This window comes from Enterobacter sp. BNK-13 (genome assembly GCF_048685015.1).
Taxonomy (GTDB): domain Bacteria; phylum Pseudomonadota; class Gammaproteobacteria; order Enterobacterales; family Enterobacteriaceae; genus Enterobacter; species Enterobacter quasiroggenkampii.
Genome location: NZ_JBLQTP010000001.1, coordinates 2326165 through 2383835, shown reverse-complemented (window position 1 = coordinate 2383835; position 57671 = coordinate 2326165). Strand labels below are relative to the sequence as shown.

47 protein-coding genes and 1 pseudogene (1 of these 48 running past the window's edge) are annotated in these 57671 nt (G+C 57.2%); 35 read left to right on the top strand and 13 right to left on the bottom strand.

Translation table 11 applies throughout. The features are described 5' to 3' along the window. From ACMGGQ_RS11545 to ACMGGQ_RS11490, 12 genes are all read left to right on the top strand, one after another. Positions 1-607, top strand: partial view of a type VI secretion system Vgr family protein gene (locus ACMGGQ_RS11545; protein ID WP_420290060.1) — the end only. Its footprint begins 1322 nt before the window's first position; 607 of the gene's 1929 nt are visible here — the last part of the coding sequence; its start codon lies beyond the left edge, outside the window; the stop codon is at positions 605-607. Positions 608-618: 11 nt separating this feature from the next. Beyond that, positions 619-1413, top strand: a complete 795-nt coding sequence (locus tag ACMGGQ_RS11540; RefSeq protein WP_395299373.1) for a DcrB-related protein — start codon at positions 619-621, stop codon at positions 1411-1413. A 2-nt stretch (positions 1414-1415) separates the two neighbouring features. Then, entirely contained in the window at positions 1416-2750 is a 1335-nt protein-coding gene (locus ACMGGQ_RS11535) for a PAAR domain-containing protein (RefSeq protein ID WP_023344378.1), read from the top strand. Further along, entirely contained in the window at positions 2747-3817 is a 1071-nt protein-coding gene (gene tri1, locus ACMGGQ_RS11530) for an ADP-ribosylarginine hydrolase Tri1 (RefSeq protein ID WP_045909539.1), read from the top strand. The genes ACMGGQ_RS11535 and tri1 overlap by 4 nt, the downstream gene beginning before the upstream one ends. 364 nt (positions 3818-4181) lie before the next feature. After that, positions 4182-4619, top strand: coding sequence for a hypothetical protein (locus ACMGGQ_RS11525; protein WP_244940610.1), 438 nt, complete (start codon positions 4182-4184; stop codon positions 4617-4619). Between the two features lie 63 nt (positions 4620-4682). After that, entirely contained in the window at positions 4683-6605 is a 1923-nt protein-coding gene (locus ACMGGQ_RS11520) for a type VI secretion system Vgr family protein (RefSeq protein WP_420290059.1), read from the top strand. Continuing rightward, the gene (locus ACMGGQ_RS11515) at positions 6598-7095 is read left to right on the top strand and encodes a hypothetical protein (protein WP_229046434.1); all 498 of its coding nucleotides are present in this window, start codon (positions 6598-6600) and stop codon (positions 7093-7095) included. The genes ACMGGQ_RS11520 and ACMGGQ_RS11515 overlap by 8 nt, the downstream gene beginning before the upstream one ends. A gap of 75 nt (positions 7096-7170) precedes the next feature. Continuing rightward, positions 7171-7725: a hypothetical protein gene (locus ACMGGQ_RS11510; RefSeq protein WP_420290058.1), complete on the top strand. Its 555-nt coding sequence runs from the start codon at positions 7171-7173 to the stop codon at positions 7723-7725. Between the two features lie 3 nt (positions 7726-7728). Next, positions 7729-8805, top strand: a complete 1077-nt coding sequence (locus ACMGGQ_RS11505; protein ID WP_420290057.1) for a hypothetical protein — start codon at positions 7729-7731, stop codon at positions 8803-8805. Positions 8806-8878: 73 nt separating this feature from the next. Further along, positions 8879-9319 (top strand): DcrB-related protein, encoded by a 441-nt coding sequence (locus tag ACMGGQ_RS11500; RefSeq protein WP_063621912.1) that lies wholly within the window; start codon positions 8879-8881, stop codon positions 9317-9319. A 3-nt stretch (positions 9320-9322) separates the two neighbouring features. Continuing rightward, positions 9323-13687 carry an RHS repeat-associated core domain-containing protein gene (locus ACMGGQ_RS11495; protein ID WP_420290056.1) on the top strand — a complete coding sequence of 1455 codons (4365 nt, stop codon included), beginning with the start codon at positions 9323-9325 and terminating at the stop codon, positions 13685-13687. Between the two features lie 14 nt (positions 13688-13701). Beyond that, a complete protein-coding gene (locus ACMGGQ_RS11490; protein ID WP_248099622.1) occupies positions 13702-14127 on the top strand; it encodes a hypothetical protein in 426 nt (141 codons plus the stop codon). A 58-nt stretch (positions 14128-14185) separates the two neighbouring features. Here ACMGGQ_RS11490 and ychF read toward each other — a convergent pair whose 3' ends face one another. Together ychF and pth are read right to left on the bottom strand one after the other, a co-directional pair. Next, a complete protein-coding gene (gene ychF / locus ACMGGQ_RS11485) occupies positions 14186-15280 on the bottom strand; it encodes a redox-regulated ATPase YchF (RefSeq protein WP_003856650.1) in 1095 nt (364 codons plus the stop codon). A 126-nt stretch (positions 15281-15406) separates the two neighbouring features. Continuing rightward, on the bottom strand, positions 15407-15991 hold the full coding sequence (gene pth, locus ACMGGQ_RS11480) for an aminoacyl-tRNA hydrolase (protein WP_023336005.1): 585 nt from the start codon (positions 15989-15991) through the stop codon (positions 15407-15409). 274 nt (positions 15992-16265) lie between these two features. Here pth and ychH point away from each other — a divergent pair, with 274 nt between their 5' ends. Both ychH and ACMGGQ_RS11470 read left to right on the top strand, forming a co-directional pair. Next, the gene (gene ychH / locus ACMGGQ_RS11475) at positions 16266-16541 is read left to right on the top strand and encodes a stress-induced protein YchH (RefSeq protein WP_024907062.1); all 276 of its coding nucleotides are present in this window, start codon (positions 16266-16268) and stop codon (positions 16539-16541) included. Between the two features lie 121 nt (positions 16542-16662). Continuing rightward, a complete protein-coding gene (locus ACMGGQ_RS11470; protein WP_420290055.1) occupies positions 16663-17721 on the top strand; it encodes a MerR family transcriptional regulator in 1059 nt (352 codons plus the stop codon). Here ACMGGQ_RS11470 and dauA read toward each other — a convergent pair. The 4 genes from dauA to lolB all read right to left on the bottom strand — a co-directional run bounded on the left by dauA (position 17707) and on the right by lolB (position 22061). Next, positions 17707-19386, bottom strand: coding sequence for a C4-dicarboxylic acid transporter DauA (gene dauA / locus ACMGGQ_RS11465; RefSeq protein WP_262752246.1), 1680 nt, complete (start codon positions 19384-19386; stop codon positions 17707-17709). The genes ACMGGQ_RS11470 and dauA overlap by 15 nt on opposite strands. A gap of 124 nt (positions 19387-19510) precedes the next feature. Further along, positions 19511-20458, bottom strand: coding sequence for a ribose-phosphate diphosphokinase (gene prs, locus ACMGGQ_RS11460; protein ID WP_003856663.1), 948 nt, complete (start codon positions 20456-20458; stop codon positions 19511-19513). A 125-nt stretch (positions 20459-20583) separates the two neighbouring features. Further along, positions 20584-21453 (bottom strand): 4-(cytidine 5'-diphospho)-2-C-methyl-D-erythritol kinase, encoded by an 870-nt coding sequence (ispE, locus tag ACMGGQ_RS11455; protein ID WP_406915228.1) that lies wholly within the window; start codon positions 21451-21453, stop codon positions 20584-20586. Continuing rightward, positions 21450-22061 carry a lipoprotein insertase outer membrane protein LolB gene (lolB, locus tag ACMGGQ_RS11450; RefSeq protein ID WP_420290054.1) on the bottom strand — a complete coding sequence of 204 codons (612 nt, stop codon included), beginning with the start codon at positions 22059-22061 and terminating at the stop codon, positions 21450-21452. Before lolB ends, ispE begins: the two co-directional genes overlap by 4 nt. A gap of 201 nt (positions 22062-22262) precedes the next feature. Between lolB and hemA the strand changes: the two genes are divergently transcribed. From hemA to kdsA, 6 genes and pseudogenes are all read left to right on the top strand, one after another. Then, a complete protein-coding gene (hemA, locus tag ACMGGQ_RS11445; RefSeq protein WP_024907067.1) occupies positions 22263-23519 on the top strand; it encodes a glutamyl-tRNA reductase in 1257 nt (418 codons plus the stop codon). Positions 23520-23560: 41 nt separating this feature from the next. Beyond that, a complete protein-coding gene (prfA, locus tag ACMGGQ_RS11440) occupies positions 23561-24643 on the top strand; it encodes a peptide chain release factor 1 (RefSeq protein WP_021240360.1) in 1083 nt (360 codons plus the stop codon). After that, complete coding sequence (gene prmC, locus ACMGGQ_RS11435; RefSeq protein WP_196346469.1) at positions 24643-25473, top strand: peptide chain release factor N(5)-glutamine methyltransferase; 831 nt, start codon at positions 24643-24645, stop codon at positions 25471-25473. Before prfA ends, prmC begins: the two co-directional genes overlap by 1 nt. After that, positions 25455-25577: pseudogene (locus ACMGGQ_RS11430) on the top strand (siroheme synthase); the annotation flags it as partial. The gene prmC and the pseudogene ACMGGQ_RS11430, both read left to right, overlap by 19 nt. A 29-nt stretch (positions 25578-25606) precedes the next feature. Continuing rightward, entirely contained in the window at positions 25607-26416 is an 810-nt protein-coding gene (gene sirB1, locus ACMGGQ_RS11425; protein ID WP_024907069.1) for an invasion regulator SirB1, read from the top strand. A 36-nt stretch (positions 26417-26452) separates the two neighbouring features. Next, the gene (gene kdsA, locus ACMGGQ_RS11420) at positions 26453-27307 is read left to right on the top strand and encodes a 3-deoxy-8-phosphooctulonate synthase (protein WP_420290053.1); all 855 of its coding nucleotides are present in this window, start codon (positions 26453-26455) and stop codon (positions 27305-27307) included. A 114-nt stretch (positions 27308-27421) separates the two neighbouring features. Here kdsA and chaA read toward each other — a convergent pair whose 3' ends face one another. Beyond that, positions 27422-28522 carry a sodium-potassium/proton antiporter ChaA gene (gene chaA, locus ACMGGQ_RS11415; protein WP_045908987.1) on the bottom strand — a complete coding sequence of 367 codons (1101 nt, stop codon included), beginning with the start codon at positions 28520-28522 and terminating at the stop codon, positions 27422-27424. 270 nt (positions 28523-28792) lie between these two features. Between chaA and chaB the strand changes: the two genes are divergently transcribed. Continuing rightward, a complete protein-coding gene (chaB, locus tag ACMGGQ_RS11410) occupies positions 28793-29023 on the top strand; it encodes a putative cation transport regulator ChaB (protein WP_045908986.1) in 231 nt (76 codons plus the stop codon). 177 nt (positions 29024-29200) lie between these two features. After that, entirely contained in the window at positions 29201-29896 is a 696-nt protein-coding gene (locus tag ACMGGQ_RS11405) for a gamma-glutamylcyclotransferase (protein WP_023618421.1), read from the top strand. A gap of 30 nt (positions 29897-29926) precedes the next feature. On the opposite strand, the gene ACMGGQ_RS11400 is transcribed toward ACMGGQ_RS11405, so the two are convergent. From ACMGGQ_RS11400 to ACMGGQ_RS11390, 3 genes are all read right to left on the bottom strand, one after another. After that, positions 29927-30166, bottom strand: a complete 240-nt coding sequence (locus ACMGGQ_RS11400) for a DUF1883 domain-containing protein (RefSeq protein WP_013096243.1) — start codon at positions 30164-30166, stop codon at positions 29927-29929. Positions 30167-30377: 211 nt separating this feature from the next. After that, positions 30378-32162 carry a methyl-accepting chemotaxis protein gene (locus ACMGGQ_RS11395; RefSeq protein WP_420290052.1) on the bottom strand — a complete coding sequence of 595 codons (1785 nt, stop codon included), beginning with the start codon at positions 32160-32162 and terminating at the stop codon, positions 30378-30380. A 106-nt stretch (positions 32163-32268) separates the two neighbouring features. After that, positions 32269-32622: a DsrE/DsrF/TusD sulfur relay family protein gene (locus ACMGGQ_RS11390; protein WP_008499522.1), complete on the bottom strand. Its 354-nt coding sequence runs from the start codon at positions 32620-32622 to the stop codon at positions 32269-32271. 72 nt (positions 32623-32694) lie between these two features. Between ACMGGQ_RS11390 and nasR the strand changes: the two genes are divergently transcribed. The 7 genes from nasR to ACMGGQ_RS11355 all read left to right on the top strand — a co-directional run bounded on the left by nasR (position 32695) and on the right by ACMGGQ_RS11355 (position 45010). Continuing rightward, entirely contained in the window at positions 32695-33879 is a 1185-nt protein-coding gene (nasR, locus tag ACMGGQ_RS11385) for a nitrate regulatory protein NasR (protein ID WP_420290051.1), read from the top strand. 228 nt (positions 33880-34107) lie between these two features. Next, positions 34108-35355, top strand: a complete 1248-nt coding sequence (locus ACMGGQ_RS11380; protein ID WP_045908982.1) for a CmpA/NrtA family ABC transporter substrate-binding protein — start codon at positions 34108-34110, stop codon at positions 35353-35355. Between the two features lie 2 nt (positions 35356-35357). After that, a complete protein-coding gene (gene ntrB / locus ACMGGQ_RS11375) occupies positions 35358-36236 on the top strand; it encodes a nitrate ABC transporter permease (RefSeq protein WP_045908981.1) in 879 nt (292 codons plus the stop codon). A 9-nt stretch (positions 36237-36245) separates the two neighbouring features. Further along, positions 36246-37034 carry an ABC transporter ATP-binding protein gene (locus ACMGGQ_RS11370; RefSeq protein ID WP_021240347.1) on the top strand — a complete coding sequence of 263 codons (789 nt, stop codon included), beginning with the start codon at positions 36246-36248 and terminating at the stop codon, positions 37032-37034. Positions 37035-37047: 13 nt separating this feature from the next. Beyond that, positions 37048-41034, top strand: a complete 3987-nt coding sequence (gene nirB, locus ACMGGQ_RS11365; protein ID WP_325818071.1) for a nitrite reductase large subunit NirB — start codon at positions 37048-37050, stop codon at positions 41032-41034. Then, the gene (locus ACMGGQ_RS11360) at positions 41031-43556 is read left to right on the top strand and encodes a nitrate reductase (RefSeq protein WP_196364451.1); all 2526 of its coding nucleotides are present in this window, start codon (positions 41031-41033) and stop codon (positions 43554-43556) included. The genes nirB and ACMGGQ_RS11360 overlap by 4 nt, the downstream gene beginning before the upstream one ends. A 47-nt stretch (positions 43557-43603) precedes the next feature. Next, a complete protein-coding gene (locus ACMGGQ_RS11355; RefSeq protein ID WP_196346465.1) occupies positions 43604-45010 on the top strand; it encodes a YchO/YchP family invasin in 1407 nt (468 codons plus the stop codon). Between the two features lie 3 nt (positions 45011-45013). Here ACMGGQ_RS11355 and narL read toward each other — a convergent pair whose 3' ends face one another. Together narL and narX are read right to left on the bottom strand one after the other, a co-directional pair. Beyond that, positions 45014-45664 carry a two-component system response regulator NarL gene (gene narL, locus ACMGGQ_RS11350; protein WP_008499531.1) on the bottom strand — a complete coding sequence of 217 codons (651 nt, stop codon included), beginning with the start codon at positions 45662-45664 and terminating at the stop codon, positions 45014-45016. After that, entirely contained in the window at positions 45657-47453 is a 1797-nt protein-coding gene (gene narX / locus ACMGGQ_RS11345; RefSeq protein WP_048029745.1) for a nitrate/nitrite two-component system sensor histidine kinase NarX, read from the bottom strand. The genes narL and narX overlap by 8 nt, the downstream gene beginning before the upstream one ends. A 309-nt stretch (positions 47454-47762) precedes the next feature. Here narX and ACMGGQ_RS11340 point away from each other — a divergent pair, with 309 nt between their 5' ends. The 5 genes from ACMGGQ_RS11340 to narI all read left to right on the top strand — a co-directional run bounded on the left by ACMGGQ_RS11340 (position 47763) and on the right by narI (position 56200). After that, a complete protein-coding gene (locus ACMGGQ_RS11340) occupies positions 47763-49160 on the top strand; it encodes a NarK family nitrate/nitrite MFS transporter (protein ID WP_045908975.1) in 1398 nt (465 codons plus the stop codon). 380 nt (positions 49161-49540) lie between these two features. Next, entirely contained in the window at positions 49541-53284 is a 3744-nt protein-coding gene (locus ACMGGQ_RS11335) for a nitrate reductase subunit alpha (RefSeq protein ID WP_069719045.1), read from the top strand. Continuing rightward, positions 53281-54816: a nitrate reductase subunit beta gene (narH, locus tag ACMGGQ_RS11330; protein WP_111966460.1), complete on the top strand. Its 1536-nt coding sequence runs from the start codon at positions 53281-53283 to the stop codon at positions 54814-54816. Before ACMGGQ_RS11335 ends, narH begins: the two co-directional genes overlap by 4 nt. After that, a complete protein-coding gene (gene narJ / locus ACMGGQ_RS11325) occupies positions 54813-55523 on the top strand; it encodes a nitrate reductase molybdenum cofactor assembly chaperone (RefSeq protein ID WP_045908972.1) in 711 nt (236 codons plus the stop codon). Before narH ends, narJ begins: the two co-directional genes overlap by 4 nt. Continuing rightward, positions 55523-56200, top strand: a complete 678-nt coding sequence (narI, locus tag ACMGGQ_RS11320; RefSeq protein ID WP_023312107.1) for a respiratory nitrate reductase subunit gamma — start codon at positions 55523-55525, stop codon at positions 56198-56200. Before narJ ends, narI begins: the two co-directional genes overlap by 1 nt. Here the strand turns inward: narI and ACMGGQ_RS11315 are convergent. Then, positions 56197-57093 carry a DMT family transporter gene (locus ACMGGQ_RS11315; RefSeq protein ID WP_262801542.1) on the bottom strand — a complete coding sequence of 299 codons (897 nt, stop codon included), beginning with the start codon at positions 57091-57093 and terminating at the stop codon, positions 56197-56199. The two genes, narI and ACMGGQ_RS11315, sit on opposite strands and share 4 nt — an antisense overlap. Positions 57094-57200: 107 nt before the next feature. Between ACMGGQ_RS11315 and ACMGGQ_RS11310 the strand changes: the two genes are divergently transcribed. After that, positions 57201-57644, top strand: coding sequence for an Lrp/AsnC family transcriptional regulator (locus tag ACMGGQ_RS11310; protein ID WP_021240337.1), 444 nt, complete (start codon positions 57201-57203; stop codon positions 57642-57644). Positions 57645-57671 lie beyond the last annotated feature (27 nt).

Below are 57671 nucleotides of genomic sequence, written 5' to 3'. Positions count from 1 at the left end.
GATCATTACCGGTCGGGTGTACAACGACGCGAGCATGCCGCCGTGGGCGCTGCCGGCTGCGGCGACGCAGATGGGCTTTATGAGCCGCACGAAAGACGGTTCCGTGGACAATGCCAATGCCCTGCGGTTTGAGGATAAAGCGGGCGCAGAACAGGTATGGATCCAGGCCGAGCGCAATCTGGATATTAACGTCAAAAACGACGAAACACATTCTACTGAAAAAAATCGAACCCAGTTCGTTGGCGAAGATGAAACCTTACGGGTAGCGAAAAATCAGAAATCAGGGATTAAAGGCGATGTGGTATGCCTGACGGGGAACAGTCGAAACGATAAAGTCGTTAATAATTTTATACTTTCCGCAGGAAATACGCTGAGACTGGAATGTGGTGAAAGCGCCATCGAGCTATCAAAAGACGGCAGCGTCCATATCATTGGTAATAATTTTAACTTTACTGCGAAACAGAACGCGCAAATTAATACGCTTTCCGGCGAATTACATTTGAACCCTGATGATGGACAAAATGTCATCGATCCGCCTGGCGCATCCCTTCAGGGTGAAATCCAGCAGGAAGTGGATAGTTTTTTTGTTATTAATGGCAATAAATAAGAGTAACCCGAATGGCTGAATATATTCTTCAGGAAGCATCCCTTGCCTTACCCGATGTATTTAAAGACAGAACCATGAATTTATTTACCCTGAGTGATAACGGAGCCAGCGAGTTTACTTTTGTTGTTTCTCGTGCGAGTGCTAAAAACGAAGATAAAGTCCATGATGCGGCAACACGGCTGGTACGTGAACTGGAAATTACGGTGCCCGACTTTCGTCTCGAATCCTCGCAGATGACCTCTGTTGATGGTCTCCCGGCGGTTGAGCTTTTTTATCAATTCAAAAATGATAATGCGATCATTTTCCAGAGACAGACCGTTATTTTGCTCGGTGACAATCCTGGCGGCCAAAAGATGGTGTGTTATATCGGTACTTGCCCGGGCGAGTTTAGCGATTATTATCATAATCAATATCAGGAAATTATCCGCAGTATTAAGTTCCACAAACCCGCTCAGACTGAAACCCAAGAAATGCTCGCTGCCGACAGCCAGGGGCCATTTTTTGCGCTTGATAGTGAGAGTAAGGTACTCAGTGTCTTTGAAAACATTCAGGAACTGTATGGACACCTTTCGCTTCAGCGGGCGAAAGAGGGGCAGTATTTGCTTTTTGAAAAGCGTGGCAAACCACTCAGTATTGCACCCGTTCCGGGGAGCCAACCCCTTCGTTACGCGCTGTGGACGACTTTCGCAGACAAATCACATCACCTACTTTCACAGCTTTCCGTATGCCGCCAGGTGTCTGGTTCTGACCCGCTTGATACAGCCGACCGGATCCGTAAGTATCTGATGGCACAGCGAGCCGAATAGCCATGTCCGAATGTCAGGCTGCTCGCGTAGATGATGAGATTGCACATACAGCCTCAAAAGGCTGGATGATTGCAGGATTGGTGGGCGGGGCCATTCTGGGCGCAGCTGCCGTTGTCGTCACCGGAGGGACCGCGCTGGTTGCTGTTTCTGCCGTTGCGGCTGGGGCATGCGCTGCGGGTGGGTTGGGTGAGCTCCTCGGCAGTATGTCATGGGCTCCACGCCATACTACCGGTACGCTAAAAGAAGGTTCACCCAATGTTTTTATCAACAGCCGAAAGGCGATCCGCGCTCACCTGTCAGCCGGAGAGTGTGATGAGCACAGCGGTAGCCTGCAACGGGTTGCGGAAGGTTCGATAAAAGTTTACATCAACAACTTTCCCGCCTCTCGCACAGGCGATAAATTGACATGCAGCGCTGAGATTAGTCAGGGATCGCGTAATGTTATTATCGGTGGAAGCAAAGTTCAGACCGATGAAATAAGTCCTGAAATCCCGGAATGGGTGAACTGGACGATGCTCGCCGTTGGTGCCGGAGCCATGGCGGTGCTGGCCAGTCCGGCAATCGCACTTCTGAGTACCCTCGGTGCGATGGGCGGTGGGACTATTGGTGGCTACGCGGGTGGAATGCTGTGTGGCGAAGGTAGCGACGGTCAGAAATGGGGGATGCTGATCGGCTCCGTTATCGGCGGCGGGGCTGGCATTAAAGGCGGGGCACGGTTTGATGCGTGGCGGGCTGGTAAATCAATGCCGCGCGTTAGTGCGGAACCTGTTACAGCTTCAGCTTCGCCAAGGATGAGCTTAAGCGAAGCCGTGGGGAAACAACGAGCCGAAAAATGGATTACTCGTGGCAGAGAATTGGCGGATAATCGAGATCCTGCTCTGTCTGCTTTACTCAGTGATGAGCAAGTAGGTGCATTGTATGGTTATACTACCGATCCAGGCTACCAAATGGTAAACCCAGCGTTACGAGGTATGAAACCAATGACTAAAGAAATGGAAGCATTTACTCAACATATAAATGATGGCTTAGACCAGCTTCCTACTTTTAGTGGCGAGACATACCGCGGGATGAACAGCCTACCTTCGCACATATTGGAAGGATATACTCCGGGAAAAACAGTTATCGATCCCGCCTTTCTTAGTACTGATGTTAATCGAGGCTTCAGCGGTCCTATCCAAATGCGTATTGAAGGTTTTTCCGGTAGGAAAATTGACTTCCTTTCAGAGTTCAATGCAACAGAGACTGAAGTGCTGTTTAAGCCGAATACATCGTTTGAGGTTATCAGCAGGTCAGATGAACTTGGGATAACGAATATAGAATTAAAGGAAATACCATGATCGACCTTCATTCCGAAGACTCAGTAATCAATCATTATGCTGATCGCTATCATACATACATGCCAGTTAATGTCCGTAAGGCAATAAGGAGCAACAGTATTGATAATTTGAGTTCTTCACAAGCCTGGGATGCAACTTTACCTTTAATTACGACTGAAGATGTTTCACGTGATAAAGCGCTTGGGGCGTTTGTGGGATTGGCTGTTGGGGACGCCGTCGGCACCACTCTTGAGTTTAAGAAAAGAGACAGTGAACATGTAGCAGATATGATTGGTGGCGGGCCTTTTCAATTAAAACCTGGTGAATGGACAGATGATACGTCCATGGCATTATGTCTGGCAGAGACTTATCTTTCAGAAAACAGAATGCACACCGATGTGCTTAGAAAATATCTCCTGAAATGGTATCTTGACGGAGATAATAGCAGTAATGGTCGGTGCTTCGATATCGGGAATACGACGCGGTTCGCGCTTGAACAGTATATGCGTGTCGGACCTTCCTGGTATGGTAATACAGAGAAACACACTGCTGGTAATGCTGGGGTTATTCGTCAAGCACCGGTGTCTATCTTTCGTCGAAAATCGCTGCGTGCGATTTACTTCGAATCACAGGCTCAGAGTCGAGCAACGCATGGCGCGGTAGAATCAATTAACGCATGCCAATTTCTCGGATTGGTATTGCACTATTTAATCAACGGTTATCAAAAAGAAGAAGCTTTTTCGCCTCATGTTTTCCCACTGTGCGCGCGTGTAATGATCATAAACGCGGGTGAGTATAAGCAAAAAACTCGCGACCAGATTCGTTCAAGTGGTTACGTTATTGATACGCTTGAGGCCGCGATGTGGTCGGTATGGAATACGAATAATTTCCGTGATGCCATTTTACTGGCAGCTAACCTTGCCGATGATGCTGACAGCGTTGCAGCGACGGCGGGACAAATCGCGGGGGCATTATATGGTTATTCCGGTATTCCGCAGGAGTGGAAAAACAAACTCGTACAGCACGAACGTATCGCCAAAATGGCAGGTGAACTGTTCGATAGAGCTCCAGAGGATAATTTCTTATAATTATATTAGTCATATGGCACGGGTATTGTACCGTGCCTCTTTCTTTGTCTGTCCCTAATGGTTTGTTAGTTAAAAGCGTCCCGGCGTCTCAAAAATTGGACAATACAGATTCTTCGAGAAGAGAAGATGTGGTGACCATGGTTTGTGGATAAAGAAAATTATATTGAGTTGGGTTGAATTAATGGCGTCACTGATATAGTCAATCAGCGGTTCGGGCCAATATTACGCCTGGTAGCAAAATCTATCGCCGCGTTAAGCTGTATCTTGTTGTTTTATGGTATTTGGTTTGGAAAAGGAGTGTGATGCGAAGTGAGATGACGACACGACAATGCCTGGAGAACAATATGTATAAATGTGGTACGTTATGATTCAATGGCTTTTCTTTATTCTCTTTATGATTTGGACACTAGCGCTTATCTGGAATGGAAAAGACTTATTCAGTAAAAAACAGTGGTTCCTTGCTGGGTTGATGTTCGTTCTGGTGCTAGTGGTTACGGTTGTTATTGGTTTTACGTTGAAATGGCTCGCGCAGTCAATGTCATTATTCTCCGTCGCAACGGCGAAACAATATTCGATTATCTTTTCCATGTCTTTCCTGTGCGTATGGGGACTAAAAGTTACCGTTGTGCTGCTCTGCACGATCTTTTCCGGGATTATAAGGGGGCACAAAAAATACAATGCTGAAAATTATGAAGCGATATCGTCTATAACACGCGTCGTTGCGCCTGGCTTACTTATCGTTGTTAAAAGCGTAGTTTCCCTGGGTAGCGTCCTTATGTTTTCAGGTTTATGGCTTAAATAAGCACGATATTAAATAAAAATATCTCAATCAATACTGAGATTAGTCCATAGTGGAATAAAGATTATGCTCAACCGAATTACCGTTCAGCTCCCGGTGGAGGGGCTTCTGTTCTGGAAACTGACGGGCCGCGAGGCGATGTCCGAGTCGTTCGCGCTGACGCTGACCGTGCTCGGCACGGACGCGCGCATTGACCGCAGTAAGCTGCTGGGCCAGCCGGTCACGGTGGCTATCCCGACGCAGAATTTGCTGACGTCCCGCTATATTAACGGCAAGATTACCCGCGTGGCGGTCAGCGCCGTTGAGCTGACGGGCACCCGCTATGCGGTCTACCAGCTGACGGTGGAGCCGGACCTGTGGCCGATGAAGCGCGACCGTAACCTGCGTATCTTCCAGGGCCAGACGGTGCCGCAGATTGTGAAAACCCTGCTGGATGAGCATCAGGTCAACGTTGAGGATAAACTCACCGGCAGCTACCGGGTGTGGGACTACTGCGTGCAGTATCAGGAGTCGAGCCTGGACTTCATCAGCCGCCTGATGGAGCTGGAGGGGATTGCCTATCACTTCCGCCACGAGGCGGACAAACATACCCTGGTACTCACCGACGCCGCGACGCAGCATCAGCCGTTCAGCGGATATGAGGTCATTCCTTACCACCAGACGCCGTCGGGCGGCAGTACGGACGAAGAGGGCATCAGCCAGTGGGCGCTGGAGGACAGCGTGACGCCGGGGATTTACAGCCTCGACGACTATGACTTCCGCAAGCCGAACGCGTGGCTGTTCCAGGCCCAGCAGAACCCGGCGTCGCCGAAGCCGGGCAGCATCGACGTGTACGACTGGCCGGGTCGCTTTGTGGACAAAGGGCACGGGGAGTTCTATGCCCGCATCCGTCAGGAACGCTGGCAGGTGGAGCATCAGCAGATTCAGGCCACCGCGACGGCGGCGGGGATTGTGCCCGGGCACACCTTCACCTTAACCAACGCGCCGTTCTTCAGCGACAACGGTGAGTATCTGGTCACGGCGGCGGGTTACCACCTCGAAGAGAACCGCTATGCCAGCGGCGAGGGGGAGACCATACACCGTACCGATTTCACGGTCATCCCGTCGGCGGTGGTGTACCGTCCGGCGCAGTCCACGGCGTGGCCGCGCACCTACGGCCCGCAGACCGCGAAGGTGGTGGGCCCGAACGGCGAGAGTATCTGGACGGACAAATACGGCCGGGTGAAGGTGAAGTTCCACTGGGACCGTCTGGCGAAGGGCGATGACACCAGCTCCTGCTGGGTGCGCGTGTCGAGCGCATGGGCGGGCCAGGGCTACGGCGGGGTGCAAATCCCGCGCGTCGGCGATGAGGTGGTGGTGGACTTTATCAACGGCGACCCGGACCGTCCGATTATCACCGGTCGCGTGTACAACGACGCGAGCATGCCGCCGTGGGCGCTGCCGGCTGCGGCGACGCAGATGGGCTTTATGAGCCGCACGAAAGACGGTTCCGTGGACAACGCCAACGCCCTGCGGTTTGAGGATAAAGCGGGTGCAGAGCAGGTATGGATCCAGGCCGAGCGCAACATGGACACCAGCGTTAAAAATGATGAAACGCACAGCGTCGGCGGAGCGCGCAGCCATTACGTGAAGAAAAATGAGCTGCATCGCGTGGAAGCGAATCAGACACAGGCCGTGAAAGGTGGCACCGAGATCCTGACGGGGAAAGGCAAGCTGGATGCGGCGGTGGAGCAGTACGTCATTGCTTCCGGGACGAAGCTGCGGCTGGTCTCCGGTGAGAGTGCCATTGAGCTGAATGCTAACGGCAAGATTAATCTCATCGGCAAAGAGTTTAACTTCTTCGTGGAAGGGGATGGGTATATCACCACGGGCGGTAAGCTGCATCTGAATACCTCGGGAACCAAGCCGGGCACGACGGCACCGGGATCGGGGCATAAGGGGGATATTGATGCGGCGGTGCAGGCGAAATTTACGGCCAAAGATGAGTAAAGCAGGTGCGGTGCTTATCGCGTTACTAACGACGGGAATGGCTGGAGGAGACGCGCAGAAAAAGGATCTCTGGATGTTTATTTCCGGGATGAGTGCATCGCTTAAGACGTTATCCGTTACAACCCTTAGTAACGCGCCGTTACCGTTTAAGATGACCAGGCAAAATGAATATATCAATTTCTACAATGCCGACGATATCAAACTCGCTGATGGAACGAACATAACCGCAATTGAGTTACGTTTAAGCAAAGATAACGACGGCATGGCGCCTTTACTGAATTTTTCACCCTCCTCAGGTCAATGCATAACGCTGGATACCGTTAAAAAGCATTATCCGCAGCTGACGTTAACTGATTATCCACGAGGCCGCTCGGAGAACGAAGTGACCAGCCATACAGCCCGAAAAGATATGAATGGACAAAAGGTGAGCTTCAGTTTCACCGTGAAAAATCCTCACTGTCTGGGTTCAGTCGTCATTAGCGCAGACTAAGAAATACTGCACTCATGTCCTGGCGGTTTCTTCAGGGTGATAATTGCAATACACATTCAATAAATGACGATTAACGTGAAAAAACACACGCCGATATTTCTTTGTTCCATCCTGATGTTTACCTGTATCGGCAGCAATGTGGTTTTGGCTCAGGTAATGCCTCCCGTTCTGACAAAACGGGATTTTTCCGTGCAGATCAAAGACCAGCCTGTCGCTCTGGGCGACAGATGGACGCCTGATATTGCCCGTAAAATTGACGTACCGGTGGAAGGCAGTTTTACCGGTGAGGTTCCTTTTGATGGAGTCCACTATAAATTCTTTCAGCATCAAAACGCTGGAGTAGAAATATTCAGTTCCAATCTCTGGTGGGATAAAGCTGAACGAAGCGTTGATGATTATATCGTGTCGCAGATTACGCTGACTGCCGAAGACTTCGCAACGCCGCGTGGTGTCCATGTGGGTTCAACGAGAAAGGAACTGAACAGCGCATACGGTACCGGTCAGGTCGACAATGATGCGGGGGAGCAATGGGTTACCTACGAATTGGATAAAAAAGTGCTCTCTTTTGAGATAAAAGGCGGCAACGTTATAAAAATAACGATGAATTACAACAATGATTCTCAAGAATAATTTATGACCAAAAAATATGTTGCAGTCGTATTGTTCACGGCTTTATTGACAGGCGTCGTTGAAACGTCATCGGCACTTGAATTATCGCAATATAATAAGCTCGATACGGTAAGTCGCATCCTTAACGACAGTGAAGTGACAGACAATCTCAGGACGCTGTTGGGAAATCATTACCAAACCTTTATTGATAACTTTGACGTCTTCGGTGAACCGCATACCACCACAGGTGGAGGATTGTTTGTTGAAGGCTGGCTAAAAGATCTTTATCTGGAGAACGCGTCAGCGTTGGTCATCAATCCTGATGGCAAAATCTTTGCGGCCTGGGTGGTTCCGGAGTCGGACGTAATCCATTACCAATCCTCTGATAATAGCCCGGGTATTAATGCTGATATCCAGCAATGGGCCGCCAGATTCCATACGATGCAGTTTGCAATGAACAGCCAATCGAGACCTGCTTTTGACGGGGTTTGGGCAGGCGAGGTTGGCAACGACTCGACGTTAACCCTGCAATTAGCTGAATCAGGCAACCGTATCACCGGGTCTTATTGCTATATCTCCCAGAGAGGGAATCGCATCGACTGCCCGGAAGAAGATGAGCGAAAACTTAGCGGTACGATCGCGGGAAACCGTGCGAACGTAGAGTTCAACTCATCGTTTGGCGGCGCAGGCGGAAGGGCTGTTCTGGAAATAAAGGGGAGTGAAATGGAATGGCGTTTAGCTACTCCTCCACAAAAAGGAAATGATTATACTCCGCTGCGTTATACGTTACGTAAAGCCGCTTCGGTTCATCACGCTGAAACCAGAAAACTGGACACCGAAAAGTTCACTATCTCTCTGATAAACAAGTGCGGGCGTTTCGAGAGCGAATGTGACCAGATGTTTTATCTCGGCGTGCGCAAAAGCGATAACAGTACGATCTCCTTAAAGGGAAAAACGTTACACGACTCCGCAGGTAAAATAATCGGCTCAACGTACAAGAATGGCGAGATCGCTTATACCGTGACGTATGCACCCGTGAAATTGCTTGTCAGCAAAGGCAGCCATGTTTTAGTCGAACAATCAGGCCAGTGGCTTAAATAACTATAGCCAGCCAAAAGGCCAGCATCGATTGGCCTTCATGTTTCTCTCAATATTAATCATCCCGAGTTCACTTATGAAATACACCCTCCAGGAAGGTTCATTTTCCCTTTTTCCTGCTGCCTGGCAGGATAACAGCATGAACATCATTCGCGATGACGAAAGCGGGCTGTCCGTGGTGGTCAGCCGCGGCGTGATTCCCGATGGCAGCGACTACGAACAAGAGTTTCACCGCCAGTGGGATGTGTTGCGTCCTCAGATGGGTGAGATCGCCCAGAGCGAATTCCGGAACGTAAACGCCGGGCCTGACGGAAAAATTCACGGGCTGGAAGTTGAGACGACGTTTGACCGTAACGGGCAACGCCTGTGGCAAAAACAGCTGGCCTTGCAGACGCCGGGCAAACCGGTATTGATGATTTTTACCCTCTCGGCATTAAGAGCCTTTACCGAAGAGGACGAGGTGCGCTGGAGCGCGCTTAAGCAGAGTCTGACGCTAAACGACAACCGGAATGTGTAAGGCATGAGCGATAACAACGCGGCCCGTAAGGGCGACGAGATTATTCACTCCAGCATTTTTGCTGATATCACCAGCATTGTGGCGGAAGGTGCCGCCTATGCGGTGATCGGTGCGGCAGTGGGGCTGGCGGCTACGGCCGCCGCGCCACTCCTCGGTGCCGGAGCCGCCGCAGCGGGCGTGGCGGCGATTGGGTCCAGCTGTCTGTTAAGCGGGATTATTGGTGGCGTGCTGGCGAACGTGGCGGGGATCACCGACGACATCAGCAACGCCGCGGAAGGGTTAGGCAATGCGCTTTTCCCGCCGTCGCCTGCGGGTAAAATTACCACCGGTTCGAACAACGTACTGACCAACGCAATCCCCGCCGCACGTGCGGCAGGCACGCTGACGCCCGCCGATACACCGTCCCCTGAGCCGCAGTCGCCGGGCAGCTTTGCTGATTACGCGGGCATGCTGCTTTCCGCCGCCGGACAGTTTGGCAGCGAAATGTGGCAGCCGAGCGTGGCCTCTGCCGCCGCGGGGACCTCGCCGCTGGAAGAGGACAAGGTGGCGTGTGAAAAGCACTCCGGGCCGCAGTATCTGGCGGAAGGCTCTAAAAGCGTCTTTATCAACGGGCAGCCCGCGGTGCGTGCGAAAGATCGCACCACCTGCGAAGGCACCGTTTCCGACGACGTCTCCCCGAACGTGATCATCGGCGGGGACACGCTCACGGTCCGCGATATCAAAAGCGGTAAAACGCCGGGTCTGGCGCTGGGGATGATTGCGCTCTCCCTGCTGCGCGGGCGTCCGGGCAAGATCCTGAAAAACATGCCCTGCGCGCTGGCCGCAGCCGGCGGTGGGATGCTGGCGGATATGGCCGTCAACGCCGTGTTTGGCTCCTCGCACCCGGTTCACGCCGCCACTGGCGTGAAGGTGCTGAACGACGACGATGAGCTCGACTTCTCGCTGCCGGGGCGCTTCCCGCTTCGCTGGCAGCGCAGCTACAACAGCCTGACCACCCGCGAAGGGCTGTTTGGTCTGGGCTGGGCAACGACCTTTGACAGCTATCTCTTGCTGGAAGATAACCATGCGACCTGGTTCGATGAAACCGGGCGCGAGCTGAGCTTTGAACTGCCGCCTGTCGACCGCGCGTTTTACAGCATCAGCGAAGGCATCATTATCCGCCGCAATGAGAACGGCGACGTGGCGATTGCCGACGATGACGGCGCGGTGTGGCGTCTGTACAAACCGACCCGCATGAATCCTTCTATCCTGCGTCTGGCCTCGCTCAGCGACGAATACGGCAATGCGCTGCTGACGGCGTGGGACGAGCACGGCAGGCTGGTTGGTCTTCATGACGAGCCGAGGGCAATAGACGTTATCCTGCGCTATGAAGATGAGCGCTTCCCGCGTCGCGTTACCGCAGCCAGCCATTTCGACGGCAGCCAGACATGGCCGCTGATGCAGTGGGGCTACGACGCGCGCGGCCAGCTGGCGAGCGCGACGGATGCCTCCGGCGTGGTGACGCGTGAATACCGTTACAACGACCACGGCCTGATGGTCTGGCACCGGATGCCGGGCGGTCTGGAGAGCGAATACCGCTGGAAAAAATTCGACCACTGGCGCGTGGTGGAAAACCGCACCAGCACCGGCGACGGCTGCCGCTTTAGCTACGATTTAGCCGCCGGGCTGACGACCGTCGAGCACTACGATGGTCAGACGCGCCGCCACTACTGGAACGCGCAGAATCTGATTGTCCGCTACGTTGACGAGCGCGGTGAAAACTGGCGCTACGAGTGGGATGATAACGAGCTTCTGACGCGTCGCATCGATCCGCTCGGCAACGCCGTCACCTTCGTCTACGACGAGATGGGCAACCGGGTGCAGGAGACCGATGCCGACGGCAATACCCGCACCACCACCTGGCTGGAGCACCGCGCGCTTCCCGCGACCATTATCGAAGCCGACGGCAGTGCCACCCGGTTATGGTACGACGAACACCACGGGCTGAAGCGCGTGGTGGACCCGATGGGGCAGACGACGCAGCTGCGCCGGGACGAGTTTGGCCAGGTCGTTGAAGAGGTCGATGCCGCTGGCAACAGCTGCTACCAGGAGTACAACGAGGCCGGGCAGATTGTCCGTTCGACGGACTGTTCCGGGCGTATTACCCGCTATCGCTATCATCCGCTGGGCTGGCTGGTGGCTGAGACTGGCGCCGACGGTGAAGAGACGCGCTACCGCTACGACGCCGCAGGGCGTCCGGTGCAGCTTGACCGCCCGGAAGGCTGGACGGAATCGCTCAAATGGAACGAACGTGGCCTGCCGGTAAAGCATGCGGGCGCCGACGGGAAAGAGAGCGAGTTCAGATACGATGAGGCGGGGCGCTTAACCGCCACCCGTAACATGCAGGGTGAAGAGGTGCGCCGCCGCTGGGACAGCCGCGGGCGTCTGATTGCCCTGGAAAACGAGAACGGCGAAGCGTATCAGTTCCGCTGGGGGCCTGACTCGCTGCTGCTGGAAGAAGTGGGGCTCGATGGCGTAGCCTCGCAGTATCGCTATGATGCCTGCGGGCGCACGATTGCGCGCACCTTTGCCGCCGGTCATCCGGAGGCTATCACCCACGCCTTCGCCTGGAGCGCGAGCGGCCAGTTGGTCGCCCGCACCACACCGGAAGGGCAGACCCGCTACCATTACACGCCGTCCGGGCTATTAAGCCGGATTGGTCTGCATCCTGCGCTTTCACCCGACGCGTGGACCACCGAGGCAGAGCAGGAGCTTGCCTTTGAGTATGACGCGCTCGGTCGCGTCACGCGCGAAGCGGGCGAGCACGGTGAGCTGGCGTGGGAGTATGACGCGCTAGGCAACCGCACCTCCGTCACGCTGCCCGATGGTCGCGAGCTGAAGCAGTTCTACTACGGCAGCGGGCATTTGCTCAGCATTGCTCTCGATAAGCTGTCGGTCTCCGATTTTACTCGCGACGAACTCCACCGTGAGACCAGCCGCACCCAGGGGCTGTTGACCACTCGCAGCGAGTACGACCGCCTTGGCCGACTGCACCGCCGGGACGTCTTTACCGGCAATGCGCAACGCCCGTCGCCGCGCCGCTGGTCCCGCCGCTGGGATTACGACTACCGCAATAATCTGGTGCGCGAAGAGCGGGACGATAACCCGTTCAGCTGGTACCGCTGGCAGTACGACAGCGCCGGGCGCCTGCTCGTTCAGGACGGCACGCTGCCGGGTCAGGAGCAGTGGCGCTGGGATGCAGCCGGTAACCCGCTGGAAGGTTCTGCTGAGAAGGTCACGCACAACCGCCTGACGCAGCTGAACGGCATTCGCTGGCGTTATGACATCCACGGCCGCACCGTGGAGAAGGATAACGGCCAGACGCGCTGGCACTACCGCTACGACGGCGAACATCGCCTGACGGAAGTCATCAGCCAGCCGCGGGACCGCAACAAACCGCAGACGCAGGTCAGCTTCCGCTACGATCCGCTCGGTCGCCGCATCAGCAAAACGCGCCGCCAGATGCTGGGCGGACAGCCAACCGGCAAGCCGGTCACCACCCGGTTTGTCTGGGAAGGGTTCCGGCTGCTGCAGGAAGTGCACGGGGATGTGCCGCTGACCTACGTTTACAGCGATCAGGACAGTTACGACCCGCTGGCGCGTATTGACGGCGTTGATGCTCCGGAGATTTTCTGGTTCCACTGCCAGCCGAACGGCACGCCGGAGCGGATGACGGATATCGAAGGGCAGGTGCGCTGGGAAGGGGTAAACAGCGCCTGGGGCAAGCTGCTGCGGGAAAGCGAGACGCAGGTATCAGGATATTCTCAGAACCTGCGCATGCAGGGGCAATACCTGGACCGTGAGACAGGGCTGCACTACAATCTGTTCCGGTATTACGACCCGGACTGCGGAAGGTTTACACAGCAGGACCCGATAGGGCTGGCGGGGGGAATAAACCTTTACCAGTATGCGCCGAATGCGCTGGGGTGGATCGATCCGTGGGGGTTGAGTTGCCGTAAAAAATTTATGGGAAGGACCCCGGGAAAAAATAGTAAGACTGGACGTGAAGTAATCGCACGAATGCGAGGAGAAGGACGTATTCGTGGTACGGGCGATAGGATGCAATTTAAAAGCTCAACTGATGGTAAATGGTACCGTATTCAGGATGCGGACATGGCTCATTTAACGGATGCAGTTAAATACTGGAATCAGAAGGGTGGCTACTATGGGCCTAAATCTCGTGAGGTCAGAGCCTTTATGAGAGATTCCAGAAATTATGAGCTTGAATATTATGGCCACAACCGGTCTCAGGGAGCTCTGCTACCTGATAGATATAAAGATTCCGCCGATTTTATTGGCCCACAGGAAAAATCCCAATATTTCCAATGAAGGAGCATTGTTCCATGAAAGACCTTGAAGACCCAAAAATTGAATCCGAAATTAACTCCTTTGTTGAAAAAGGAAACGAGTTTCACGATGAAAAAAAATACGCCGAGGCTTTAGAGCAATACCAAAAAGCTTGGAAAGCTCTCCCTGAGCCAAAGCTTGAATGGGAGCTCGCTAACTGGATCTCTGCATGCATGTACAGCGCATATTTTGATCTCGCGGATTACGTTGAGGCAAAGAAATGGGGAGAGATGACATTACGGACACGTGGATCGGATATAGACACTGCACCATTAATCGACCTGGGTATGGTCTGTTACGAGCTTAATCAATTCGATGAAGCGTATAAATATTTTAACGATGCTTATAATTACGGCAAAGAACGAGCATTTCAGGATAGACCTAAAAAATACCTTGAGTTCTATCTGCGCAAGAGGGCTTAAGTTCGTTAACTTAAAAAAAATCCACGCCAAAGCGTGGATTTTTTTCATTCAAAACAAATCAGACGTTAAACAGGAAGTTCATCACATCGCCATCTTTAACGATGTAATCTTTCCCTTCTGCACGCATCTTGCCTGCTTCTTTCGCGCCTTGCTCACCCTTGTAGGTGATGAAGTCTTCAAACGCGATAGTCTGCGCACGAATAAAGCCTTTCTCGAAGTCGGTATGGATCTTACCGGCCGCCTGAGGCGCAGTCGCACCCACAGGAATCGTCCAGGCACGCACTTCCTTCACGCCAGCGGTGAAGTAGGTCTGCAGGTTCAGCAGCTCATAGCCCGCGCGGATCACGCGGTTCAGACCCGGCTCTTCCAGACCCAGCTCGGCCATAAACTCTTCACGGTCGGCGTCGTCCAGCTCGGCGATGTCGGATTCAACGGCCGCGCAAACCGCAACAACCACAGAACCTTCCGCCGCGGCGATTTCACGCACTTTGTCCAGGTACGGGTTGTTCTCGAAACCGTCTTCGTTAACGTTGGCGATGTACATGGTTGGCTTCAGGGTCAGGAAGCTCAGGTATTTGATCGCCGCTTTGTCTTCGTCAGTCAGGTTTTTCAGCGCGCGCAGCATGCCGGCGTTTTCCAGCTGTGGCAGGCATTTTTCCAGCGCAGCCAGTTCCGCTTTCGCGTCCTTGTCGCCGCCTTTAGCTTTCTTCTGCACGCGGTGAATCGCGCGTTCGCAGGTGTCGAGGTCAGAGAGCGCCAGCTCGGTGTTGATAACGTCGATGTCGTCAGCCGGATCCACTTTGTTGTTAACGTGGATGATGTTGTCGTTCTCGAAGCAGCGCACAACGTGGCCGATCGCTTCGGTTTCACGGATGTTGGTCAGGAACTGGTTACCCAGACCTTCGCCTTTGGATGCGCCTTTTACCAGGCCCGCGATGTCCACGAATTCCATGGTGGTTGGCAGAATGCGCTGCGGCTTAACGATTTCCGCGAGCTGGTCCAGACGCGGATCAGGCATTGGCACAACGCCGGTGTTAGGTTCGATGGTACAGAACGGGAAGTTCGCCGCTTCGATACCCGCTTTGGTAAGCGCGTTAAACAGGGTGGATTTGCCCACGTTTGGCAGACCGACGATACCGCATTTGAATCCCATTTCTAAATCACCTTAATATCTTGATAATCAATCCGTTAACGATAACCGATTGATGAAAAGTAAATAACTACGCCTATTATACACGTAACCCGCATGACGCGCGGTAAAAAAGCCGTATCGGGCGGATTATTGCGCTTTGAAAGCGTGTAAGCGGTTTGTCGCTTTGGTTAAGCCGTCTTTCAGCCAGATTTCCGTGCAGCGTGCCGCTTCGTCTACCGCCTCGTCAATCAGTTTCTGCTCAGAAACCGGTGGCTTACCGAGCACGAAACCGACAACTTTGTTTTTATCGCCCGGATGGCCGATTCCGACGCGCAAACGGTGGAAATTCGGGTTATTGCCCAGCTTGCTGATGATGTCTTTAAGACCGTTGTGGCCGCCGTGCCCGCCGCCCAGCTTGAATTTTGCTACGCCAGGGGGAAGATCCAGCTCATCGTGGGCGACCAGAATTTCATCCGGATTAATGCGATAAAACGTTGCCATCGCCGCTACGGCTTTACCGCTCAGGTTCATAAAGGTGGTAGGCACCAGTAAGCGAACGTCCGCGCCAGCAAGGTTGATACGTGAGGTATACCCGAAGAATTTAGGTTCTTCACGCAGGGGAGCACGTAACCGCTCGGCCAGCAGATCGACGTACCATGCCCCGGCATTGTGGCGGGTAGCCGCATATTCTGCGCCCGGGTTGGCGAGGCCGACAATCAGTTTAATCGTCACGATTCAATTCCTAATGGGTTCCAGATCTGGCGCGTAGTTTACTGTCTGGCGCGCCGCTTGACAAAATTCTGCGATCGTCCCAGCGAAATACGAATAATTACTTCTCTGAACAATTAGAATTTCAAGCTGTTCAACGTGTTATTTGTAAACTTTTGTTTGGGAGTTATCTGTAATTGTGATCATTCACGCAACTCATAAAAGGGGCGTTGTCTATACTTTACACACAAGGATTAGGGGCTTTTCCCCTGACAACCCAAAGTTCCGGAGGTGACACATGAAACGCAAAAACGCTTCGTTACTCGGTAACGTGCTGATGGGGTTGGGGCTGTTCGTGATGGTTGCCGGCGTGGGTTATTCAATTTTAAACCAGCTGCCGCAGCTTGATCTCCCGCAATACTTTGCGCATGGCGCGATATTGAGCATCTTCATTGGTGCAGTGTTGTGGCTGGCGGGAGCACGCGTGAGCGGCCATGAGGAAGTGTGTGACAAATACTGGTGGGTGCGCCACTACGATAAACGCTGTCGTCGCGACCAGCATAAGCACAGCTAGTGCTACGATAAAGAACACCGAAACGGCTCCTCAGGGAGTCGTTTTTTTTTGCATCAAGGGTTGACCCTCACGTAACGTAAGGCTCCAGAGTAGCGGCACTGGCAAAGTAAAAGGAGCAGTTATGTTGATTCAGGTGGGTGAGCTGGCAAAACGGGCCGGGATCACCGTACGCACATTGCATCACTATGAGCAAACAGGGTTGTTGCTGCCTTCTGCCAGAAGCGCAGCAGGTTACCGGCTCTACAACCTGGCGGATGTTCAGCGTCTGCATATGATCCAGGCGCTGGCAAAAGCGGGGCTGGAACTTGCTGAAATCAGGGATTTCCTGGAACAGGAGTCGCTGTCGTTAACCGAGTTACTCGATGCGCAAATCACGCTGCTGGATAAACAGCTGCGCAGCATACATACGCTGCGCGACCGGCTGGTCGAACTGCGCACCGGGCTGCTCAACGATGCGACGCCGGATCTGGAATCCTGGCTACAGACTCTGGAGTTAATGAATATGTACGATCGCTGGTTTAGCAAAGAAGAGTTACAGCAGCTGCCGTTTGCGGTGCAGAAGGATGCGCTGGCGGCCATCTGGTCAGGGCTGGTTGCGGAGGCAAACACGCTGTTGAAACAGCACATACCCGTCACGGACCCGCGGGCGATGGACCTGGCGACGCGCTGGATGGAACGCCTGGAGCAGGACACGGCGGGCAAGCCGGAGTTTCTCACCCGGCTGAACGAGATGCACAGCGTGGAGCCACAGATGCAGGTGCAGACCGGCATCACGCCGGAAATGACCGATTACATTACGCGAGCGTTCGCCGAGTCGAAGCTGATTATCTGGGAAAAATATCTTTCCGCCGAGGAGATGGCCTTTACCCGGAAGCACTACTTTGACCGCATGATGGAGTGGCCGCCGCTGGTGGCAAAACTGCATCAGGCGCAGCGGGAAAATCGCGATCCCGCATCGGAGGAGGCGCAAAAGCTGGCTGAAAACTGGCTGGCATTATTCCAGTCGTATGCAGGCACCAGCCCGGAGACCCAGCAAAAGTTTCGCACGGCCATGCAGCAGGAGCCGCATCTGATGAAGGGTACATGGATGACGCCTGCCGTGCTTGGGTGGCTTCAGCAGGCGATTGGGGTGATGATGCAGAGACGTTCCTCTGCATCAGGCAATTCACAGATCCGCTAACGCGGCTTCACGGTTAGGATAAAAGGCAAGGCGGCCAGGGATCGGCTGCACGCCCGCGCGCGCCATGGTGCGCAGGGGCTGGAATTCGAGGTTACTCACCCGCAGCTCGCAGCCTTCCGGCAGACGTTTCACAAAGCGCTGGAAGGCGTCCAGTCCGCCCGCATCCAGCACCGGCACGGCATCCCATTTCAGCACCACAATCCGCTTGCCCGCGATGCGGGATTCCAGATCGCTGAACAGGCCTTCCGCCGCGGCGAAGAACAGCGGGCCAATCACGCGCAGAACCAGCACATCGTCAGGCACCTCTACGTTGACCGGGGAGAGGCGCGTCATCTGCGCGATACGGCGCATAAACAGCAGGGACGCCAGCACGATCCCGACGCTGATGGCGATGACCATATCGAACAGCACGGTCAGCGACATACAGATCAGCATCACAATGATGTCGTCTTTCGGCGCACGACGCAGCAGGTTCACCACCTTGTGTGCCTCACTCATGTTCCAGGCCACCATCAGTAGCAGGGCGGCCATGGCGGAAAGCGGTAGCCAGGAGAGCAGCGGGGCGAGGATCAGCAGGGCGAGGATCACCAGTACAGAATGAATAACTGCTGAAACGGGTGACGTTGCCCCCGCGCGCACGTTAGCTGCGGAACGGGCGATGGCTGCCGTTGCGGTAATACCACCAAAGAACGGCGCGACGAGGTTCCCCAATCCCTGACCGACCAGTTCGCTGTTAGCTTTGTGCTTGGTGCCGGTCATCCCATCCAGAACGACGGCGCAGAGCAGGGATTCAATCGCCCCCAGCATCGCCATCGAGAACGCGGCGGGAAGCAGGGCGCGCAGGGAGTCCCAGCTTAAGGTAAAGCTGGAGCCGGGCATATCCCACGGCAGCACCAGCTGCGGCAACAGTTGCGGAATGCCGTTGCCCTGTGACCCGTCCGCCAGAACATAGTGGAACTGTGAGCCGATAGTCGCGACATGACCACCGAACATATTGACGATAGCCATCACCGCGCAGCCCAGCAGCAGCGCGGGCAGATGGCCCGGCAGTCGAATGCCCAGACGAGGCCAGACGATCAGCGTGCCCAGTGTCACCATCCCGATGGCGGCGTCGCCAAGGTTCGCAGTCGGCAGCGCCATAAACAGCGCGCCCACTTTTTGCAGATAGTGTTCAGGGACGTGCGCCATTTGCAGGCCGAGGAAATCCTTGATCTGCATGGTTCCGATGGTGATCCCAATCCCCGAGGTGAACCCCAGCGTCACGGAAAGGGGGATGTACTCAATCAGCCGCCCAAAACGGGCCAGGCCAAACAGAATCAAAAAGACCCCGGACATCAGGGTGGCGACCAGCAGGCCTGCCAGACCAAACTGCTGTGAAACGGGGTAGAGGATCACCACAAAGGCGGCAGTCGGGCCGGAGACGCTAAAGCGCGAGCCGCCGGTCAGAGCGATGACGATCCCGGCCACGGCTGAGGTGTACAGGCCGTACTGCGGCGCAACGCCGCTGCCAATCGCCAGCGCCATCGCCAGCGGGATGGCAATAATGCCGACTGTGATCCCGGCAATCAGGTCACGCACAAAGCGTGAGGAGGTGTACTTCTCTTTCCAGCAGGCGTCGATGAGGGCGCGAAAGGGCAGAACATGTGAGGAGGCTACGTTTTTCACAATTATCTATCATCCGTATGCGCATCATCTGTCATATGAATGGCAGGTGAAGGAGGCATTAATCATACAAATAAAACCCAGAGACAAAAAAACCCGCCGCAGCGGGTTTTTTGGCCGTGCTCGATCAGTGTTCGAACATTGCAGAGATGGATTCTTCGTTGCTGATACGACGAATCGCTTCGGCCAGCATCCCGGACAGGGTCAGGGTACGCACGTTTGGCAGTGCCTTGATCTCGTCGCTCAGTGGGATGGTATCGCATACCACAACTTCGTCAATCACGGAGTTGCGCAGGTTGTTTACGGCATTGCCAGAGAAGATCGGGTGGGTAGCGTAAGCGAATACGCGCTTGGCACCACGCTCTTTCAGCGCTTCAGCCGCTTTACACAGCGTACCGCCGGTATCGATCATGTCGTCAACCAGCACGCAGTCGCGGCCAGCCACGTCACCGATGATGTGCATCACCTGAGAAACGTTAGCGCGCGGACGACGTTTGTCGATGATCGCCATGTCGGTATCGTTCAGCAGCTTAGCGATAGCACGGGCACGTACCACGCCGCCGATGTCCGGAGAAACCACGATTGGGTTATCCAGGTTCAGCTGCAGCATGTCTTCCAGCAGGATTGGGCTGCCGAATACGTTATCAACCGGGACGTCGAAGAAGCCCTGGATCTGCTCTGCGTGCAGGTCAACGGTCAGTACGCGGTCAACGCCAACGCTGGACAGGAAGTCAGCGACAACTTTCGCGGTAATTGGCACACGCGCGGAACGGACGCGACGGTCCTGGCGGGCATAGCCGAAGTAAGGGATTACAGCAGTGATACGGCCTGCGGAAGCGCGACGCAGGGCGTCGACCATAACAACCAGTTCCATCAGGTTGTCGTTCGTTGGAGCACAGGTGGACTGGATGATGAAAATATCACCACCGCGTACATTTTCGTTGATTTGTACGCTGACTTCGCCGTCGCTAAAGCGACCTACGGCGGCGTCGCCGAGGGAAGTGTACAGGCGGTTGGCAATACGTTGTGCTAGTTCCGGGGTGGCGTTACCAGCAAAAAGCTTCATATCAGGCACGAGAAGAACCTCAGGCATGCGTCCAGTGGTGGATAGCGTTCGCCGTAAACTGTGCGGGCCAGGCAAAGGCTATCCAGGCGGTGTATTAAAGAGCGCGATGCAACGTCTGGAACAGGGTGACGTTGTCACCGAAACTCAGTCTGCGCCAGAATGGCCTGCTGTAGGGGGGAAATGTTCATCCCACGCGCTACAAAACCATGCAGCCAAACCGGCGCTTGCTCAAGCACCTGACGAGCGGCGGATTCGGTGTCAAATTCAGCAAAGACACAGGCCCCTGTACCAGTCAGGCGCGACGGCGCGTATTCTAACAGCCAGGAAAGCACCGCATCAACCTCGCGAAAACGTTTTCTTGCGATATCCTCGCAATCGTTGCTGAATTCACAATTTAATAACGTTTCTATTGACCGAATCGGGGTATTTCTTTTCAGGTCAGGATCTTTAAAGATGACCGGGGTCGGAATGCTCACGCCGGGGTGAGCAACCAGATACCATTTTTCCGGCGGGTTGACCGGGGAGAGGATTTCCCCCACGCCCTCGGCAAAGGCCGCATGACCGCGAACAAACACCGGAACATCCGCGCCCAGCGTCAAGCCCAGGGTGGCCAGTTCGTCTTGCGACAGCCCGCAGCCCCAGAGGTGGTTCAGGGCAACCAGCACCGTGGCGGCGTTAGATGAGCCGCCGCCCAGACCGCCGCCCATCGGCAGACGTTTCTCGATACGAATATCCGCACCGCTTCCCGCAGGCAGACGACCTGATTCCGCTGCGGCGTTCATCAGCAGACGCGCGGCACGCACAATCAGGTTGTCCTCATGCGCCACGCCGTCGACCGGCGTCAGGAGGCAAATCTGACCGTCCTGGCGCAGTTCAATGGAGATCGTGTCGCCATAGTCAATAAACTGAAACAGCGTCTGCAGGGTGTGATAGCCGTCAGCGCGCTGGCCGGTAATGTATAAAAACAGATTCAGTTTTGCCGGAGAGGGCCAGTGGGTCATCATTTAACGATCCAGTTGTCCATTTTCAGCTTGATGCGCTGGCTGCCCTGGGTCAGTTCCATATTCGATGGCAGCGACGGTTTACTCTTGCTGTCATAGTCGCTGTACACCACTTTCCAGATTTTGCCGTTCTGGGTGTAGTTCACCTGGCTCAGACGATATTGATCGTCCAGGGTATAGTCGGTGGCGTCACCCGGCAGGCCGAGGATCCACTGGCGCAGGCTGTTGAGCGGGATAGGCATTCCGGTCAGCTTGCCAATCATCTCTTCGGCATCGGTTGCGGTGTAGTGCTGGCCTTTGTTATCGGTGATCTGCGCTTCGCCCGGTTTCGCGATAAGCTCCAGCTCGGTGCTGCCCAGCGGGTTCAGCAGCAGCAGGCGATAGTTGTCCTGACCCGTTTGTTGCCAGAAGAAGCGTGCATACACTTTTTGCTCATCCGAGAGATAAGCAAACGCGCCGCGGGTCTGGTACTGGTTCAAATTACGGACGTCCTGCTGGTGCTGACGCCATTGTGGCGAGTCAGGGCTTTTGCCCGGGCCTTTTGGTTGAGTGACGGTACACGCGGTCAGAACCAGTGCCGCCAGGGGCAGCAGGCGAATCAGTCGGGTCATAATGAGGACAAATCCTTGAGATACGTTGCAGTTATAACTGTTAATGCTAGCGTCGAAGGGGGCTACCGTCTACGTTCAAATTATCTCAAAGCGTTGTGTAACCTATTACTCCGAAAGGGGGCTGTCTCTTTTATTGATCTCGCGCATCCTGTATGATGCGTTCTGCTAACCTTATTAACGCTGGTACTACTCCCGCTCAACATGACCCTATTAGCACTCGGCATCAACCACAAAACGGCCCCGGTTTCGCTGCGAGAACGCGTAACGTTTTCGCCAGATACGCTCGACCTGGCGCTGGACAGCCTGCTTGCACAGCCTATGGTGCAGGGTGGCGTGGTGCTCTCGACGTGCAACCGTACCGAGCTCTATTTAAGCGTGGAAGAGCAGGATAACCTGCACGAAGCGCTGATCCGCTGGTTATGCGACTACCACAATCTCAATGAAGACGAGCTGCGCAACAGCCTGTACTGGCATCAGGACAACGATGCCGTCAGCCATCTGATGCGCGTGGCCAGCGGGCTGGATTCGCTGGTGCTCGGCGAACCGCAAATTCTGGGTCAGGTGAAAAAAGCCTTTGCGGATTCGCAAAAAGGGCATCTGAAGGCCAGCGAGCTGGAGCGCATGTTCCAGAAGTCATTCTCCGTGGCGAAGCGTGTGCGAACCGAAACCGACATTGGTGCCAGTGCGGTTTCCGTTGCTTTCGCGGCCTGTACCCTTGCGCGCCAAATCTTTGAATCCCTCTCTACCGTCACCGTGATGCTGGTGGGCGCCGGCGAAACCATTGAACTTGTGGCGCGCCATCTGCGCGAGCATAAAGTGAAAAAGATGATTATCGCTAACCGCACTCGCGAACGCGCGCAGGTGCTGGCGGATGAAGTGGGCGCAGAGGTGGTTGCCCTGAGCGACATCGATGAACGTCTGAAAGAGGCGGACATTATTATCAGCTCGACTGCCAGTCCTCTGCCGATTATCGGCAAAGGGATGGTGGAGCGCGCGCTGAAGTCCCGTCGTAATCAGCCGATGCTGCTGGTGGATATTGCCGTCCCGCGCGATGTTGAGCCGGAAGTGGGCAAGCTGCCTAACGCCTACCTCTACAGTGTGGATGACCTGCAAAGCATTATTTCGCACAACCTCGCCCAGCGTAAAGCGGCGGCGGTGCAGGCGGAAACCATTGTTGAGCAGGAAACCAGTGAGTTTATGGCCTGGCTGCGCGCGCAAAGCGTCAGCGAGACCATCCGCGAGTATCGCGGACAGGCGGAGCAGGTGCGTGACGACCTGACAGCCAAAGCGTTAGCGGCCCTGGAGCAGGGCGGCGACGCACATGCAATTATGCAGGATCTGGCGTGGAAACTGACCAACCGCCTGATCCATGCGCCAACCAAATCTCTTCAGCAGGCTGCCCGTGACGGGGATGATGAACGCCTGACTATTCTGCGCAACAGCCTCGGGCTGGAATAGCGCCCTATACCCATTTTCTAAGACAAGGTGCACTTACGCCTATGAAGCCTTCTATCGTCGCTAAACTGGAAGCTCTGCACGAGCGCCATGAAGAAGTCCAGGCGCTGCTCGGCGATGCCGGGACCATTGCGGACCAGGAGCGTTTTCGCGCGCTCTCACGTGAATACGCGCAGTTAAGTGATGTTTCTAAATGCTTTACCGACTGGCGACAGGTTCAGGAAGATATCGAAACCGCGCAGATGATGCTCGACGATCCTGAAATGCGCGAGATGGCGCAGGAAGAGTTGCAGGATGCGAAAGCGCGTTCTGAGGAGATGGAGCAGCAGCTTCAGGTGCTTCTGCTGCCAAAAGATCCGGACGACGAGCGTAACGCGTTCGTGGAAGTCCGCGCCGGGACCGGCGGTGACGAAGCGGCACTGTTTGCCGGGGATCTGTTCCGCATGTACAGCCGCTACGCCGAGTCGCGTCGCTGGCGCGTGGAGATCATGAGCGCCAACGAAGGCGAACACGGTGGCTACAAAGAGGTTATCGCCAAGATCAGCGGTGACGGCGTATACGGTCGTCTCAAGTTTGAATCCGGCGGTCACCGCGTGCAGCGCGTTCCGGCCACCGAATCTCAGGGCCGTATCCACACCTCCGCCTGTACGGTGGCGGTGATGCCGGAGCTGCCGGAAGCGGAGCTGCCGGACATCAACCCGGCGGACCTGCGTATTGATACCTTCCGCTCCTCCGGGGCGGGTGGCCAGCACGTTAACACCACCGACTCCGCCATCCGTATTACCCACCTGCCAACCGGTATCGTGGTGGAGTGTCAGGACGAGCGTTCCCAGCATAAAAACAAAGCCAAAGCGCTGTCCGTGCTGGGCGCGCGTATCCACGCGGCCGAAATGGCGAAACGCCAGCAGGCGGAAGCGTCTACGCGTCGTAACCTGCTGGGGAGCGGCGATCGCAGCGACCGTAACCGCACCTATAACTTCCCACAGGGGCGCGTGACCGACCACCGCATCAACCTGACGCTGTATCGTCTGGATGAAGTGATGGAAGGCAAGCTGGATATGCTGATTGAGCCTATCGTGCAGGAATACCAGGCCGACCAGCTGGCGGCACTGTCCGAGCAGGAATAATGGATTTTCAGCGCTGGTTACGTGAGGCTGCCGCTGAGCTTTCCGAAAGCGAAAGCCCGAAACGCGATGCCGAAATTTTGCTTGAACATGTGACGGGCAAAGCCCGCACGTACCTGCTGGCCTTCGGTGAAACCGAACTGACCGCTGAGCAGGAAGCACGGCTCGCCACGCTGCTTGCCCGCCGTAAGCACGGCGAGCCGGTGGCGCACCTTGTCGGTGAGCGCGAGTTCTGGTCGTTACCGCTTTACGTCTCGGCGGCGACGCTGATCCCGCGTCCCGATACCGAGTGTCTGGTCGAACAGGCGCTGGCGCGTTTACCGACGGCGGCCTGCCGCATTCTCGATCTCGGTACAGGCACCGGGGCCATCGCGCTGGCGCTCGCCAGTGAACGACCCGACTGCGCGGTGACGGCAGTGGATGTGATGCCCGACGCGGTGGCGCTGGCGCAGCGCAACGTGGAACGTCTTGGCCTGACCAACGTAACGGTGCTGCAAAGCAGCTGGTTTAGCGCGCTGGAGAACCAGACGTTCGGCATCATTGTCAGTAACCCACCCTATATTGACGAGCATGATCCGCACCTTGCGCAGGGTGATGTGCGCTTCGAACCCCTGACGGCGCTGGTCGCCGCCAGGGAAGGTTTAGCCGACCTCGATCACATTGTGACAATGTCACGACAACATTTACTTTCCGGCGGCTGGCTTCTCGTGGAGCATGGCTGGACGCAGGGAGAAAGCGTGCGGGCATTGTTTACCCAGGCGGGCTATGCCGACGTCAAAACCTGCCGCGACTACGGCGGCAACGAACGCCTGACGCTGGGGCAGTGGCTATGAGTGCAGGCTATCTGCCATTTACTGATAAAGGCGTAAGGCTGACTGAAAGGCGGTTTGGCGTTATCATCTACATCGTTTTGAGTTTTATCTCGTCCGGGCGTCGCTGTGCGCTCGGTCGTTACTGGGGTAAGTCATGAGGTCCTTAGCCGATTTCGAATTTAATAAAGTGCCGCTTTGCGATGGCATGATCCTGATTTCTGAGATGATTCGCGACGATTTTACGTCGCAGTTTGTCTACGATGAGCTGGAGAATCTGGTCAGCCTGGCGCGTGAAGAGATTAATCAGGCGCGCCCGCAAGACTGGCAATTAGAGAAGCTGCTTGAGCTTTTCTACGGCGAATGGGGTTTCTGCGACACGCGGGGCGTGTATCGCCTGTCTGACGCATTATGGCTGGACCAGGTCTTAAAAAATCGTCAGGGCAGCGCCGTTGCGCTGGGCTCTATTTTACTGTGGGTCGCGCATCGCCTGGATATTCCGCTGGTGCCGGTCATTTTCCCGACGCAGATGATCCTGCGTGCGGAGTGGCTGGACGGTGAGATGTGGCTCATTAATCCCTTCAACGGCGACACGCTGGATGAACATACGCTGGACGTGTGGCTGAAAGGCAACATCAGCCCGGTGGCTGAGCTCTTCAACGAAGATCTCGACGAGGCGGATAACGCAGAAGTGATCCGCAAGCTGCTCGATACGCTGAAGTCAGCGTTAATGGAAGAGCGTCAGATGGAGCTGGCCCTGCGCGCCAGCGAAGTGCTGCTGCAGTTTAATCCGGAAGACCCGTACGAAATTCGCGACCGCGGGCTGATCTATGCCCAGCTCGACTGTGAGCACGTGGCGCTAAACGATCTGAGCTATTTCGTCGAGCAGTGTCCGGAAGACCCCATTAGCGAAATGATTCGTGCGCAGATCAACGCGATCTCGCACAAGCAAATTACACTGCATTAATCTTAATTCCGATTCACACCTGAATAAGGCGATCCTATGAAACAAAAAGTGGTTAGCATTGGTGATATCAAGGTAGCAAACGACCTGCCTTTCGTGCTGTTTGGCGGCATGAACGTGCTGGAATCCCGCGACCTCGCCATGCGTATCTGCGAGCACTACGTGACCTTGACCCAGAAGCTGGGCATCCCGTACGTGTTTAAAGCCTCTTTTGACAAAGCCAACCGCTCCTCCATCAACTCTTACCGTGGCCCGGGCCTGGAAGAAGGGATGAAGATTTTCCAGGAGCTGAAGCAGACCTTTGGCGTGAAAGTGATCACCGACGTGCATGAAGCCTCTCAGGCGCAGCCGGTGGCAGACGTGGTTGACGTGATTCAGCTCCCGGCATTCCTGGCTCGCCAGACCGACCTGGTCGCCGCGATGGCGAAAACCGGTGCCGTGATCAACGTGAAAAAACCACAGTTCGTGAGCCCGGGTCAGATGGGCAACATCGTCGATAAGTTTATCGAAGGTGGTAACGATCAGGTGATCCTGTGCGACCGTGGCGCTAACTTCGGTTACGACAACCTGGTGGTGGACATGCTGGGCTTCAGCGTGATGAAAAATGTCTCCGGCCAGTCTCCGGTGATTTTCGACGTGACCCACGCGCTGCAGTGCCGCGACCCGTTTGGCGCCGCGTCCGGTGGCCGTCGTGCTCAGGTGACCGAACTGGCGCGCGCCGGTATGGCAACCGGTCTGGCGGGCCTGTTCATTGAAGCGCACCCGGATCCGGATAACGCAAAATGCGACGGCCCATCCGCGCTGCCACTGGATAAGCTGGAGCCGTTCCTGAAACAGATCAAAGCGATTGACGATCTGGTGAAGAGCTTCGACGAGCTGGATACCAGCAAATAATAAAAAACCCGCTTCGGCGGGTTTTTTTATGGGGCATATTGCCGGGTGGCGCTGCGCTTACCCGGCCTACAAAACCCGTAGGCCCTGCAAGCGAAGCGCCGCCGGGCAAACAGACTACGCAAAAATCGTCATCAAATAGGCCGCAAACAGCGCCATATGCGCTGCCCCGTTAAGCACGTTGGTGCGCCCGGTTGAGAACGAAATCTGGCACAGCAGCAACGAGGCTACCATCACAATCATCTCCGGCGCGCCCAGCGCAAACTGCAACTCGTTACCGGTCATAAAGGCAATCAGCGTCACCACCGGCACGGTGAGTGAAATGGTCGCCAGCACGGAGCCGAAGAACAGGTTCATTGCGCGCTGTACCTGATTGTTTAAGACGGCTTTCAGCGCGCCCAGCCCTTCAGGAGACAGGATCAGCAGTGCCACCAGGAAGCCGGTAAAGGCTACCGGCGCGTTCAGCTCGGTTAACAATGTTTCCAGCGGGTTGGCGTTCATCTTGGTGACGGCAATCACCGCAATCAGATGTACGATCAGCCAAACCGTATGCCACGCGCTGCTGTGGGCCGACGGCTTACCGTGGTGCGGGTCATCGTCGTCGCTGTCGTCTTCATGCTCATACACAAACAGGCTCTGGTGCGTTTTGGTCTGAATCAACAGGAACACGCCGTACATGGCTGCGGAAATCAGCGCGACCAGCAGCGCCTGACCGGTGGAGAAGTTTGCACCCGGCAGCGCCATCGGGAAGACCAGCACGATAATCGCCAGCGGGAAGAGGGCAATCAGATACTGTTTAATGCCGAACAGGTTCATATACTGGGTCGCGAATTTACGCCCGCCCAGCAGCAGAGAGAAGCCCACCAGGCCGCCCGTCACAATCATAATGATCGAGTAAAGGGTGTCGCGCATCAGCGTCGGCGCGGCATCGCCGGTCGCCATGAGCGCGGAAATCAGGCTGACTTCGAGAATAACGACGGAAAGGCTGAGAATTAACGATCCGTAGGGCTCGCCCAGACGGTGGGCCAGTACGTCCGCATGGCGAACGACGCTAAAGGCGCTGGTTAAAATACCGACCAGGGCAAGAATATTGATACCAACCACCACTGGCAGTGACTGACTGCTTCCCCAGAAGAGCAGCACAGCCAGTGCCAGAACCGGGAAAATGAGAGACGTCTCCTTGTGGCGGGTTTTTACCGCCTCGTGTGTTGCTGTCATGTGCTTCTCCATCAATGCAGGTGCTTGTAATTATAGATAGATTTTTGAGGGCATTAAATTAACAGATCTCTGTTAAATACCCTTAACTTTTTACTTAATTTTACCCTTTGTCATAAATTTAATATCTGACTCCTGTAATTGACGGTTTTCACATAATATTTATTAAATAACAATTAATTAGATATAAAGTTAATCCATAAATTAAGACCGGGTGGCACGCTGGCATATCGTCGTCCACACTTATCTCTTTAAGCAAAAGAGAGGTGAGTGATGCCATATAAAACGAAACGCGAATTACCCGATAACGTGCAAAACGTGCTGCCCGCTCACGCGCAGGATATCTACAAAGAGGCGTTTAACAGTGCCTGGGATCAGTACAAAGATAAGGAGGATCGCCGGGATGATGCCAGTCGTGAAGAGACGGCACACAAAGTCGCCTGGGCCGCCGTAAAACATGAATATGAAAAAGGAGACGACGATAAATGGCACAAAAAGAAATAGCCGTGAAATAATTCGCTGCCTTCATTTTGACTTTTCAGGCGGTTGAACTGCCGTTGTATTGCAACTGGTCCGCTAATTGCTTATCGTTATTTAACTGCTGGCAAAATGACCAGCACATAATGCCGGGAAGGCGAATTACAGATGTCGCAAGGAAGCATGCAGTGGCGGAGGTGGAAAGTGTTAACGCGTGATTTCTTAATGAAGGCAGATTGTAAGACGGCATTTGGTGCTATTGAGGAATCGCTTCTCTGGTCAGCTGAACAACGTGCGGCGTCACTTGCTGCTACGCTTGCCTGCCGCCCGGATGATGGCCCGGTATGGATTTTTGGCTACGGTTCCCTGATGTGGAACCCGGCGCTGGAATTTGTCGAATCGGCAACGGGCACGTTGCCTGGCTGGCACCGCGCATTTTGCCTGCGTCTGACGGCCGGACGCGGCAGCGCGTGCCAGCCCGGACGTATGCTTGCACTGAAAGAGGGCGGGCGCACCACGGGCGTGGCGTATCGCCTCCCGGATGCCACGCTGGAAGAGGAGCTTACGCTGCTCTGGAAGCGAGAGATGATCACCGGCTGCTATATGCCGAGCTGGTGCAAGCTGGAGCTGGACGACGGTCGCACCGTCAATGCGCTGGTGTTTATCATGGACCCGCGCCATCCCCTGTATGAAGCGGACACCCGCACGCAGGTCATCGCCCCGTTGATTGCTGCCGCCAGCGGACCGCTGGGTACCAACGCGCAGTATCTCTTCTCCCTCGACCAGGAGTTGACCCGCCTCGGCATGCAGGACGATTGTCTGAATGAGCTGGTGGCGAAGGTGAAGGCGCTGCTGGAAGGAAACCCGCTCAACGGCACGCTGCGACCGGGTTTTGCCTGAAAATACGCCCGGCTTGCCGGGCGTTTGATGTTATGCTGCTACGTAACTGACGGAATGCTCCAGCGACTGGCTGTGGCTGTCGATCAGCACATCCCACGTGCCGGTATATGGCACGGTAAGCCAGGCCTTATCGTCCTGCACGGTCAGAATATCCGCCTGGGATTGTTTTTGTGCTTTCGCACTCATGAGATGAATACGACAGCGCTCTGAGCAACGCACCACAACCGTATCCCCGCCAAACAGCTTCAAACTTGTTTTTACCAGTGCCATTTTTTACCCCGTAGTCTTAAACAACGCTCTCCCTGCTGCCATATCCGAGCGTGATGTTGTTCACAATTCACTCATGGCATAACACCAAAGGGGAGGGGGTGGGATGCTGATTTTGATCAAAAAATGGCATAACGATTAAACAAAAATGACAAAATTCCTCAAAATTTCCGCTGGCGCGCGTTTTACCCGCAAAACGCGCGCCGCGAGAAAATTAAATGCGGAAATGGCCGGCGGTTTCAGCAAGGTCGCCCGCCTGGCTCTGCAGGGCACCCGCAGCGGCGGCGGATTGCACCACCAGCTCGGCGTTCTGCTGGACCATGCGGTCGAGATGGGTCACCGCGTGGTTGATCTCGTGAATACCTTTCATCTGCTCGCTGGTGGCGATGGAGATTTCGCGCATGATGCCGGAGACGCTGCCGATGCTGGAGCGGATCTCGTCCATGCTTTCCCCGGCCAGGTGCACGTAGCGGGAGCCGGTGGCCACGCTGTCGGTGGTGGAATCGATCAGCGATTTGATCTCTTTCGCCGCCTGGGCGCTACGGCTCGCCAGGTTACGCACTTCGCCTGCCACCACGGCAAACCCGCGACCCTGCTCCCCGGCACGGGCCGCCTCGACGGAGGCGTTCAGCGCCAGAATGTTGGTCTGGAACGCGATACCGTCAATCACGCTGGTGATGTCGCCAATTTTAGCCGACGCGACTTCGATGGACTGCATGGTGCTGATCGCCTGGGATACCACTTCGCCGCCGCGCGCAGCGGCCGCAGAGGCCTTGCTCGCCTGGTCATTCGCTTCTGCCGCCGACTCGTTCGACTGGGTCACGGAGGCGGTGATCTGCTCCACGGCGCTGGCCGTCTCGCGCAGGCTGGACGCCGCCTGCTCGGTACGTCCGGAGAGATCCTGGTTACCCGCCGCAATCTCCTGGGCGGCGTTTTTCACCGACTCACTGGCATCACGGAGCTGCACCATCACCACCGACAGCTTATCGCTGAAGTCGTTAAAGGCCTGGGCAATCTGCGCCACCTCGTCCTCGCCGCTGTCCGGCAGACGCTGCGACAGATCGTTAGTCCCGTTGGCAATATTGTGCATCGCGTCGCGAATGTCAGACAGGCGCTTCAGCAGACGGGCGATCAGGAGGTGAACAATGGCCGCGCTCAGCAGCGCCAGGATCACCAGTGAAATCGCCGATGCCTTAAGCAGGGAACGCATGCCGGAGGTGGCGTCACCGTTGTCGAGGGCGACGACCAGCAGCCAGTTTGTGCCCGGCACGGCTGTCGCCACGAAGGTTTTTTCGACGTCGTTAAGCGTACCGTCGACAAGGTTGCCGCTTTTCAGCGCAGCAAAATCGATGCCTTTGATGGTCTCAGCAAACGGTTTAAGCGTCAGCGCCGGATCGTTAGCCGCTATTACGCTGCCGTCACTGTTCAGAAGCAAGCCGCTGCTGGACGGAGTTGGATGGATCCCGCGCACATTCGCCACCACGCTGTCCATGGCCACATCGCCCGCCACCACCGCTTTCAGGGCGCCATTCTCTTTCACCGGCACGGCGAAAGTCACCACCAGTTTACCGGTACCTGCATCAACGTAAGGCGCGGTGACGACCGGGCCGTCCGTGCTGACCACCTGCTGATACCACGGGCGAATGGTCGGGTCATAATCCGCAGGTACGCCCGCCGGCTCCGAGAATTTCGCCGTTTTGCTGGCGTAGCCGACATAAACGTTGGTGAATCCACCCGCCTGCGCAAGCTGTTTAAACACCGGAACCGGATCGTCACTCAGCGCAACGGTCTGGGCAGAGGCAATCACCGTCATCTTGCTTTTGACCCAGTCGGCAATCGCCATGTTATGGCTGGCGCTAGTGCTGGTCAGGATATCGCGCTGTGACTGCTGGTTATCCTGACGTGTGACCTGGAAGTTAATAACGGTATTGAGGAGAAGGGCGACGACCAGACAGCCTGCCGTCGCCGCGATGATGCGTGCACGAATCGATCTGAACATAAGTGAAATACCTGCTGTGTTGTTTCCATGCCTATCGGCATCCCCGCAGGTAAACTTGATGCTGAAACCGCGTCCATAAGAAAATAATATTTTTACGGGTTTATTATTAAAAAGTTAATACTTTATCAGCGGACAATGTCCACTCGGCCAGTTCAACCAGCGTACCAATTTCTACGCCATCAATCAGCGGCAGCCCGGTGATACCGCGCCCGTCGGTGCAGGTTTTGCATAGCTTCACCGGCACGTTTTGCGCGGTCAGGATTTCCAGCATCTGCTGAATGTTATAGCCCTCGGCCGGTTTTTGTCCCTTCAGCCCGGCGGTGACCGCGTCCGACATTAAAAAGAGGCGTAACGCCAGGTCGCTCTCTTTTTCACGTAGCGCGATTGCCAGGCGCAGGCTGTTGAAAAGGGATTCGCTGCCGTAGGCCGCACCGTTGGCGACGATCACAATCTTCTGCATGTTGACTCCTGTTCTTATAAAGGCACGAATATTGCTTAATTTCCTGGAGTTTCGCTGTCCGGGAGAGTAAGCATGATATTAATGGCAGGCATTTCGCCAGGCGCTGCCGAATGGCTCACGCGCGCAAAGATGATGCGCCAGGAGCAGTTCAGCAAGCTGGCACAGCTGGGTGTGCTTGTGCACGGCATTAGCCAACTGGTGCACATGTTACAGTGCGAGCGCGGGGCGTCCAACGTCTGGCTCTGCTCACAGGGCAAGCTGTACGCCCCCGAATGCAAAGCCAGCCGGGCGCTGGTGGATGAAAACCTCGCTGCCCTTTACGGCATTCTTGAAACACAGTCGCCGATTCCAGGAAGTGCCGTCTGTGAACGCATCGGCGGCGCGCTCCTGAGCCTGGATACACTTCCCGCGCTGCGTGACGGTGTGATTCAGCAGACTGTAACGGCACCCCAGGCGATGGAACACTACTCCCGCATGCTTCGCCATCTGCTCAGTATCGTGCCGCAGCTTAATGACAGCATTGACGATCCGCAAATCGCAGGACGTTTTGTCGCGCTTTATAGCCTGATGCAGGGAAAAGAGCTGGCAGGACAGGAGCGGGCGCTGGGGGCGATTGGCTTCACGCAGGGTTTTTTCGATGATGTGACTCGTCAGAGGCTGGTTGACCGCATTGACGGGCAGCAGGCCTGCTTTGAGATCTTTCTCTCACACAGCTCCGCTGACGTTCAGACCACCTTTTCAATGCACTGTCAGCCCGATCGTGAAACGGAGCAACTCCGGCGCGTGGCCTGTACCCGCCAGCCTGCCGCCGATAACGGCCTTACCGCACTGGCCTGGTTTGCTCTGCAAACCGCGCGCCTTGAGCATCTGCGCACGCTGGAGGAGACGATCATCGCCGATCTGATGGTCGCGGTGGACGAATGCATTCACCGTGACGATGAGTACGCGCTCCCCGGCGATGAACAGGATGATCCGCCGATCCGCTATCCGGAAAAACCGTTGCTTACCCTGGTTCGCCAGCAGGCGGGCGAGATAGAGCAGCTCTCACGTCAGCTTGCGTCGCTGCGCGATACGCTTGAAGAGCGCAAAATCATTGATAAAGCGAAGAGCGTGCTGATGACCCACCAGAATATGAGTGAGGAACAGGCCTGGACGGCGCTGCGCAAAATGGCGATGGACAAGAACCAAAGGATGGTGGATATCGCCCGCGCGCTGCTCATGGTGAAGAATGTATGGCAGGTAACACCAAAGGAGTAGCTGCACGGTCAGTGGGCATTTTATGCCTGTTTGCGGTGCGTAAAGGCGAGGGAAGAACGGTAAGCACCGCAAGAAACAGTGTGTTAAAACCTGGCATTCACTTTGCATTATCAGATTAACCATTTTTGACGATGCGCCAACGGCGGTGCATCCGTCTTCGGGATAAAGGCGTCCACTGGTGCTTCGGCACCGTGGGCGCTTTTTTTTGGTTTTTTTTCAGGAGTGGTCATGGCGGATTTGTCGAGACGGCGTTTTTTGCAGGCCAGCATGCTGGCGAGTGGTGCAATTCTGTTGCCGGGTGTCATGCAGGCCGCATGGGCGGCAGGCTCGGATAAACCGGAGCAGGAAACAGTGCGCATCGGGTTTATCCCGCTGACCGACTGTGCCCCGGTGGTTATCGCTGCGCTGAAAGGGTTTGATAAAAAATACGGTATTACCATCCTGCCCACCAAAGAGGCGAGTTGGGCGGCGGTGCGCGACAAGCTGGTGGCGGGCGAACTCGATGCCGCGCACATTCTTTACGGCCTGCTGTACGGACTGGAGCTGGGCATCGCTGGCAAGCCACAGCAGATGGCTAACCTGATGACCCTCAACCAGAACGGCCAGGCGATTACGCTCTCCAGCGATTTGGCAGAGAAGGGCGTTCGTGACCTTGACGGGCTGAAAAAGCTGATTGGGCAGCAGGCGCCTGGCACCTATACCTTCGCGCACACCTTCCCGACCGGGACGCACGCCATGTGGCTCTACTACTGGCTGGCAAGCGCGGGCATTCACCCCTTTGACGACGTGCGTACGGTGGTGGTGCCGCCGCCGCAGATGGTGATGAACATGCGCATTGGCAACATGGTCGGCTTTTGCGTCGGCGAGCCGTGGAACGCGCGTGCCATCAACGACCGCATCGGTTTTACCGCCGCCACGTCGCAGTCTATCTGGGCCGACCATCCGGAAAAAATCCTCGGGACGCGTCGCGACTGGGTGGAGAAAAATCCGCACACCGCCCGGGCGCTGGTGAGCGCAGTGCTGGAGGCGGCGCGCTGGATTGAGGCCTCCCCGGAAAACAAACGCGAAACCGCGCAGATCCTCTCCCGCCGGGCGTGGCTCAACTGCAAAGAGCAGTATCTCACCGGACGCATGCTCGGCGAGTACGACAACGGCCTGGGCCAGCGCTGGCAGGACGCGCACCCGATCCGCTTCTTCAACGAGGGGGCCGTCAGCTACCCGTATCACTCCGACGGCATGTGGTTCTTAACCCAGTTCCGCCGCTGGGGCTTGCTCAAAGCCGCCCCGGACTATACGGGCATCGCACAGCGCATTAACCAGACGGCGGTCTGGCAGGATGCAGCCACGGCGGTGGGGGGCATTACCACACCGACTTCACCACTACGCAGCAGCACATTGATGGACGGCACCGTCTGGAACGGTACCGACCCGGAAGGATACGCCAGCCGTTTCGCCATTCACCGTAAAGGGGCCTGATTATGCAGCATCTGCAAAAGACAAAATCACACGAGACGCCGGAGAGTGGAGAGGTGATTCTCCTGCCTCCGGTGCAGGTTCGCCGCCGTACGCCGACGTTTGTGCGTCGTATTAACGCGATCCTTCAGCGCATCATTCCGGCTTTTCTGGGGCTGGGACTGCTGGTGGTGCTCTGGCAGCTGGCGGCGATTAACAGCAAAGGTTTCCCGACGCCGCTCAGCACGCTCGATTCCGCTATTACCCTGTTTGCCGATCCGTTTTATCGCGACGGGCCAAACGACATGGGCATCGGCTGGAACGTGCTCGCCTCATTACAGCGCGTGGCGGTGGGGTTTGGCCTGGCCGCGTTCGCCGGGATCCCGCTTGGTTTCCTGATTGGCCGCTTCACCTTTTTTTCGCGCATGTTCGGCCCGCTGATCGCGCTGTTACGCCCGGTTAGCCCGCTGGCCTGGCTGCCCATCGGCCTGCTGCTGTTCCAGAAAGCGGAGCCCGCGTCGAGCTGGACCATTTTTATCTGCTCCATCTGGCCGATGGTGATCAACACCGCCGAAGGCGTGCGGTGTATTCCGCAGGACTACCTTAACGTCGCCCGGGTGCTGCAGCTTTCAGAGTGGACCATCATGCGCCGCATTCTCTTCCCGGCGGTGCTGCCCGCGGTGCTGACCGGGGTGCGCCTCTCTATTGGCATCGCCTGGCTGGTGATTGTCGCCGCCGAGATGCTGACCGGCGGTTTAGGGATCGGTTTCTGGATCTGGAACGAGTGGAACAATCTCAACGTCGAAAACATTCTCATCGCCATCGTCATCATTGGCGTGGTCGGGCTGCTGCTCGAGCAGGGGCTGATGCTGATCGCCCGTCGCTTTAGCTGGCAGGAAAAATAAGGAGCGAACATGAAACCATTAATCCAGGTCCAGGCCGTGAGCCAGCGTTTTTCCACCGCCAGCGGCGAATTTCTGGCGCTGCAGAACGTCTCCTTTGATATCCATGAGGGCGAAACCGTCAGCCTGATTGGGCACTCCGGCTGCGGTAAATCGACGCTGCTTAATCTTATCGCTGGGATCACGCTGCCGACGGAAGGCGGGCTGATTTGCGACAACCGCGAAATTGCCGGGCCGGGTCCGGAGCGCGCGGTGGTATTCCAGAACCATTCGCTGCTACCGTGGCTCACCTGCTTCGACAACGTGGCCCTGGCGGTAGATCACGTGTTTCGCCACAGCATGAGCAAGGCGGAGCGCCGGGAGTGGATTGAGCACAACCTCGACCGCGTACAGATGGGGCACGCCTTGCACAAGCGCCCGGGGGAGATCTCCGGCGGCATGAAGCAGCGCGTCGGGATTGCCCGCGCGCTGGCGATGAAGCCGAAAGTCCTGCTGATGGATGAACCCTTCGGCGCGCTGGATGCGCTGACGCGCGCCCATCTGCAGGACTCGGTGATGCAGATCCAGCAGGCGCTGAACACCACAATCGTGCTGATTACCCACGACGTGGACGAGGCGGTGCTGCTCTCCGATCGCGTGCTGATGATGACCAACGGCCCGGCGGCGACCGTCGGGGAGATCCTGCACGTTGACCTGCCGCGCCCGCGTAACCGGGTGCAGCTGGCTGACGACAGCCGCTATCACCACATGCGCCAGCAGATCCTGCATTTCCTCTATGAAAAGCAGCCGAAAGCGGCGTAGCGAGGGGGCTTTGATGCGACTGGTCATTATCGGAAATGGCATGGCGGCCACGCGGCTGATTGCCTCGCTCACCGGGCGTGCTGCCGATCGTTTCGCAATTACCGTCATCGGTGACGAGCCGGAGCATGCCTATAACCGCATCCAGCTTTCGCCGGTGCTGGGCGGTGAAAAAACGGCGGCGGGCATCAGTCTTCAGAATGACGACTGGTACCAGGAACGGGGCGTGACGGTGCTGCGGGGCGAAAAGGCGCTCGCCGTGAATGTGGACACGCGGGAAGTGCAAACCACCGTCCGCACGCTGGGCTGGGATGCGCTGGTGTTTGCCACCGGATCAACGCCCTTTGTTCCGCCAATTCCCGGCTGCGATGCGCCGCATGTCTTCACGTTCCGTACCCTTGAGGATATCCGGGCCATAGGGGCGATCGCCGGTCCGGTGGTAGTGCTGGGCGGCGGCGTGCTCGGGGTTGAGACGGCGGCAGCGCTGGCGCGCTCAGGGGACAACGTCATCCTTGTTCATCGCGGTCTGTGGCTGATGGAGCAGCAACTGGATGAGCAGGCGGGCGTGCTGCTGGAAGAGGCGCTGGCGGCGCGGGGCGTGCGCTGTGAGCTCGCCTCTGGCATCGCGGCGATTGACGGGAATAGCGTGACGCTGCTGAACGGACGCAGCGTCACCGCCGCGCGCGTGGTGCTGGCGACGGGCGTGCAGCCTAACGTCGTACTGGCGCAGGCCAGCGGCATTCGCTGCGCGCGCGGCATCGTGGTGGATCACCAAATGCAAACCTCCGTGCCGGACGTCTACGCCATTGGCGAATGCTGTGAAATTGACGACCAGACGTTTGGCCTGGTCGCCCCCTGTCTGGCGCAGGCGGATATCCTCGCCGCACGGCTGGCCGGAGACGTCACCGCGCCATTTGCCCTGACCGACAACGGCATGCGCCTCAAGGTGACCGGCGTGGAGTTGTTCAGCCTTGGTCGCGCGGCAGAGCAGAAGGGCGATGTGGTCTGGAGCGCATGGGATCCGCTGACCCGTCACTATCGTCGTTTACTGATCCATCAGGGGGCGCTGGCTGGCGTGCTGCTGATGGGGGACTGCCGCAGCGCGGCGACATTTACCGAATTACTGGCAACGGCTGCGCCCGCGCACGCGGACTGGCTGTTTGATCGTTTCACTACGCAACCGCAGGTTGCAGGACAGCACGCTATGACAAAACCTACTCTGGTGGTGGTTGGGCACGGTATGGTCGGCCATCATTTCCTCGAAGATTGCGTGAACCGCAATCTGCATCAGCAGTATCAGATCGTTGTCTTTGGCGAGGAGCGCTATGCCGCCTACGACCGCGTGCATCTGTCGGAATATTTTGGCGGCCGTAGCGCGGCGTCGCTTTCGCTGGTGGAAGGGGATTTCTTTGCCGACAACGGCATTGAGCTGCGCCTGTCGCAGCAGATTGTCGCTATCGATCGTGACGCGCGCGTGGTGCGTACCGCCAGCGGGCATGAGATCCACTGGGATAAACTGGTGCTGGCGACCGGGTCCTATCCGTTTGTCCCACCGGTGTCGGGCCACGATCTACCGGGCTGTTTTGTTTATCGCACGCTTGACGATCTGGACAAGATTGCGGCGCATGCGGCGGGCTCACGCCGGGGTGTAGTGATTGGCGGCGGGCTGCTGGGGCTGGAGGCGGCGAATGCCCTGAAGCAGCTCGGGCTGGAAACTCACGTGGTGGAGTTTGCGCCCAATCTGATGGCGGTCCAGCTCGACAACGACGGCGCGGCGATGCTGCGCAAGAAAATTGAGGCGCTGGGCGTCGGCGTTCACACTAGTAAAGCGACAACGGAGATCGCCACGGCGGACGGCGGGCTGGTGTTGCGCTTTGCCGATGGCGAACAGCTTGAAACAGACATGGTGGTCTTTTCTGCAGGCATTCGTCCGCAGGACGCGCTGGCGCGCAGCAGCGGGCTGGCTATCGGCGAGCGCGGCGGGATCGGCATTGACGACCGCTGTCAGACCTCCGATCCGGACGTGCTGGCCATTGGTGAATGCGCCCTGTGGGAAGGGAAAATCTTCGGGCTGGTTGCGCCCGGCTACCAGATGGCGCGGGTGGCCGCCGCCGCGCTGGCGGGAGAGGAGAACATCTTCGCCGGCGCGGATATGAGCACCAAACTCAAGCTGCTGGGCGTGGACGTGGCCTCTTTCGGCGATGCTCACGGGCGCACGCCGGGGGCGCTGAGTTACCAGTGGACGCACGGCCCGCAGCAAATCTACAAGAAAATCGTGGTCAGCCACGACGGCAAAACGCTGCTCGGCGGTGTGCTGGTGGGTGATGCCAGTGAATACGCCACGCTGGTACAGATGATGCTCAACGGGATAGCCCTGCCAAAAGAGCCGGAAACGCTGATATTACCCGCGTCTTCAGGCAGTGCGCCAAAAGCGCTCGGCGTGGCAGCGCTGCCGGAAAGCGCACAAATCTGTTCGTGTCATAACGTCAGCAAAGGCGATATCTGTCAGGCGGTAAGTGCGGGCGCAACGGATATCGGCGCGATTAAGCAGTGCACCAAAGCGGCGACCGGCTGCGGAGGATGTAGCGCACTGGTGAAGCAGGTGATGGAGTTCCAGCTGGCGGCGCAGGGCGTGGAGGTGAAAAAGGACATCTGCGAACACTTCCCGTACTCGCGTCAGGAGATTTACCACCTCGTGCGCGTCAACCATATCCGCACCTTTGACCAGCTCATTAGCCGCTACGGTCAGGGACACGGGTGCGAAATTTGTAAGCCACTGGTGGGGTCAGTGCTCGCCTCCTGCTGGAACGAGTATCTGCTGAAACCGGCACACCTGCCGCTGCAGGACACCAACGACCGCTACTTCGCCAATATCCAGAAGGACGGTACTTACTCCATCGTACCGCGCATGCCTGCGGGAGAAGTGACCGCCGACGGGCTGATCGCCATCGGCCAGATTGCGAAACGCTACAGACTGTACAGCAAAATCACCGGCGGCCAGCGTATCGACCTGTTTGGCGCCACGCTCGAACAGCTGCCGGAGATCTGGCAGGCGCTGGTGGAAGCCGGATTTGAAACCGGGCACGCCTACGGTAAATCCCTGCGCACGGTGAAATCCTGCGTCGGGTCGACCTGGTGTCGCTACGGCGTGCAGGACTCCACCGGCCTCGCAGTCAGGCTCGAGCACCGTTACAAAGGCCTGCGCGCACCGCACAAAATCAAAATGGCGGTCTCAGGGTGTACCCGCGAATGCGCCGAGGCGCAGAGTAAAGACGTGGGGGTGATTGCCACCGATAAGGGGTGGAACCTCTACCTGTGCGGCAACGGCGGCATGAAGCCTCGCCATGCGGATCTCTTCGCCAGCGATCTCGATGATGACACGCTGATCCGCACCGTCGATCGATTCCTGATGTTCTACATCCGCACGGCGGATCGCCTGCAGCGCACCAGCACCTGGATGGACAACCTGGAAGGCGGTCTCGACTACCTTCGGGAGGTGATCCTCAACGATAGCCTGGGCATCGCCCACGAGCTGGAGCAGGAGATGGCCCGGGTGGTGGAGACCTACCAGTGCGAATGGCAAACCACGCTTAACGATCCGAACCGTCTGGCGCTGTTCCGCACGACGGTGAACGACATCACAGCGGATCAAGGTAAACGCTGGCAGGAAATCTGTGGTATCGACGATATCCCCGAGCAGGCGGGCATTGGCGCGCGGCTTGGGCGTAAGCCGATTGCGTTGTTCCGATTTGGCAAAACCGTCTATGCCCTTGACGACCGGGAGCCTGGCAGCAGCGCGAACGTGCTTTCCCGAGGCATTCTTGGCGATGCGGCGGGGGAGCCGGTGGTGATCTCTCCGCTCTACAAGCAGCGTATTCGCCTGCGCGACGGCTGTCAGGTGGAGAACGGCGAACCCGCGGTGCGCGCCTGGCCGGTCAAAATTGAGAACGGCAAGGTGTGGGTCGGTAATGATGCCCTGGTAATGCGTGCGGAGGCCTCATGACGGAAACCCGGACAACGTGTCCCTACTGCGGGGTCGGCTGCGGCGTGGTCGCCCGCGTGGACGGTGAAACGGTCAGCGTTCGGGGGGATGAAACCCATCCTGCGAACTTTGGCCGCTTGTGCGTGAAAGGATCGGCCCTGGGGGAAACAATGGGGTTACAGGGGCGATTGCTGCGCCCCGTTGTTGACGGTGCTGAGGTGGCCTGGGCGCAGGCGCTGGGAGCGGCAGGCGAGCGCCTCCAGGACATTATCGACAAATGGGGGCCGCAGGCGGTGGCGTTTTACGCGTCCGGGCAATTGCTTACCGAGGATTATTACGCCGCCAATAAGCTGATGAAAGGGTTTATCGGCGCGGCGAACATTGATACCAACTCCCGGCTCTGCATGTCATCGGCGGTCGTGGGCTACAAGCGCGCCTTTGGTGAAGATGTCGTGCCGTGCAGCTACGAGGATGTTGAAAACAGCGATCTGGTGGTGCTGGTGGGCTCAAACGCGGCCTGGACGCATCCGGTGCTGTATCAGCGCCTGGTACAGGCAAAGCACAACAATCCGGAGATGAAAGCGGTGGTCATCGATCCGCGCAGAACCGCCTCCTGTGATATTGCTGACCTGCATCTGGCGCTCACTCCCGGCAGCGACGCCGGGCTGTTCGTCGGTCTGCTCAATGTGATTCAGGGAACGGACGCGTGGCCGATATCCCGCGTGGCGGCGTTTTGCGGCCTCTCGCCGCAGGATATTGGTACGTTTTACGACTGGTTTATGACGGCGCCCAGGGCCATCACGCTCTACACCATGGGAATCAACCAGTCCTCCAGCGGCAGCGACAAATGCAGCGCCATCATTAACGTGCACCTTGCCAGCGGGAAATTTAACCGTCCGGGCTGCGGCCCGTTTTCGCTGACCGGACAGCCAAACGCGATGGGCGGAAGAGAGGTGGGCGGGCTGGCAAATCAGCTGGCGGCGCACATGAACTTTGAGCCGGACGATCTCTCGCGGGTGGCGCGTTTCTGGGGAACGGAACGGCTTGCGCAGACGCCGGGCTTGATGGCGGTGGAGCTGTTTGACGCCATTGCCCGCGGCGAGGTGAAGGCGGTGTGGATCATGGGCACCAATCCTGCCGTCTCGCTGCCGGACAGCCACGCGGTGTGTCAGGCGCTGGGGCGCTGCCCGCTGGTCATTGTCTCTGAGGTGATGAACGATACCGACACCAGCCGGTTTGCCCATATTCGCTTTCCGGCGCTGGCCTGGGGAGAGAAGGACGGTACGGTAACCAATTCCGAGCGACGCATTTCGCGCCAGCGCGCGTTTCTGCCCGCGCCCGGTGAGGCAAAGCCGGACTGGTGGATCGTCGCGCAGGTGGCGAAACGGCTGGGGCACGGCGACGCCTTTGCCTGGCAGCATCCCCACGAGATTTTTTGCGAGCATGCGGCGCTGACGGCCTTTGAAAATGACGGCGCGCGGGCCTTAAACCTTCACGACCTGGCTACGTTAACCCGTGAGGAGTGGGAGCGGCTTGAGCCCTGGCAGTGGCCTGGGGGGGATTTTCCGTGCCGAAACATTGTTCCCGTTGACCCACAGTCGCACGGTGCGACGGTCAGCGCGTTGTACCCGCTGATTCTCAACTCCGGGCGCATCCGCGATCAGTGGCATACCATGACGCGAACAGGATATGTGGCCAGACTCATGCAGCATATCACCGAACCCTTTGTTGAGGTTTGCCCCGCAGACGCCGTTCGGTTTTCCCTGTGCGGCGGCCAGCTGGCGCGCATCAGTTCGCCGCGCGGCGTCATGGTAGCAAGAGTGCGCATCAGCGACGCTCAGCGTGAAGGGAACGCTTTTGCCCCGATGCACTGGAACGCTGAGTTTGCCCGCCAGGGAAAGGTGAATGCACTGGTGGAAGGGCGCTGCGATCCGGTTTCGGGGCAGCCGGAGAGTAAACAAACCGCCGTCAGAATCCAGCCCTGGCAGCCCGCCTGGCAGGGAGAACTCTATGCCCGCGAAGGACTGGAAATGCCCTCTCCGGTTTACTGGTGGCGTAAAGCTTCACGCCTGACGGTGGCGTGCGATAAACCGCTGCTGTCGTGGGTAATGGAATACGCCAGCGGCCGGGGCTGGCAACTGCAGGTTGCTCAGGCCGGTGAACGCAGCAGCGTGCTGGCCTGGTATGAAGGCCAGCTTATGCTGGGTTTCTGGGAAGGTACCGCGTTACCGGCGCTGGCGCATACGGTGATTGAAGCCGCTTTTCATTCACCACCCGTGCTGCCCGCAGAACGCCACGCCCTGTTGAACGGGCAGAGCGTCGGGAGGGCGACGGATCCGGGACGCATTATCTGTAGCTGTTTCAGCGTCGGGGAAGAGGCGATACGGGAGGCGATTGCCGGAGGGTGTGATTCCGTCACCGCGCTGGGGGCTAAGCTGCGCTGTGGTACGAACTGTGGTTCCTGCGTGCCGGAGCTGAAAGGGCTGTTTCAGGATAATCCTGAAATGTCCGCCAGGACTGCATTTCAGGGCTTATCGCGTTAACATAATAAGAGTTTATTCATAAACACAGGTTCTTATTGACGACGTTGATGGCTGTATCGTCCCGCATTCGTTTGCTGTTTTTACTCCCCCTTCTTACGGCCGGAGCCGTTCACGGTGCGCCGAATTCCTTTATGCATCAGGCCCAGCACCCCTTTGATAATAATGGGGATAGTCTGCCCGATCTCGGCATGGCGGCGCCCACCGGCGAAGGGGAAAAACACCTGGCCGAAATGGCGAAAGCCTTTGGTGAAGCCAGCATGACCGACAACGGGCTGACGACCGGCGAGCAGGCGCGTCAGTTTGCCTTTGGTCAGGTGCGCGACGCGGTAAGCGGGGAAGTGAACCAGCAGATTGAGTCCTGGCTGTCGCCCTGGGGAAACGCCAGCGTGAACCTGCTGGTGGATAACGACGGCAAATTTAACGGCAGCAGCGGGAGCTGGTTTATCCCGTGGAATGATACTAACCGCTACCTGAGCTGGAGCCAGCTTGGCCTGACGCAGCAGACGGATGGCCTGGTCAGCAATGCCGGAATCGGTCAGCGCTGGGTCGCCGGGAAGTGGCTGCTGGGCTACAACACCTTTTACGATAATCTTCTGGATGAAAACCTGCAGCGTGCCGGGCTGGGGGCGGAAGCGTGGGGGGAAAATCTGCGCCTGTCAGCGAACTATTATCAGCCCTTTGCCGGATGGCGTGCGCGATCTGACGTTCAGGAGCAGCGCATGGCGCGGGGATATGACGTGACCGCTAAAGCCTGGCTGCCGTGGTTTCATCATCTGAATACCAGCGTCAGCTTTGAGCAATATTTTGGCGATAACGTCGACCTGTTCAACAGCGGCACCGGCTACCACAACCCGGTTGCGGTCAATCTGGGGCTTAACTATACCCCCGTTCCGCTGGTGACGTTGACCGCCGGGCACAAGCAGGGCGAAAGCGGTGAGAGCCAGAATAACCTCGGACTGAAGCTCAACTATCGCTTTGGCGTGCCGCTGGCAAAGCAGCTATCCGCCGATGAGGTCGCCGCGACGCGATCCCTGCGCGGCAGCCGCTACGACTCACCTGAGCGCACCAGCCTGCCGGTGATGGAGTTCCGCCAGCGTAAAACGCTATCCGTCTGGCTGGCCACGCCGCCGTGGGATCTGAAAGGGGGTGAGACCGTGATGCTGAAGCTGCAGGTTCGCAGCACGCACGGCATCCGTCAGATCCACTGGCAGGGCGATACGCAGGCACTGAGCCTGACGTCGCCGGCGAAAAGCAACAGCAGCGACGGCTGGAGCGTGATTATCCCTGCCTGGGATGATCGGGAAGGGGCGACAAACCGCTGGCACCTGTCGGCGGTGGTAGAAGATGAGAAAGGCCAGCGCGTCTCGTCCAATGAGATCACGCTGGCCGTGGTGCAGCCGCTGGTCGCACTGCCTGACGACGATCCGCGCTGGAAGCTGCTGCCGGAGGAGTAATCCTTAAAAAATGCGTTCCTGATGCACCCACACGGCGGCTTCAACGCGGGATTTTAGCTTCATTTTCTTCAGCATATGCTTCACGTGCACTTTCACCGTGCTTTCGGTGATGTCCAGGCGGCGAGCTATCATTTTGTTCGGCAGGCCCTGGGCAATGAGCTTGAGAATGTCGCGCTCGCGCGGCGTGAGCTGGCTGACGTCACGGTCAGAGGTGGCGCGGTTGGCACGGAGGCTGGCGGCCAGAACCGGCGTTAAGGCTTCGCTGAGCACCATCTCGCCCGCCGCCGCCTGCTGCAGCGCCTTAAGCAGATCTTCCGGCTCCATGTCTTTCAGCAGATAGCCATCCGCACCGCGCTTCAGCGCCGTGACCACGTCCTCTTCATGGTTCGACACGCTAAAGACGACGATGCGGCCGGAAAGCGATTTTTCCCGCAGCTTGTCGAGGGTCTCCAGACCGTTCATGCCCGGCATATTCAGATCGAGCAGGATCAGATCGGGATCGAGGGATTCGGCAAGCTCAATGCCCTGTTCACCGTTACTGGCTTCGCCCACCACGGTGATATCGGGTGCCATGCTGACCAGCTGTTTCACGCCAGTACGCAGCATCGGATGGTCGTCGATCAACAGGATGGATGCCGGTTCCTGATTAGTCATGGGTTTCTCCTTGAGCAGTTGTGAGCGGTTTCTCGGGAATAAAGGTGACGACAACTTCCGTGCCGCCCGTTTCTCTCCGGCGAACCTGGCAATCACCGCGCAGGCTTTGAGCGCGGTCTCGCATAATGATTAAACCATAGTGGTTAGTGCGTTCGGCATTTTCCGGCACGCCGCGGCCGTTATCGTGAACCGTCAGTTTCACCTGATTGTCGTGCTGGCTGACGGTGACCGTAACCGCCGTTGCTTCAGCGTGTTTAAGCACGTTGCTCAGCGCTTCGCGGGCGATCTGCAGTAGATGGATGGCCTGATGGGAGGGGACAAACCGCGGCGGAAGCTGATAATCCAGTTTCACCGGGAACCCCAGCCGGGCGCTAAATTCGTGACAGCTGGATTCCAGCGCCGGGCGCAGGCCCGGCTCGGTCAGCTGCAGGCGGAAGGTGGTCAGCAGCTCGCGCAGCTGCACCCAGGAGGTGTTTAGCTCGTTGCGGATCTGGCTGAGCAGCTGTTTGTTGCTTTCGGGCATCTCCGCATCCTGCATCTGCAGGCAGCTCACCTGCATTTTCATACAAGAGAGCGACTGGGCGATGGAATCGTGCAGCTCGCGGGCGATGGTCGCGCGCTCTTCCATGACGATAAGCTGCTGCTGTTTTTCCTGATGCCTGTCGAGCGCCAGCGTGGCCGTCAGCTGTTCAACCAGCGTATCCACCAGCTGCTGCTGGTCGTGGCTCAGGTGGCGTCCGGTTGGCAGGGTGGCCAGCAGAATGCCGTACTGGGTGTGGCTGTCCGTCAGGCGCCACTTCAGGGTCGTGCCGCCGGAGGTCAGCGGCGGCAGGCCGCGAGGGCAAAGATGGCAGCCTTTGTCATCGCAGGACATATCGGACTGACAGGTAAATTCCTGGTGGTTCTCTTCGTCTTCCACATCGTAGACCCGCAGCTCCAGGTCACGCAGCAGGGTCAGATTTTGCAGGCCGTTCAGCACCGGCGAAAGACGTTCACACAACGGCACCTGCATGTGCAGCCGACGGTTGGCCTGCCAGAGGAAGGAGAGGATCTCGTTTTTCTGCTCCAGCCCGGCCGTTTTTTCCTGAACGCGCTGTTCCAGCACCGCGTAGCTCTCGGAGAGCTCTGCTGACATGGTATTGAGTGCCTGGCCGAGCATGGCCATCTCGTTGCGCCCGCTGATGTGCGTGCGCTGGGTAAAATCGCGTGCGGTCACCGCGCGGGCCATCGCCAGCAGCTGTTTCCAGGGATTCAACAGCCGCGCGCGGAGCCACACGATGGTGAAGATCAGCAGCAGCCCCATAAACAGCGCCATGGCCCGGTGTACCATCACCACCCGGTCAATGCGTAATTCGGTCGTCTGGTCAAAAGCGGAGACCAGCGCATCAATGCGGGAGACAAACCCCGCCACGTCCTGGGCAACGGCTTCTGTACTGCGCGCCTGTTTCAGGCCGGGCTGCAGCTGAGTGTGCCAGTACCCCTGAAGGGCCTTAAGCTGGGACTGCTGGCCTGCGCGGATAGCGGCGTTTTCCAGCTCGGGGCTGAACGCCGTGCGCTCCATTTCATCGATTAAAGGCCGATCGTCCTGCGTCAGGGGAACCGCCGCCAGCAGGCGATAACTCTGCATGCGTAGTGAGCCTGCCTCGTTGATGGCATGCGCATTACCCTGTACCCCTTGTACCAGCCAGCCGGAGATCGCCATGCCGGTCACGCCGATGGCGGTGGACAGCAAAACAATCAGGGCGAGCTGATTCACGAGCGTTAGCGGAGATAAGCATCTTTTTAACATTGAGTGGGCGTGCTCCTGACGTGGCCTGCTTGCAGGAATGGCGCTATTCTGGTGCATACCCTGGAGTATACCCATACCAATAAAGGATTACCCCTAAATTGCCAACGGAGTAGGGGGCAAGAGGTGGGCGTTGCAGGGAATCGTCAGTGCCGTGAAAAACCACGTCTTTTTTACCGAATTAGCCTACTCACTAAGGATAACACCTTTTTTTGTGCCGCAAATCCTCCCACTTTTCCTTTGATTTATATCAACTTACCGCCGCCCTAAAACCCTAATGTTTGCAGCATCATTCGAGAATCAGAGGTGTCTATGAGTCACTCATCCGCTCCCGAAAGGGAAAATGGTGCCGTTATTACTGACTGGCGTCCAGAGGATCCGGCGTTCTGGCAACAGCGCGGCCATCGTGTAGCAAGCCGAAATCTGTGGATTTCCGTGCCGTGTTTGTTATTAGCGTTTTGCGTATGGATGTTGTTTAGCGCGGTGGCGGTAAACCTGCCCAAAGTCGGCTTTACGTTCACGACCGATCAGCTGTTTATGCTGACCGCGCTGCCGTCGCTGTCAGGCGCGCTGCTGCGCGTCCCTTACGCGTTTATGGTGCCGGTCTTTGGCGGCCGTCGCTGGACGGCATTCAGTACGGGCATCATGATTATCCCCTGCGTGTGGCTGGGCTTCGCGGTGCAGGATACCTCCACGCCGTTCAGCGTGTTCGTGATTATCTCCCTGCTGTGCGGCTTTGCCGGGGCGAACTTCGCCTCCAGCATGGCCAACATCAGCTTCTTCTTCCCGAAAGCGAAGCAGGGCGGCGCGCTGGGGATTAACGGTGGTCTGGGCAATATGGGCGTGAGCGTGATGCAGCTGATCGCTCCCCTGGCGATCTCGGTCTCCATTTTTGCAGCCTTTGGCGGCGGTGGCGTTGAGCAGGCGGACGGTTCTTCCCTCTATCTGCAAAACGCAGCCTGGATCTGGGTACCGTTCCTCGTGGTCTTCACCCTCGCAGCCTGGTTCTTTATGAATGACCTGTCCGCGTCGAAGGCGTCGCTGAGCGAACAGCTGCCGGTGCTGAAGCGTGGACACCTCTGGGTGATGGCGCTGCTGTATCTGGCGACCTTCGGTTCGTTTATCGGCTTCTCGGCGGGCTTCGCGATGCTGTCGAAAACGCAATTCCCGGACGTGCAGATCCTGCAATTCGCCTTCTTCGGCCCATTTATTGGCGCCCTTGCTCGCTCGCTGGGCGGCATGGTGTCTGACCGTCTGGGCGGTACCCGCGTGACGCTGGTTAACTTCGTCGTGATGGCGGTCTTCTGTGCGTTGCTGTTCCTCACGCTGCCGGCCGACGGACAGGGCGGTAACTTCATCGCCTTCTTCGGCGTGTTTATGGTGCTGTTCCTGACGGCCGGGCTGGGGAGCGCGTCCACCTTCCAGATGATCTCCGTGATCTTCCGTAAGCTGACGATGGATCGCGTAAAAGCACAGGGCGGCAGCGAAGAGCAGGCGATGCGTGAAGCGGCGACGGATACCGCAGCAGCGCTGGGCTTTATCTCCGCCATCGGCGCAATTGGCGGCTTCTTTATCCCGAAAGCGTTCGGTATCTCTCTGGACCTGACCGGCTCTCCAGCCGGTGCCATGAAAGTCTTCCTCGTCTTCTATATCGCCTGCGTCGTGATTACGTGGCTGGTATATGGCCGTAATACCAAGAAAAATAAGTAAGTATGATTATCCGTTTACGCGGCCTTCGGGCCGCGTTTTTTTGGGCGTTAAAATAGTTACAACATACTGGTTGGCATGCAGAGGAAATCCGCAGGCAGCACTGTGATCGCCATCGCTTTACAGGGCGCTCTACCCCTTAATACCTGCGAGGTTAGATTTTGCCTGGCGGTTTGTACGATAAATCAAAAATAACGATATATTTCATACGGATATGAAATTTTAAATGATACCGCTTTGGTGGTATTCGGTGTAACTCCTCGCCTGAAAGTCCCTCGTCGTCTTGATCGTTATCAATTCTCCCCCTCTTTCAGGGCGTTACCTTCGCTGCAAATCAGCAATGTCGATTTAGAGAGCCACAGGCTCCATACAGGAGATACCCGATGAGCAAATTTTTGGACCGGTTTCGCTACTTCAAGCAGAAGGGCGAAACGTTTGCCGATGGGCACGGCCAGGTTCTGGATACCAACCGGGACTGGGAAGACGGTTACCGCCAGCGCTGGCAGCATGACAAAGTCGTCCGTTCGACCCACGGCGTGAACTGCACCGGCTCATGTAGCTGGAAGATTTTCGTTAAAAACGGTCTGGTGACCTGGGAAATGCAGCAGACCGACTATCCGCGCACCCGCCCGGATATGCCGAACCACGAACCGCGCGGCTGCCCGCGTGGCGCCAGCTACTCCTGGTATCTCTATAGCGCGAACCGTCTGAAATACCCCCTGATGCGCAAGCGCCTGATGAAAATGTGGCGTGAAGCGAAAGTGCAACACAGCGATCCGGTGGATGCCTGGGCCTCTATCATTGAAGACGCGGATAAAGCGAAAAGCTTCAAGCAGGCTCGCGGCCGCGGCGGCTTTGTGCGTTCCTCCTGGAAAGAGGTGAACGAGCTGATTGCTGCCTCCAACGTCTACACCGTGAAAACCTACGGTCCAGACCGCGTGGCGGGCTTCTCGCCGATCCCGGCGATGTCGATGGTCTCTTATGCCTCCGGCGCGCGCTATCTCTCCTTAATCGGCGGTACCTGCCTGAGCTTCTACGACTGGTACTGCGACCTGCCGCCGGCGTCTCCGCAGACCTGGGGCGAGCAGACCGACGTGCCGGAATCTGCGGACTGGTACAACTCCAGCTACATCATCGCCTGGGGCTCTAACGTGCCGCAGACGCGTACGCCGGACGCGCACTTCTTTACCGAAGTCCGTTATAAAGGCACCAAAACCGTGGCGGTGACCCCGGACTACGCCGAAATCGCCAAGCTGTGCGATCTGTGGCTGGCACCGAAGCAGGGTACCGATGCGGCGATGGCGATGGCGATGGGCCACGTCATGCTGCGCGAGTTCCACCTGGATAAACCAAGCCAGTACTTCACCGACTACGTCCGTCGCTACACCGACATGCCGATGCTGGTCATGCTGGAAGAGCGTGACGGGTACTATGCCGCAGGCCGTACGCTGCGCGCCGCCGATCTGGTGGACGCGCTGGGCCAGGAAAATAACCCAGAGTGGAAAACCGTTGCCTATAACAGCAACGGCGAGCTGGTGGCGCCAAACGGCTCTATCGGCTTCCGCTGGGGCGAGAAGGGCAAGTGGAACCTTGAGCAGCGTAACGGCACGACCGGTGAAGAGACGGAGCTGCGCCTGAGCATGCTGGGAAGCCAGGACGAGATCGCCGAGGTGGGCTTCCCGTACTTCGGCGGTGAAGGTTCCGAGCACTTCAACAAGGTTGAACTGAAAAACGTACTGATGCACAAGCTGCCGGTAAAACGCCTGCAGCTGGCCGACGGGTCTACCGCGCTGGTCACCACCGTCTATGACCTGACCATGGCGAACTACGGCCTGGAACGTGGTCTGGGCGATGAAAACTGCGCCACCGGCTATGACGATGTGAAAGCCTACACCCCGGCATGGGCAGAGCAGATCACCGGCGTTCCACGCGCGCAGATCGTGCGTATCGCCCGCGAGTTCGCGGAAAATGCCGACAAAACCCATGGTCGTTCAATGATCATCGTCGGTGCGGGTCTGAACCACTGGTATCACCTCGATATGAACTACCGTGGCCTGATCAACATGCTGATCTTCTGCGGCTGCGTTGGTCAGAGCGGCGGCGGCTGGGCACACTATGTGGGCCAGGAAAAACTGCGTCCACAGACCGGTTGGCAGCCGCTGGCGTTTGCCCTCGACTGGCAGCGTCCGGCACGCCACATGAACAGCACCTCCTACTTCTATAACCACTCCAGCCAGTGGCGCTACGAGACGGTCACCGCGCAGGAGCTGCTGTCGCCGATGGCGGATAAATCCCGCTACAGCGGCCACCTGATTGACTTCAACGTGCGCGCCGAGCGCATGGGCTGGTTGCCGTCTGCGCCGCAGCTGGGCACTAACCCGCTGCGCATCGCGGAAGCGGCAAAGCAGGCGGGCATGTCACCGGTGGATTACACCGTGAAATCGCTGAAGGATGGCTCAATCCGCTTCGCGGCGGAACAGCCGGAGAACGGTAAAAACCACCCGCGTAACCTGTTCATCTGGCGCTCCAACCTGCTGGGCTCGTCCGGTAAAGGCCACGAGTACATGCTGAAATACCTGCTTGGTACCGAAAACGGTATCCAGGGGAAAGATCTCGGCAAGCAGGGCGGCGTGAAGCCGGAAGAGGTGGAGTGGAAAGACAACGGTCTCGACGGCAAGCTGGATCTGGTGGTCACTCTCGACTTCCGTCTGTCCAGTACCTGCCTGTACTCCGACATCGTGCTGCCTACCGCCACCTGGTACGAAAAAGACGACATGAATACCTCGGATATGCATCCGTTTATTCATCCGCTGTCTGCGGCCGTTGACCCGGCGTGGGAATCGAAAAGCGACTGGGAGATCTACAAAGACATCGCGAAGACATTCTCCGAAGTCTGCGTGGGGCACCTCGGCAAAGAGACCGACGTGGTGACGCTGCCCATCCAGCACGACTCTGCCGCCGAACTGGCGCAGCCGCTGGACGTGAAGGACTGGAAAAAAGGCGAATGCGATCTGATCCCGGGCGTGACCGCACCGCACATCATTCCGGTTGAGCGTGACTACCCGGCAACGTACGAGCGCTTTACCTCTATCGGCCCGCTGATGGAGAAAATCGGTAACGGCGGGAAAGGGATCGCCTGGAACACCCAGAGCGAAATGGACCTGCTGCGCAAGCTCAACTACACCAAAGCGGACGGTCCAGCGAAAGGCCAGCCAATGCTCAACACGGCAATTGATGCGGCAGAGATGATCCTGACCCTGGCACCGGAAACCAACGGCCACGTGGCGGTGAAGGCCTGGGCAGCGCTGAGCGAGTTCACCGGTCGTGACCATACGCACCTGGCGACGAATAAAGAGGAAGAGAAAATCCGCTTCCGCGATATTCAGGCCCAGCCGCGCAAGATTATCTCCAGCCCGACCTGGTCAGGCCTGGAAGACGAGCATGTGTCCTATAACGCCGGCTACACCAACGTTCACGAGCTGATCCCATGGCGCACCCTGTCCGGCCGCCAGTCGTTGTATCAGGATCACCAGTGGATGCGCGACTTCGGTGAAAGCCTGCTGGTGTACCGTCCGCCAATCGACACCCGCTCCGTGAAAGCGGTGATGGGCGCGAAATCGAACGGTAACCCGGAGAAGGCGCTGAACTTCCTGACGCCGCATCAGAAGTGGGGGATCCACTCCACCTACAGCGACAACCTGCTGATGCTGACCCTGTCGCGCGGCGGTCCGATTGTCTGGATGAGCGAAACGGATGCCAAAGATCTGGGTATTGAAGATAACGACTGGATCGAAGTGTTCAACAGCAACGGTGCCCTGACGGCGCGTGCGGTGGTGAGCCAGCGCGTACCGGCCGGGATGACCATGATGTACCACGCGCAGGAACGTATCGTTAACCTGCCGGGGTCAGAGATCACCGAGCAGCGCGGCGGGATCCACAACTCCGTGACCCGCATTACGCCGAAGCCGACCCACATGATCGGTGGCTATGCGCAGCTGGCCTACGGCTTTAACTACTACGGCACCGTAGGATCGAACCGCGATGAGTTCGTGGTGGTACGTAAGATGAAGAATATTAACTGGTTAGACGGCGAAGGTAATGACCAGGTACAGGAGAGCGTAAAATGAAAATTCGTTCACAAGTCGGCATGGTGCTGAATCTGGATAAATGCATCGGCTGCCATACCTGCTCGGTCACCTGTAAAAACGTCTGGACCAGCCGTGAAGGTATGGAATACGCCTGGTTCAACAACGTGGAAAGCAAGCCGGGCACCGGCTTCCCGACCGACTGGGAAAACCAGGAGAAGTGGAAGGGCGGCTGGATCCGCAAAATCAACGGCAAGCTGCAGCCGCGCATGGGTAACCGCGCTTGGCTTCTGGGAAAAATCTTCGCTAACCCGCATCTGCCGGGCATCGATGATTACTACGAGCCGTTTGATTACGACTACCAGAACCTGCACAACGCGCCGGAAGGCAAACACCAGCCGATCGCCCGTCCTCGCTCGCTGATCACCGGTCAGCGCATGGACAAAATTACCAGCGGTCCAAACTGGGAAGAGATTCTGGGCGGCGAGTTCGAGAAACGCGCCAAAGACCAGAACTTCGAGAATATGCAGAAGGCGATGTACGGCCAGTTCGAAAACACCTTCATGATGTATCTGCCGCGCCTGTGCGAGCACTGCCTTAACCCGGCGTGCGTGGCGACCTGCCCGAGCGGCGCCATCTACAAGCGTGAAGAAGATGGCATCGTGCTGATCGATCAGGACAAGTGCCGCGGCTGGCGTATGTGCATCACCGGCTGCCCGTACAAAAAGATCTACTTCAACTGGAAGAGCGGTAAGTCTGAGAAGTGCATCTTCTGCTACCCGCGTATCGAAGCCGGTATGCCGACCGTCTGTTCCGAAAGCTGCGTAGGCCGTATTCGCTACCTGGGCGTGCTGCTGTACGACGCGGACGCGATTGAAAACGCAGCGAGCACCGAAAACGAGAAAGATCTGTATCAGCGTCAGCTGGACGTGTTCCTCGATCCGAACGATCCGAAGGTCATTGAGCAGGCGCTGAAGGACGGTATTCCGCAGAGCGTGATTGACGCCGCGCAGCAGTCTCCGGTGTACAAGATGGCGATGGACTGGAAGCTGGCCCTGCCGCTGCATCCGGAATACCGCACGCTGCCGATGGTCTGGTACGTGCCGCCGCTGTCGCCGATTCAGTCTGCCGCTGACGCGGGCGAGCTGGGCAGCAACGGCATTCTGCCGGACGTAGAGAGCCTGCGCATTCCGGTGCAGTACCTGGCAAACCTGCTGACCGCAGGGGATACCCAACCGGTCTTGCTGGCGCTGAAACGTATGCTGGCGATGCGCCACTTCAAACGTGCCGAAACCGTGGACGGCGTGACCGATACCCGCGCGCTGGAAGAGGTTGGGCTGACCGAAGCGCAGGCGCAGGAGATGTACCGCTATCTGGCAATTGCCAACTACGAAGACCGTTTCGTGGTGCCGAGCAGCCACCGTGAGCTGGCCCGCGAAGCCTTCCCGGAGAAAAATGGCTGTGGCTTTAGCTTTGGCGATGGTTGCCACGGGTCAGACAGCAAATTCAACCTGTTCAACAGCCGCCGCATCGACGCCATGGATGTGACCAGTAAAACGGAGCCGCACTCATGATTGAACTTGTCATTGTTTCTCGACTGCTTGAGTACCCGGATGCGGCGCTTGCGCAGCATCAGCAGGAACTCTTTGATGCACTCGCGTCTTCAGAAAACCTGGATAAAGAGGATGCCCAGAAGCTTGGCGTTTTCCTCCGTGACCTGTTAGCGCGCGACCTTCTGGACGCGCAGGCGGACTACAGCCAGTTGTTTGACCGTGGACGTGCAACGTCCCTGCTGTTGTTTGAACACGTTCACGGTGAATCCCGCGACCGTGGTCAGGCGATGGTGGATCTGATGGCCCAGTACGAACAGCACGGCCTGCAGCTCGACAGCCGCGAGCTGCCGGACCATCTGCCGCTCTATCTGGAGTATCTGGCGCAGTTGCCGAAAGAGGAGGCGCTGGGTGGTCTGCAGGACATCGCGCCGATCCTGGCGCTGCTCGGCGCGCGTCTTCAGCAGCGTGAGAGCCGCTATGCGGTGCTGTTCGATCTGCTGGTGAAGCTGGCCAACGCCGCGGTCGACAGTGAAAAAGTGGCGGAGAAAATCGCCGATGAAGCCCGTGACGATACGCCACAGGCGCTGGATGCGGTATGGGAAGAAGAGCAGGTGAAATTCTTCGCTGACCAGAACTGCGGGGAATCTGAAATCTCAGCGCATCAGCGTCGTTTTGCCGGTGCCGTGGCCCCGCAATATTTGAATATCTCTAACGGAGGACGGCACTAATGCACTTCCTGAATATGTTCTTCTTTGACATTTACCCGTATATCGCGGGCACCGTGTTCCTGGTGGGGAGCTGGCTGCGTTATGACTACGGTCAGTATACCTGGCGTGCCGCCTCCAGCCAGATGCTGGATCGCAAAGGGATGCATGTGGGCTCTAACCTGTTCCACATCGGTATTCTGGGCATTTTTGCCGGTCACTTCCTCGGGATGCTGACACCGCACTGGATGTATGAAGCGTGGCTACCGATTGAGGTGAAGCAGAAGATGGCGATGATCGCTGGCGGTGCCTGCGGGGTGATGACGTTAGTCGGTGGCCTGCTGCTGCTGAAACGTCGTCTGTTCAGCCCACGCGTGCGTGCTACCACGACCGCTGCGGACATCCTGATCCTCTCCCTGCTGATGGTGCAGTGCGCGCTGGGTCTGTTGACCATTCCGTTCTCGGCGCAGCATATGGACGGCAGTGAAATGATGAAGCTGGTGGGCTGGGCGCAGTCCGTGGTGACCTTCCACGGCGGAGCGTCTGCGCACCTGGACGGCGTAGCGTTTATCTTCCGTGTTCACCTGGTGCTGGGGATGACGCTGTTTGTGCTGTTCCCGTTCTCCCGCCTGGTGCATATCTGGAGCGCGCCGGTGGAGTACCTGACGCGCAAATACCAGATAGTACGCGCCCGTCGCTAATTTGCCGTTTTGATACCAACCCCGCACTCGCGGGGTTTTTTTTCGCCCCAGCCCAGGTTGTTACCCGCGGCAGCAAACAGGATAAGCGCGCCACCCGCCAGCTGCGTCAGGCTCAGCGCATGTCCGAACAGCAGATTATCAACCACAATTGCTACCACCGGATAGATAAACGACAGGGAGCCGGTAATGGGCGTCGGCAGCTTCTGAATCGCGCTGTAGAGCAACTGGTACATAATGCCGGTATGGACAATGCCCAGCGTGAGCAGGATCGGCCAGGGAAAATCACCGGAAAATGACGGCAGGCTGGCAAACGGCAAAAGCATCACGACGCCCGTCAGTACCTGGATAAAGGCGATATGCTGCGGTGCGATGGATTTCAGCTTGCGGGCAATCATGGCCGTTAGCGCGTAGAAGAAGGCTGCGGCCATGGCCAGACCGATTCCGGCGAACCATTCACCGCCATGCGCGCCGGTCAGCTCGCTGGAGAGCAGTATCACCACGCCGCCAAAGGCGAGTAACAGCCAGCCCCATTTCACCAGGCTGACGCGTTCCCCTAAAAACATCCCCATCAAGACCAGCATAAACGGCTGGGTGTTATACACCACGGTCGAAAGGCCAATCGAGATCCGCTCATAGGCTGCGAAGAGCAGCAGCCAGTTCACCACGAGCGCCACGCCGCCGAGAATAGCCAGCAGCAGCGTGGTGCGGGTGAGGGGACTAAAAGGCTTTTGACTGACCCGAATAAAAATAAAAAGCGCCATAGCCCCGATAAGACAGCGCCAGAACACCACTTCCGTCACCGGCAGACCGGAGAGCAAAACAAACGCGCCGATAGAGCCGGAAATTAACATCGCCAGGCTCATTTGCCAGACGCCTTTATGTAAATCACGCATCACCCACCTCCTGATTAATGACACTATTGTCGAAAATCGCTGTCGGGTTTTACAGGCGTGATATAAGGTTGAAAAGGTAAATGACTTTTTAAAATTAGGTGAAAAGAATGGAATGCCTTATCGATGATATCGACCGCCAAATTTTAGCCTGTCTGGTTGAGGATGCGCGCATGTCGTTGAAGGTGCTCAGCGGACGCATCGGTCTGACGTCCCCCAGCACGGCAGAACGCCTGAAGAGGCTGGAAGAGCGCGGTGTGATCCAGGGTTATGGTGCGCGGGTGAATCTGGCGGCGCTGGGGTATACGCTGCAGGCGCTGGTACGGGTTCGCCCCTTACCGGGTCTGTTGCATAAGGTGGATAAGTACATTCAGGCGATGCCGGAGTGTATTGAGAGCGACAAAGTGACCGGGGAAGATTGCTTTGTGATTAGGCTGGTGGTGCGATCGATAGAGCAACTGGATGCGCTGCTGGACGGTCTGGCAGAGCATGCTCAGTGTAATACGTCGATTGTGAAGAGTTCGCCGGTCAGGCGTCGTTTGCCGCCAATGTAGCCATTTTTCGCCGGGTGACGGCTGCGC

Bases quoted from the DNA above. Each gene is read 5' to 3' on its own strand.
- ACMGGQ_RS11400 (WP_013096243.1), bottom strand. From the start codon at position 30,166: ATGGCACTGGTAAAAACAAGTTTGAAGCTGTTTGGCGGGGATACGGTT.
- nirB (WP_325818071.1), top strand. From the start codon at position 37,048: ATGCGACTGGTCATTATCGGAAATGGCATGGCGGCCACGCGGCTGATT.
- ACMGGQ_RS11355 (WP_196346465.1), top strand. From the start codon at position 43,604: ATGGCTGTATCGTCCCGCATTCGTTTGCTGTTTTTACTCCCCCTTCTT.
- ychF (WP_003856650.1), bottom strand. From the start codon at position 15,280: ATGGGATTCAAATGCGGTATCGTCGGTCTGCCAAACGTGGGCAAATCC.
- prmC (WP_196346469.1), top strand. From the start codon at position 24,643: ATGGATTTTCAGCGCTGGTTACGTGAGGCTGCCGCTGAGCTTTCCGAA.
- tri1 (WP_045909539.1), top strand. From the start codon at position 2,747: ATGATCGACCTTCATTCCGAAGACTCAGTAATCAATCATTATGCTGAT.
- prfA (WP_021240360.1), top strand. From the start codon at position 23,561: ATGAAGCCTTCTATCGTCGCTAAACTGGAAGCTCTGCACGAGCGCCAT.
- ACMGGQ_RS11315 (WP_262801542.1), bottom strand. From the start codon at position 57,093: ATGCGTGATTTACATAAAGGCGTCTGGCAAATGAGCCTGGCGATGTTA.
- ACMGGQ_RS11470 (WP_420290055.1), top strand. From the start codon at position 16,663: ATGTTGATTCAGGTGGGTGAGCTGGCAAAACGGGCCGGGATCACCGTA.
- narH (WP_111966460.1), top strand. From the start codon at position 53,281: ATGAAAATTCGTTCACAAGTCGGCATGGTGCTGAATCTGGATAAATGC.
- ACMGGQ_RS11520 (WP_420290059.1), top strand. From the start codon at position 4,683: ATGCTCAACCGAATTACCGTTCAGCTCCCGGTGGAGGGGCTTCTGTTC.
- ACMGGQ_RS11525 (WP_244940610.1), top strand. From the start codon at position 4,182: ATGATTCAATGGCTTTTCTTTATTCTCTTTATGATTTGGACACTAGCG.
- ACMGGQ_RS11370 (WP_021240347.1), top strand. From the start codon at position 36,246: ATGAAACCATTAATCCAGGTCCAGGCCGTGAGCCAGCGTTTTTCCACC.
- narL (WP_008499531.1), bottom strand. From the start codon at position 45,664: ATGACTAATCAGGAACCGGCATCCATCCTGTTGATCGACGACCATCCG.
- narJ (WP_045908972.1), top strand. From the start codon at position 54,813: ATGATTGAACTTGTCATTGTTTCTCGACTGCTTGAGTACCCGGATGCG.
- ACMGGQ_RS11505 (WP_420290057.1), top strand. From the start codon at position 7,729: ATGACCAAAAAATATGTTGCAGTCGTATTGTTCACGGCTTTATTGACA.
- kdsA (WP_420290053.1), top strand. From the start codon at position 26,453: ATGAAACAAAAAGTGGTTAGCATTGGTGATATCAAGGTAGCAAACGAC.
- ACMGGQ_RS11535 (WP_023344378.1), top strand. From the start codon at position 1,416: ATGTCCGAATGTCAGGCTGCTCGCGTAGATGATGAGATTGCACATACA.
- ACMGGQ_RS11390 (WP_008499522.1), bottom strand. From the start codon at position 32,622: ATGCAGAAGATTGTGATCGTCGCCAACGGTGCGGCCTACGGCAGCGAA.
- ychH (WP_024907062.1), top strand. From the start codon at position 16,266: ATGAAACGCAAAAACGCTTCGTTACTCGGTAACGTGCTGATGGGGTTG.
- lolB (WP_420290054.1), bottom strand. From the start codon at position 22,061: ATGACCCGACTGATTCGCCTGCTGCCCCTGGCGGCACTGGTTCTGACC.
- nasR (WP_420290051.1), top strand. From the start codon at position 32,695: ATGATATTAATGGCAGGCATTTCGCCAGGCGCTGCCGAATGGCTCACG.
- ACMGGQ_RS11340 (WP_045908975.1), top strand. From the start codon at position 47,763: ATGAGTCACTCATCCGCTCCCGAAAGGGAAAATGGTGCCGTTATTACT.
- ACMGGQ_RS11515 (WP_229046434.1), top strand. From the start codon at position 6,598: ATGAGTAAAGCAGGTGCGGTGCTTATCGCGTTACTAACGACGGGAATG.
- chaA (WP_045908987.1), bottom strand. From the start codon at position 28,522: ATGACAGCAACACACGAGGCGGTAAAAACCCGCCACAAGGAGACGTCT.
- ACMGGQ_RS11335 (WP_069719045.1), top strand. From the start codon at position 49,541: ATGAGCAAATTTTTGGACCGGTTTCGCTACTTCAAGCAGAAGGGCGAA.
- ACMGGQ_RS11395 (WP_420290052.1), bottom strand. From the start codon at position 32,162: ATGTTCAGATCGATTCGTGCACGCATCATCGCGGCGACGGCAGGCTGT.
- ACMGGQ_RS11540 (WP_395299373.1), top strand. From the start codon at position 619: ATGGCTGAATATATTCTTCAGGAAGCATCCCTTGCCTTACCCGATGTA.
- ntrB (WP_045908981.1), top strand. From the start codon at position 35,358: ATGCAGCATCTGCAAAAGACAAAATCACACGAGACGCCGGAGAGTGGA.
- ispE (WP_406915228.1), bottom strand. From the start codon at position 21,453: ATGATGACCCACTGGCCCTCTCCGGCAAAACTGAATCTGTTTTTATAC.
- ACMGGQ_RS11500 (WP_063621912.1), top strand. From the start codon at position 8,879: ATGAAATACACCCTCCAGGAAGGTTCATTTTCCCTTTTTCCTGCTGCC.
- ACMGGQ_RS11360 (WP_196364451.1), top strand. From the start codon at position 41,031: ATGACGGAAACCCGGACAACGTGTCCCTACTGCGGGGTCGGCTGCGGC.
- narI (WP_023312107.1), top strand. From the start codon at position 55,523: ATGCACTTCCTGAATATGTTCTTCTTTGACATTTACCCGTATATCGCG.
- chaB (WP_045908986.1), top strand. From the start codon at position 28,793: ATGCCATATAAAACGAAACGCGAATTACCCGATAACGTGCAAAACGTG.
- sirB1 (WP_024907069.1), top strand. From the start codon at position 25,607: ATGAGGTCCTTAGCCGATTTCGAATTTAATAAAGTGCCGCTTTGCGAT.
- ACMGGQ_RS11380 (WP_045908982.1), top strand. From the start codon at position 34,108: ATGGCGGATTTGTCGAGACGGCGTTTTTTGCAGGCCAGCATGCTGGCG.
- narX (WP_048029745.1), bottom strand. From the start codon at position 47,453: ATGTTAAAAAGATGCTTATCTCCGCTAACGCTCGTGAATCAGCTCGCC.
- ACMGGQ_RS11495 (WP_420290056.1), top strand. From the start codon at position 9,323: ATGAGCGATAACAACGCGGCCCGTAAGGGCGACGAGATTATTCACTCC.
- hemA (WP_024907067.1), top strand. From the start codon at position 22,263: ATGACCCTATTAGCACTCGGCATCAACCACAAAACGGCCCCGGTTTCG.
- ACMGGQ_RS11310 (WP_021240337.1), top strand. From the start codon at position 57,201: ATGGAATGCCTTATCGATGATATCGACCGCCAAATTTTAGCCTGTCTG.
- ACMGGQ_RS11490 (WP_248099622.1), top strand. From the start codon at position 13,702: ATGAAAGACCTTGAAGACCCAAAAATTGAATCCGAAATTAACTCCTTT.